At 60.1% G+C, this 57,391-nt stretch carries 55 protein-coding genes (2 of these 55 only partly in view); 20 read left to right on the top strand and 35 right to left on the bottom strand.

The genetic code is table 11. The features are described 5' to 3' along the window. From AB9K37_RS14110 to AB9K37_RS14090, 5 genes are all read left to right on the top strand, one after another. Positions 1–838: the 3' portion of an alpha/beta fold hydrolase gene (locus AB9K37_RS14110; RefSeq protein WP_369840024.1), read on the top strand. Its footprint begins 386 nt before the window's first position; only the last 838 of its 1,224 coding nucleotides appear in the window; the start codon falls outside the window, past its left edge; the stop codon is at positions 836–838. Positions 839–922: 84 nt separating this feature from the next. Then, entirely contained in the window at positions 923–2,230 is a 1,308-nt protein-coding gene (purB, locus tag AB9K37_RS14105) for an adenylosuccinate lyase (protein ID WP_369840133.1), read from the top strand. Positions 2,231–2,438: 208 nt separating this feature from the next. After that, positions 2,439–3,029, top strand: a complete 591-nt coding sequence (locus AB9K37_RS14100; protein ID WP_369840021.1) for an adenylate kinase — start codon at positions 2,439–2,441, stop codon at positions 3,027–3,029. Positions 3,030–3,100: 71 nt separating this feature from the next. After that, on the top strand, positions 3,101–4,159 hold the full coding sequence (locus AB9K37_RS14095) for a FliG C-terminal domain-containing protein (protein WP_369840018.1): 1,059 nt from the start codon (positions 3,101–3,103) through the stop codon (positions 4,157–4,159). 185 nt (positions 4,160–4,344) lie between these two features. Next, the gene (locus AB9K37_RS14090) at positions 4,345–5,271 is read left to right on the top strand and encodes a lysophospholipid acyltransferase family protein (RefSeq protein WP_369840015.1); all 927 of its coding nucleotides are present in this window, start codon (positions 4,345–4,347) and stop codon (positions 5,269–5,271) included. Here AB9K37_RS14090 and AB9K37_RS14085 read toward each other — a convergent pair. Beyond that, positions 5,235–5,936, bottom strand: coding sequence for a DUF1223 domain-containing protein (locus AB9K37_RS14085; RefSeq protein ID WP_369840013.1), 702 nt, complete (start codon positions 5,934–5,936; stop codon positions 5,235–5,237). The genes AB9K37_RS14090 and AB9K37_RS14085 overlap by 37 nt on opposite strands. Before the next feature lie 222 nt (positions 5,937–6,158). Between AB9K37_RS14085 and acnA the strand changes: the two genes are divergently transcribed. Together acnA and AB9K37_RS14075 are read left to right on the top strand one after the other, a co-directional pair. Beyond that, positions 6,159–8,936 (top strand): aconitate hydratase AcnA, encoded by a 2,778-nt coding sequence (gene acnA, locus AB9K37_RS14080; RefSeq protein WP_369840010.1) that lies wholly within the window; start codon positions 6,159–6,161, stop codon positions 8,934–8,936. A 170-nt stretch (positions 8,937–9,106) separates the two neighbouring features. Further along, positions 9,107–10,195 carry a methyl-accepting chemotaxis protein gene (locus tag AB9K37_RS14075; protein ID WP_369840008.1) on the top strand — a complete coding sequence of 363 codons (1,089 nt, stop codon included), beginning with the start codon at positions 9,107–9,109 and terminating at the stop codon, positions 10,193–10,195. 72 nt (positions 10,196–10,267) lie between these two features. On the opposite strand, the gene AB9K37_RS14070 is transcribed toward AB9K37_RS14075, so the two are convergent. The 10 genes from AB9K37_RS14070 to AB9K37_RS14025 form a co-directional block, all read right to left on the bottom strand. Next, the gene (locus AB9K37_RS14070; protein ID WP_245780459.1) at positions 10,268–10,801 is read right to left on the bottom strand and encodes a DsbE family thiol:disulfide interchange protein; all 534 of its coding nucleotides are present in this window, start codon (positions 10,799–10,801) and stop codon (positions 10,268–10,270) included. After that, the gene (ccmD, locus tag AB9K37_RS14065; RefSeq protein WP_369840004.1) at positions 10,794–10,949 is read right to left on the bottom strand and encodes a heme exporter protein CcmD; all 156 of its coding nucleotides are present in this window, start codon (positions 10,947–10,949) and stop codon (positions 10,794–10,796) included. Before ccmD ends, AB9K37_RS14070 begins: the two co-directional genes overlap by 8 nt. Then, a complete protein-coding gene (locus AB9K37_RS14060; RefSeq protein WP_369840001.1) occupies positions 10,949–11,677 on the bottom strand; it encodes a heme ABC transporter permease in 729 nt (242 codons plus the stop codon). The genes ccmD and AB9K37_RS14060 overlap by 1 nt, the downstream gene beginning before the upstream one ends. A 36-nt stretch (positions 11,678–11,713) precedes the next feature. Further along, positions 11,714–12,370, bottom strand: coding sequence for a heme exporter protein CcmB (gene ccmB / locus AB9K37_RS14055; protein WP_293709264.1), 657 nt, complete (start codon positions 12,368–12,370; stop codon positions 11,714–11,716). Then, entirely contained in the window at positions 12,367–12,984 is a 618-nt protein-coding gene (ccmA, locus tag AB9K37_RS14050) for a heme ABC exporter ATP-binding protein CcmA (RefSeq protein ID WP_369839998.1), read from the bottom strand. The genes ccmB and ccmA overlap by 4 nt, the downstream gene beginning before the upstream one ends. 153 nt (positions 12,985–13,137) lie before the next feature. Then, complete coding sequence (locus AB9K37_RS14045; protein WP_369839996.1) at positions 13,138–13,491, bottom strand: Mth938-like domain-containing protein; 354 nt, start codon at positions 13,489–13,491, stop codon at positions 13,138–13,140. 63 nt (positions 13,492–13,554) lie between these two features. Further along, positions 13,555–14,526, bottom strand: coding sequence for a protein translocase subunit SecF (secF, locus tag AB9K37_RS14040; RefSeq protein WP_369839993.1), 972 nt, complete (start codon positions 14,524–14,526; stop codon positions 13,555–13,557). Between the two features lies 1 nt (position 14,527). Then, positions 14,528–16,189 carry a protein translocase subunit SecD gene (gene secD, locus AB9K37_RS14035; protein WP_369839990.1) on the bottom strand — a complete coding sequence of 554 codons (1,662 nt, stop codon included), beginning with the start codon at positions 16,187–16,189 and terminating at the stop codon, positions 14,528–14,530. 31 nt (positions 16,190–16,220) lie between these two features. Further along, positions 16,221–16,505 carry a preprotein translocase subunit YajC gene (gene yajC, locus AB9K37_RS14030; RefSeq protein WP_369839987.1) on the bottom strand — a complete coding sequence of 95 codons (285 nt, stop codon included), beginning with the start codon at positions 16,503–16,505 and terminating at the stop codon, positions 16,221–16,223. A 135-nt stretch (positions 16,506–16,640) separates the two neighbouring features. After that, a complete protein-coding gene (locus AB9K37_RS14025) occupies positions 16,641–19,217 on the bottom strand; it encodes a calcium-binding protein (RefSeq protein ID WP_369839984.1) in 2,577 nt (858 codons plus the stop codon). 489 nt (positions 19,218–19,706) lie between these two features. Between AB9K37_RS14025 and serS the strand changes: the two genes are divergently transcribed. Further along, complete coding sequence (serS, locus tag AB9K37_RS14020; RefSeq protein WP_369839981.1) at positions 19,707–20,999, top strand: serine--tRNA ligase; 1,293 nt, start codon at positions 19,707–19,709, stop codon at positions 20,997–20,999. Between the two features lie 80 nt (positions 21,000–21,079). Then, entirely contained in the window at positions 21,080–21,487 is a 408-nt protein-coding gene (locus AB9K37_RS14015; protein WP_369839978.1) for a hypothetical protein, read from the top strand. A 103-nt stretch (positions 21,488–21,590) separates the two neighbouring features. Here the strand turns inward: AB9K37_RS14015 and der are convergent, their stop codons facing one another. From der to AB9K37_RS14000, 3 genes are read right to left on the bottom strand one after another with little or no spacing between them, the layout of a single operon-like run. Next, a complete protein-coding gene (gene der / locus AB9K37_RS14010) occupies positions 21,591–23,066 on the bottom strand; it encodes a ribosome biogenesis GTPase Der (protein WP_369839975.1) in 1,476 nt (491 codons plus the stop codon). A 49-nt stretch (positions 23,067–23,115) separates the two neighbouring features. After that, a complete protein-coding gene (locus tag AB9K37_RS14005; RefSeq protein WP_369839972.1) occupies positions 23,116–24,429 on the bottom strand; it encodes a PQQ-binding-like beta-propeller repeat protein in 1,314 nt (437 codons plus the stop codon). Between the two features lie 23 nt (positions 24,430–24,452). Next, entirely contained in the window at positions 24,453–25,115 is a 663-nt protein-coding gene (locus AB9K37_RS14000; protein WP_369839969.1) for a hypothetical protein, read from the bottom strand. 249 nt (positions 25,116–25,364) lie between these two features. Here AB9K37_RS14000 and AB9K37_RS13995 point away from each other — a divergent pair, with 249 nt between their 5' ends. Beyond that, the gene (locus tag AB9K37_RS13995; RefSeq protein WP_369839966.1) at positions 25,365–26,579 is read left to right on the top strand and encodes an efflux RND transporter periplasmic adaptor subunit; all 1,215 of its coding nucleotides are present in this window, start codon (positions 25,365–25,367) and stop codon (positions 26,577–26,579) included. Continuing rightward, positions 26,576–30,289 (top strand): efflux RND transporter permease subunit, encoded by a 3,714-nt coding sequence (locus AB9K37_RS13990; protein ID WP_369839963.1) that lies wholly within the window; start codon positions 26,576–26,578, stop codon positions 30,287–30,289. The genes AB9K37_RS13995 and AB9K37_RS13990 overlap by 4 nt, the downstream gene beginning before the upstream one ends. Before the next feature lie 35 nt (positions 30,290–30,324). Here AB9K37_RS13990 and AB9K37_RS13985 read toward each other — a convergent pair whose 3' ends face one another. The 3 genes from AB9K37_RS13985 to AB9K37_RS13975 form a co-directional block, all read right to left on the bottom strand. Continuing rightward, complete coding sequence (locus tag AB9K37_RS13985; protein ID WP_369839960.1) at positions 30,325–32,094, bottom strand: GMC oxidoreductase; 1,770 nt, start codon at positions 32,092–32,094, stop codon at positions 30,325–30,327. A 218-nt stretch (positions 32,095–32,312) separates the two neighbouring features. Beyond that, positions 32,313–34,142 (bottom strand): ABC transporter ATP-binding protein/permease, encoded by a 1,830-nt coding sequence (locus tag AB9K37_RS13980; protein WP_369839957.1) that lies wholly within the window; start codon positions 34,140–34,142, stop codon positions 32,313–32,315. Positions 34,143–34,209: 67 nt separating this feature from the next. Continuing rightward, the gene (locus tag AB9K37_RS13975; protein WP_369839954.1) at positions 34,210–35,514 is read right to left on the bottom strand and encodes a LysM peptidoglycan-binding domain-containing protein; all 1,305 of its coding nucleotides are present in this window, start codon (positions 35,512–35,514) and stop codon (positions 34,210–34,212) included. A gap of 105 nt (positions 35,515–35,619) precedes the next feature. Here AB9K37_RS13975 and AB9K37_RS13970 point away from each other — a divergent pair, with 105 nt between their 5' ends. Then, the gene (locus tag AB9K37_RS13970) at positions 35,620–36,186 is read left to right on the top strand and encodes a TIGR00730 family Rossman fold protein (protein WP_369839951.1); all 567 of its coding nucleotides are present in this window, start codon (positions 35,620–35,622) and stop codon (positions 36,184–36,186) included. On the opposite strand, the gene rarD is transcribed toward AB9K37_RS13970, so the two are convergent. The 10 genes from rarD to AB9K37_RS13920 form a co-directional block, all read right to left on the bottom strand. Continuing rightward, entirely contained in the window at positions 36,078–37,007 is a 930-nt protein-coding gene (rarD, locus tag AB9K37_RS13965; protein ID WP_369839949.1) for an EamA family transporter RarD, read from the bottom strand. The two genes, AB9K37_RS13970 and rarD, sit on opposite strands and share 109 nt — an antisense overlap. Positions 37,008–37,140: 133 nt before the next feature. Then, positions 37,141–37,593, bottom strand: a complete 453-nt coding sequence (locus AB9K37_RS13960; RefSeq protein ID WP_369839946.1) for a host attachment family protein — start codon at positions 37,591–37,593, stop codon at positions 37,141–37,143. Next, on the bottom strand, positions 37,593–37,793 hold the full coding sequence (locus AB9K37_RS13955; RefSeq protein ID WP_072706633.1) for a hypothetical protein: 201 nt from the start codon (positions 37,791–37,793) through the stop codon (positions 37,593–37,595). The genes AB9K37_RS13960 and AB9K37_RS13955 overlap by 1 nt, the downstream gene beginning before the upstream one ends. A 122-nt stretch (positions 37,794–37,915) precedes the next feature. Next, positions 37,916–38,524 carry a superoxide dismutase gene (locus AB9K37_RS13950; RefSeq protein ID WP_369839943.1) on the bottom strand — a complete coding sequence of 203 codons (609 nt, stop codon included), beginning with the start codon at positions 38,522–38,524 and terminating at the stop codon, positions 37,916–37,918. 88 nt (positions 38,525–38,612) lie between these two features. Beyond that, positions 38,613–39,053 carry an NUDIX hydrolase gene (locus AB9K37_RS13945; RefSeq protein ID WP_369839940.1) on the bottom strand — a complete coding sequence of 147 codons (441 nt, stop codon included), beginning with the start codon at positions 39,051–39,053 and terminating at the stop codon, positions 38,613–38,615. 37 nt (positions 39,054–39,090) lie between these two features. Next, the gene (locus AB9K37_RS13940) at positions 39,091–39,660 is read right to left on the bottom strand and encodes a sarcosine oxidase subunit gamma (RefSeq protein ID WP_072706635.1); all 570 of its coding nucleotides are present in this window, start codon (positions 39,658–39,660) and stop codon (positions 39,091–39,093) included. Next, complete coding sequence (locus AB9K37_RS13935; protein WP_369839936.1) at positions 39,653–42,667, bottom strand: sarcosine oxidase subunit alpha family protein; 3,015 nt, start codon at positions 42,665–42,667, stop codon at positions 39,653–39,655. The genes AB9K37_RS13940 and AB9K37_RS13935 overlap by 8 nt, the downstream gene beginning before the upstream one ends. A 63-nt stretch (positions 42,668–42,730) precedes the next feature. Then, entirely contained in the window at positions 42,731–43,060 is a 330-nt protein-coding gene (locus AB9K37_RS13930; RefSeq protein ID WP_369839933.1) for a sarcosine oxidase subunit delta, read from the bottom strand. Between the two features lie 204 nt (positions 43,061–43,264). Continuing rightward, positions 43,265–43,516, bottom strand: coding sequence for a hypothetical protein (locus tag AB9K37_RS13925; RefSeq protein ID WP_369839930.1), 252 nt, complete (start codon positions 43,514–43,516; stop codon positions 43,265–43,267). 66 nt (positions 43,517–43,582) lie between these two features. After that, positions 43,583–44,827, bottom strand: coding sequence for a sarcosine oxidase subunit beta family protein (locus AB9K37_RS13920; protein WP_369839927.1), 1,245 nt, complete (start codon positions 44,825–44,827; stop codon positions 43,583–43,585). 200 nt (positions 44,828–45,027) lie between these two features. Here AB9K37_RS13920 and ccmI point away from each other — a divergent pair, with 200 nt between their 5' ends. The 7 genes from ccmI (at position 45,028) to aat (ending at position 50,518) form a co-directional block, all read left to right on the top strand. Next, positions 45,028–46,260: a c-type cytochrome biogenesis protein CcmI gene (ccmI, locus tag AB9K37_RS13915; protein WP_369839924.1), complete on the top strand. Its 1,233-nt coding sequence runs from the start codon at positions 45,028–45,030 to the stop codon at positions 46,258–46,260. Then, positions 46,257–46,733: a Holliday junction resolvase RuvX gene (gene ruvX / locus AB9K37_RS13910; RefSeq protein WP_369839922.1), complete on the top strand. Its 477-nt coding sequence runs from the start codon at positions 46,257–46,259 to the stop codon at positions 46,731–46,733. Before ccmI ends, ruvX begins: the two co-directional genes overlap by 4 nt. After that, positions 46,730–46,963 (top strand): DUF1289 domain-containing protein, encoded by a 234-nt coding sequence (locus AB9K37_RS13905; RefSeq protein WP_369839919.1) that lies wholly within the window; start codon positions 46,730–46,732, stop codon positions 46,961–46,963. Before ruvX ends, AB9K37_RS13905 begins: the two co-directional genes overlap by 4 nt. Positions 46,964–47,089: 126 nt before the next feature. Next, positions 47,090–47,704: a TetR family transcriptional regulator C-terminal domain-containing protein gene (locus AB9K37_RS13900; RefSeq protein WP_369839916.1), complete on the top strand. Its 615-nt coding sequence runs from the start codon at positions 47,090–47,092 to the stop codon at positions 47,702–47,704. A gap of 231 nt (positions 47,705–47,935) precedes the next feature. Next, positions 47,936–48,436: an acetyl-CoA carboxylase biotin carboxyl carrier protein gene (accB, locus tag AB9K37_RS13895; protein WP_369839913.1), complete on the top strand. Its 501-nt coding sequence runs from the start codon at positions 47,936–47,938 to the stop codon at positions 48,434–48,436. Between the two features lie 9 nt (positions 48,437–48,445). Then, positions 48,446–49,792: an acetyl-CoA carboxylase biotin carboxylase subunit gene (gene accC / locus AB9K37_RS13890; RefSeq protein WP_072706645.1), complete on the top strand. Its 1,347-nt coding sequence runs from the start codon at positions 48,446–48,448 to the stop codon at positions 49,790–49,792. Between the two features lie 87 nt (positions 49,793–49,879). After that, on the top strand, positions 49,880–50,518 hold the full coding sequence (gene aat / locus AB9K37_RS13885; RefSeq protein WP_369839910.1) for a leucyl/phenylalanyl-tRNA--protein transferase: 639 nt from the start codon (positions 49,880–49,882) through the stop codon (positions 50,516–50,518). On the opposite strand, the gene AB9K37_RS13880 is transcribed toward aat, so the two are convergent. The 6 genes from AB9K37_RS13880 to AB9K37_RS13855 all read right to left on the bottom strand — a co-directional run bounded on the left by AB9K37_RS13880 (position 50,455) and on the right by AB9K37_RS13855 (position 54,236). Further along, on the bottom strand, positions 50,455–50,838 hold the full coding sequence (locus tag AB9K37_RS13880; RefSeq protein ID WP_369839907.1) for a DUF2155 domain-containing protein: 384 nt from the start codon (positions 50,836–50,838) through the stop codon (positions 50,455–50,457). The genes aat and AB9K37_RS13880 overlap by 64 nt on opposite strands. Further along, positions 50,835–51,284, bottom strand: coding sequence for an outer membrane lipid asymmetry maintenance protein MlaD (mlaD, locus tag AB9K37_RS13875; protein WP_369839904.1), 450 nt, complete (start codon positions 51,282–51,284; stop codon positions 50,835–50,837). The genes AB9K37_RS13880 and mlaD overlap by 4 nt, the downstream gene beginning before the upstream one ends. Before the next feature lie 9 nt (positions 51,285–51,293). After that, positions 51,294–51,677 carry an NADH:ubiquinone oxidoreductase subunit NDUFA12 gene (locus AB9K37_RS13870; RefSeq protein ID WP_072706648.1) on the bottom strand — a complete coding sequence of 128 codons (384 nt, stop codon included), beginning with the start codon at positions 51,675–51,677 and terminating at the stop codon, positions 51,294–51,296. 59 nt (positions 51,678–51,736) lie between these two features. Further along, positions 51,737–52,093, bottom strand: a complete 357-nt coding sequence (locus AB9K37_RS13865; protein WP_092464355.1) for a RidA family protein — start codon at positions 52,091–52,093, stop codon at positions 51,737–51,739. 100 nt (positions 52,094–52,193) lie between these two features. Beyond that, positions 52,194–53,465: an ATP-dependent Clp protease ATP-binding subunit ClpX gene (gene clpX, locus AB9K37_RS13860; protein ID WP_072706650.1), complete on the bottom strand. Its 1,272-nt coding sequence runs from the start codon at positions 53,463–53,465 to the stop codon at positions 52,194–52,196. A gap of 141 nt (positions 53,466–53,606) precedes the next feature. Next, positions 53,607–54,236 (bottom strand): ATP-dependent Clp protease proteolytic subunit, encoded by a 630-nt coding sequence (locus tag AB9K37_RS13855; RefSeq protein WP_072706651.1) that lies wholly within the window; start codon positions 54,234–54,236, stop codon positions 53,607–53,609. 197 nt (positions 54,237–54,433) lie between these two features. Here AB9K37_RS13855 and AB9K37_RS13850 point away from each other — a divergent pair, with 197 nt between their 5' ends. Continuing rightward, the gene (locus AB9K37_RS13850) at positions 54,434–55,651 is read left to right on the top strand and encodes an FAD-binding domain-containing protein (protein ID WP_369839898.1); all 1,218 of its coding nucleotides are present in this window, start codon (positions 54,434–54,436) and stop codon (positions 55,649–55,651) included. Between the two features lie 9 nt (positions 55,652–55,660). On the opposite strand, the gene hemA is transcribed toward AB9K37_RS13850, so the two are convergent. Next, a complete protein-coding gene (hemA, locus tag AB9K37_RS13845) occupies positions 55,661–56,887 on the bottom strand; it encodes a 5-aminolevulinate synthase (protein ID WP_369839895.1) in 1,227 nt (408 codons plus the stop codon). A gap of 60 nt (positions 56,888–56,947) precedes the next feature. After that, positions 56,948–57,391, bottom strand: partial view of an FCSD flavin-binding domain-containing protein gene (locus tag AB9K37_RS13840; RefSeq protein ID WP_369839893.1) — the final stretch only. It continues 813 nt past the right edge of the window; the window shows 444 of its 1,257 coding nt (coding positions 814–1,257); its start codon lies beyond the right edge, outside the window; its stop codon occupies positions 56,948–56,950.

Raw genomic sequence — 57,391 nt, 5'->3', positions numbered from 1 at the left:
AATCGGAGCGCCTGCCAGCCCTCTGTCCGTGACGCGCCAGTTCGAGGACGCGCTGCCCGAAATCCGCGAAAACGGCGAGGCCGAGGTTCTCATCGGTGATCACGCGATTCGTATCGGCGCAGATTTCGTGCGCGACGTGGAATCCACCACGCTGAAGGACAAGATCAGCGACTTGGACAAAGCCCTGCTGGTCCTGCACGCGCCCCTCGACGAAGTGGTCTCCCTGTCCAACGCGACCGAGATTTTCAAATACGCCCGCCACCCCAAGAGCTACGTGACTCTCGACACCGCAGACCACCTACTGACCGACCCGCGTGACGCAGAGTATGCGGCGGGCATGATCACCGCTTGGGCCGAAAGGTACTTGGACCTGCGTCCACCTGCGCCGCCGATTGGCGCCCCCGAAGGAATCATTCGCGTGTCCGAGGCCGATCCCAGCGGCTTCCTAAATGATGTGCAGGCCGGCCCCCGCCACCATGTTCTGGCCGACGAGCCAGAGGCTTATGGCGGCACGGACCAAGGCATGTCGCCCTATGGTTTCCTGTCTGCCGGTCTGGGGGCATGCACCTCGATGACCATCCGCATGTACGCACGGCGCAAGAACTGGCCCCTGCGGCACATCCGCGTCGATGTTCGCCACGACAAGGTGCACGCACAGGATGCCTCGATGCCGACCATGCCGCACAAGGGCGTGGACCGCTTTATCCGCGAGATCACCCTCTTGGGCGATCTGACTGACGACCAGCGCGAACGCCTGCTGCAAATCGCGGACAAATGCCCCGTGCATGACACCTTGAAACAGACCTCGGTGGTGGAAACGCATCTGTTGGAAAAATAGCGGGAAACGCAGGCTATCTTGTTCATTTGCGCGCATCCGTCTATGACGCGCGCAACTGTCAACGACAAAGCAAAGGGCCTGCCGATGATCCCCCGCTATTCCCGCCCCGAGATGACCCAGATCTGGGAACCCGCCACCAAGTTCAAAATCTGGTACGAGATCGAGGCGCACGCCTGTGACGCACAGGCCGCTCTGGGTGTGATCCCGCAGGAAAACGCCGACGCCGTCTGGAAAGCCAAGGATGTCGAGTTCGACGTGGCCCGCATCGACGAGATCGAAGCCGTCACCAAGCACGACGTCATCGCGTTCCTGACCCACCTTGCTGAACACGTTGGCTCCGAAGAGGCCCGCTTTGTTCACCAGGGCATGACCTCGTCCGACGTTCTGGACACCTGTCTGAACGTGCAGCTGGTCCGCGCAAGCGACATCCTGATCAAAGACATGGAAGGCCTGCTGGCCGCCCTGAAAAAGCGCGCGCTGGAGCACAAGAACACCGTGCGCGTCGGCCGCAGCCACGGCATCCACGCAGAGCCCACCACCATGGGTCTGACCTTTGCCCGCTTCTACGCAGAAATGGACCGCAACCTTGACCGTCTGAAGTCCGCCCGCGAAGAAATCGCAACCGGCGCGATCTCGGGCGCGGTTGGCACCTTTGCCAACATCGACCCCCGCGTCGAAGAGCACGTCTGTGAAAAGCTGGGCCTGAAGCCCGAGCCCATCAGCACGCAGGTCATCCCCCGCGACCGCCACGCCATGTTCTTTGCCGTGCTGGGTGTGATCGCGTCCTCGATCGAGAACGTCGCGATCGAAATCCGCCACATGCAGCGCACCGAAGTGCTCGAAGGCGCGGAGTTCTTCTCGATGGGCCAGAAGGGCTCGTCGGCGATGCCCCACAAAAAGAACCCCGTTCTGACCGAGAACCTGACAGGTCTGGCCCGTCTGGTCCGTATGTCGGTCATCCCCGCGATGGAAAACGTTGCCCTGTGGCACGAGCGTGACATTTCGCACAGCTCGGTCGAGCGCGCGATTGGCCCCGATGCGACCATCACTCTGGACTTCGCGATTGCCCGTCTGACCGGCGTGATCGACAAGATGCTCGTGTTCCCCCAGAACATGCTGGACAACATGAACAAGTTCCCCGGTCTGGTCATGTCCCAGCGCGTTCTGCTGGCCCTGACCCAAGCTGGCGTATCGCGCGAAGACGCGTATTCCATGGTGCAGCGCAACGCCCTGAAAGTATGGGAAGACCGCGTCGATTTCCGCGAGCTGCTGCTGGCCGACGCCGAGGTTGTCGCCGCGCTGGGTGAAGACGGCATCAACGCCAAGTTCGACATGGACTACCACACCAAGCACGTGGACACCATTTTCAACCGCGTATTCGGCGAAAGCTAAGCCTTTTACATCGCTGAAAATTCTGATCCGTCGCAGCCTGTCTGCGGCGGATTTTTTAATGACTGGTCAATTAAAACTTTCTGCATGCGCAAAAACGTCCTTGCTGTGACGCGAGCGACAGCGTTATCCTTTTGTATAGGAACTTATAACCTTTTGTGACGATTTCGGCCGATTGTTTCTGGTTGGATCGCAGCTGGAGCTGACCGGCATGGGCTATAGAATTCATATCACCGGCGCGTCCGGATCAGGTGTTTCCACTCTTGGTGAGCGTTTATCCAGTGTTCTGAACCTTCCGCTTCTTGATACGGATGACTACTACTGGGAACCGACCGAGGTCCCCTACACCCAGAAAAGAACCGTCCCCGAACGCTTGGATATGATGCACAAGGACCAGCCCCGCGACGGTTGGATTGTAGCCGGATCCCTGATGGGCTGGGGTGAAGAACTGGTCGAAGATGCCGATCTCATCATCTTTATCTACACCCCGCACGACCTTCGGATGCAGCGCCTTCGCAGCCGCGAAGCCCACAGGTACGGTGACCGAATTTCAGAAACCGGGGACATGTATCTGGTGCACGAATGCTTCATGGGATGGGCCAGCCGGTATGACGACCCCCACTTTCAGGGACGCAGCCTAACAAGCCATAATCGTTGGTTGCATGACATGGGACTGCCTGTGTTGCGTCTGGATGGCCAGCGCGGTGTCAGCCATATGGCGCGTCGCACTCTCTCGGCTTTGATCCCTCCGATCCGCATCCCCACAAACTATGCGGTGCCAGCGAACCACCCGCGCGCTTAATTTGGGTCAGCTACGGGTAAAGCTTTCTTCATTTCTGCGAGTCTAGGGTGCCTCTGACGCCAGAGGACCCCATGAACACCCAGCCCCTTGCCCGCATTACTCCCGTGCAACGCCCCGCCACGCCGCCTCTTCGCAGACGGCACAAGGCAGCGATCATCGTGCGCTTTCTTCTGTCCGAAGGGGCAGAGATACCCCTGACAGACCTTCCAGAGGATTTGCAGCAGGATCTGACCCAAGCCATGGGGCAGCTGCGCTACATTGACCGCGATACCTTGGCCGAGGTACTTGGCGAATTTGCGGAAGAACTCGAGCAGATCGGGCTGGCATTTCCGGATGGACTGGCTGGCGCGCTCGAAGCGTTGGACGGCAAACTCAGCCCCGAGACCGCAGCGCGCTTGCGACGTGAAGCGGGTGTGCGGCAAAAGGGCGATGCTTGGGCCAGATTGGCGGCGCTTGATCCCGATGTTCTGCTCGGCTTTTTTGAACGCGAAAGTCTGGAGGTCTCTGCAGTGCTTTTGTCCAAACTTCCTACGGACAAGGCGGCCGGACTTTTGGCCCGTATGCCGGGGGAACAGGCGCGGCGGGTGGCCTTTGCCATGTCCCGTACCGAACAGGTGACACCCGAAGCGGTCTACCGGATTGGCGTTTCGCTGGCGACCCAGATCGACACGGCCCCACCCCGAGAGTTTGAAAAACCGCCAGCCAAACGTTTGGGGGAAATTCTGGATGTTTCGACAGCAAATACGCGCGACAGCGTCCTCACCGGGATCGAAGAAGATGACGCCGATTTTGCGCGTGCCCTCCGTGGTGTTATCCTGACCTTTGCCGATCTGCGCTATCGTCTGAAGCCGATAGATGCACCGGCCGTCGTTCGGACCATCGGCGAAGAAGACATGAGCATCATTATTGCAGGCGCCACCGCCGAAGGTGATGTCAAAGCCTGGGAATTCATGCTTTCCAACATGTCAAAGCGCCTCTCGGACCAGCTGCGCAACCAAGCCAGAGAGCGGACAACGCCCGACGAGGAAACAACAGAAGGGGCCATGGCACGCGTCGTCAAAGTCATACGGCGGATGCAGGCCGATGACGGGCTCGAACTTCTGCCGATCCCTGACGTGCGAGACGAGTGACAAAAACAAAAGACTTTCCAAAGGTTAGCGGATCATCCTTAGATTAGCGTCTGATGGCGATAGCGCCTCGAACGTTGTCCTCTCACTTTCCGGATCGCTGGTGACGAAGTCTCTGCCACCGCGCTTGTGATTGGGTCGCCACGACTTTATGTCTGTGGCGGAAACAAGACGCGGCATCCCGAAGCATGAGCAAGCAATATTCCACTGAAACGCCGACCGGCACATGGGGAGACTGGGCCGAGGATCGTGCCCTGCGCGGGATCATCCGAACCGCGCTGGCTCTGCCATACGAACGGCGTGTTGCCATTATGGGATGGCTCGTGCGCAAGGTCATCGCGCCCCGCGTAGGCTACCGGAAGCGGGCGCTGGAACACCTGTCCTATATTTGGCCGGACATGCCAGACGACCGTAAGGCAGAGATTGCAGACGGAGTCTGTGACAACTTTGGCCGCGTTTTCATCGAGAACTATTCTGTCAAAGATCTGCTTGCCCGCGCAGATCGCACTGCGTTGTCCGGTGCAGGCCTGGCGGCCATCGAGGCCGCCCGCCAAGAGGGACGTCCCGTGCTATTTGTCACTGGCCATTTCGGGAATTTCGAGGCCCCCCGCGCCGCTTTGGTGCGCCAGGGCTATCAGATCGGCGGCCTCTATCGTCCCATCGCAAATCCCTATTTCAACCAGCACTATGCGCAAAACATGCATGATCTGAGCGGCCCCGTCTTTGAACAAGGGCGGCGCGGAACGATGGGATTGGTGAAACATCTCAAGCAGGGCGGCATGGCGGTCCTGCTCTTTGACATCTACGACAGCGGCGGCGTTGCTATTGATTTTATGGGCAAACCAGCACCGACATTGACGTCTGCCGCAGAGATCGCGCGCAAAACGGGCGCTCTTCTTGTGCCGTTTTTTGGGGTGCGGTCCGCTGATGGCCTGAGCTTTACTGCCGAGTTTGACGCGCCGCTAGAAAACGACGATCCGATTGAGCAGACCCGCGCCATGACCCGCGCCCTCGAGGACCGGATCACCCGTCATCCAGAGCAGTGGTTTTGGATCCACAAGCGCTGGAAGCCCAAACGTCAGCGCAAGCGCGCGGCGGCGACGACAGCCCCCTGATTACGCTTTTGCAAGATGACCGCGTGTTCATCCTGTTCGGGTGTTGTCTGGACATCGGCCGAGAAGGTGCCCTGCCCATCCCAATCGCCCACGTGCTGCCAGCCGCTCACTACGTTGACGTAGGTCACTTCCTTGCCAGCATTTTCGCCACGGCCAATGCGCACGGTCTCTTCGGGCAGGTATGTCACGAACTGGACCAAATAGGGCGACCCATCCGGCGACAAAGCCTTGGCACTCAGGGTCAATCTGGTCCCCTGTAGCGACGCGCTCACGGCCCCCGCGCCCGACCGCGACTTCGCGTCGGTCAGTGCGTCTGCCACATCCATAGGCCGATTGCCGACCACATGAGCGCCACCATTTATGATCATCTGGGGGGTGTAGATCATCCGCTCGCCCATGTTACGGGCATAGACTTTCTGGCGGTCCGTAAAGGCTGGATTGGCGAAAGTATCCTTCCACCCGATATAGTCCCAGTAGTCCACATGAAGCGACAAGGGCAGCACGTCCTCGCGGCCCGCGAGCTTTTCGAGGAGACGATCGGCCGAAGGACACGACGAACAGCCTTGAGAGGTGTAAAGCTCGACAACGACAGGCGAACTGGCCGACTGCGCCGCCGCCATCGTTCCCATCCCGGCAAATACCAAAGCTGACAAAAGTCGTCTCATCCTTACTCCACACCGATTTTTTCGTTGGCTTTGATGTAAGCAAAAACTTTTGCGAAGACCAATCAACGAAATGCGATGTGTCTGGGAACTGACAGCATCGTGAAAGGGTTATTGCTACGAGGTGCGTTGATCCGTGCGGCGGAGAAGTCTTGATCCGGCGGCGCTGGCCAACCACATTACCGCTAGCGATACCCTATTTTTTCGAAAGGGAGGCCAAACTCCATGCCCATTACAGTCGGAACAGACAGCGTCAAAGCACGCCGCAGCTTGTCGGTCGGCGACCAGACCGTTTCATACTATTCCATTCAAGCCGCGACTGATGCCGGTCTTGGCGATTTTTCCAAGCTCCCCGCATCGCTGAAAGTGGTTCTCGAAAACCTGCTGCGCTACGAGGATGACGGCTTTTCCGTCTCGACCGACGACATTAAGGCATTTGGCGAATGGGCCACCGCAGGCGGCAAGAACCCCCGAGAGATTGCCTACCGCCCTGCCCGCGTATTGATGCAGGATTTCACCGGTGTCCCTGCGGTTGTGGACTTGGCCGCGATGCGCGACGGGATCAAAGCGCTCGGCGGTGATGCGCAAAAGATTAACCCCCTGAACCCCGTGGATCTGGTCATCGACCACTCGGTCATGATCGACGAATTCGGCAACCCGCGCGCGTTCCAGATGAATGTGGACCGCGAATACGAACGGAACCTCGAACGCTATCAGTTCCTGAAATGGGGTCAGACCGCATTTGAAAATTTCCGCGTGGTCCCTCCGGGAACGGGTATTTGTCACCAGGTGAACCTCGAATATCTTGCGCAGACCGTCTGGACCGATGTGGACCAGAACGGCGAGACTGTGGCCTATCCCGACACTCTGGTCGGCACTGACAGCCACACCACCATGGTCAACGGCGCGGCCGTTCTGGGTTGGGGTGTCGGCGGGATCGAGGCCGAGGCCGCCATGCTGGGTCAGCCGATCTCGATGCTGATCCCCGAGGTTGTGGGCTTCAAACTGACCGGCGAGATGGTCGAAGGCACCACCGGCACCGACCTTGTTCTCAAGGTCGTCGAAATGCTGCGCGAACACGGCGTGGTCAGCAAATTCGTTGAATTCTACGGCGAAGGTCTGGACAACCTGCCGCTGGCGCAGCGCGCAACCATCGCAAACATGGCGCCTGAATACGGCGCAACCTGCGGCTTCTTCCCCATCGACGCGGAAACCCTGCGCTACATGGAGCAGACGGGCCGCGACAAGGATCGGATCGCACTGGTCGAAGCCTACGCCAAGGAGAACGGCTTCTGGCGTGATGCAGACTACGCGCCTGTCTATACCTCGACCCTCGAGCTGGACATGGGCACGATCGTGCCCGCAATTTCGGGCCCCAAGCGCCCGCAGGACTACATCGCCCTGACCCAAGCTGGCACCGAATTCGGCAAGTTCGTACAAGGCATCCGCGAAGGCAAAGACGCCAGCGGCAAGGAAGAAGTGCGCTGGGAAGGTGAAGGCGGCGCGCCCGAGCCCCACGACATCCCCGGTGACGAAGGCCATCACAAAAAGGGTTGGTACAAGACCGACGACGGCGCTTATCAGCTGCACGACGGTTCGATCGTGATCGCATCGATCACGTCCTGTACCAACACTTCGAACCCGTACGTGATGATCGGCGCTGGTCTGGTGGCCCGCAAAGCCCGCGAACTGGGCCTGAACCGCAAACCTTGGGTCAAAACGTCTCTGGCACCGGGTTCGCAAGTTGTATCCGAATATCTGGAGGCCGCCGGTCTGCAAGAGGATCTGGATGCCATCGGGTTTAACCTTGTGGGCTATGGCTGCACCACCTGTATCGGCAACTCGGGTCCGCTGGACGCGCCGATCTCCAAGGCGATCAACGATTACGACCTGATCGCAACCTCGGTCCTGTCGGGCAACCGCAACTTCGAAGGCCGCATTTCGCCTGACGTCCGCGCGAACTATCTGGCCTCCCCGCCGCTGGTGGTGGCCTATGCGCTGGTTGGTGACATGAACGTTAACATTGCGACTGACGTGATCGGCACCGACAAGGATGGCAACGATGTCTACCTCAAGGACATCTGGCCCTCGAACGCAGAAATCGCGGAACTGGTCGAAAAGACCGTGACCCGCGAAAGCTTCCAGTCGAAATATGCGGACGTCTTCAAGGGCGACGAGAAGTGGCAGGGTGTCGAAGTGTCGGGGGGCGAAACCTACGACTGGCCCGCAAGCTCGACCTACATCCAAAACCCGCCCTACTTCCAAGGCATGTCGCCTGAGAAGGGCTCGATCACCAACATCGAGGGCGCACGCGTTCTGGCGATCCTTGGCGATATGGTGACCACCGATCACATCTCGCCCGCCGGTTCGTTCAAAGACACCACGCCTGCGGGCAAATATCTTCTGGATCATCAGGTGCCCGTCCGCGAGTTCAACAGCTATGGCTCGCGCCGCGGCAACCACGAGGTCATGATGCGCGGCACCTTTGCCAACATCCGCATCAAGAACGAGATGCTGGACGGCGTCGAGGGCGGGTATACCAAAGGCCCTGATGGCGAACAGACCACGATCTACGAGGCCTCCATGGCCTATCAGGACCAAGGCACCCCGCTGGTGATCTTTGGCGGTGAACAATACGGCGCGGGTTCCTCGCGCGACTGGGCTGCCAAGGGTACCGCGCTGCTTGGGGTCAAAGCCGTGGTCGCGGAAAACTTTGAACGCATTCACCGTTCGAACTTGGTTGGTATGGGCGTTATCCCGTTCGAGTTCACCGGCGGCGACACCCGCAAGACGCTGGAGCTGAAAGGCGACGAGACCGTCAGCATCGAAGGTCTGGATGACGTGAAGCCCTTGGCCGAGGTGCCCTGCTATATCACCTATGGCGACGGCTCGACCAAAACGATCACCCTGAAGTGCCGCATCGATACGGCCCCTGAAAAGGAATACGTCGAGAACGGCGGCGTGCTGCATTACGTGCTGCGCAACCTTGCCAAACAAGCCTAATCGGCCACACATATCATGATGAAAAGGGCGTCTTCGGGCGCCCTTTTTGCGTGCAAAATAGGCATTCGGCGCAAACCTATTTGGAAATGAGATTAATTTCGCACCCCACACTAAAGGACGTCAAAACCGACCGTTGGAGCGGGTAACACCATTCACGCAGGACACCCACCATGAACATGATGACGTCGCTCGACCTGGTCCCCCACCTCGCTGCCGCGCCACAAAAGGTTTCGATGGACGAAGTCTCGCAAAAGACGCTGGACCTTGCCCGCAACGCCGAAAAGAACGCCTACACCATCCAGAAAATCACCAGCCAGATGACGATGCTGGCCCTAAACGCCAAAATCGAGAGCGCCAAAGCCGGCCCCTATGGCCGCGGCTTTGCCGTGGTCGCGGACGAGGTGCGCGCGGTCGGAGAAGAGATCAACGGCATCGCCAAGGGCCTAGAGGACAATCTCAGCAAAGAGCTGTCCGTTCTGCGCAATCTGGTCGCCGAGATGGAGCGCTCTGCCACGGGCGAGCGTGTGGTCGATCTGGCCTACAACGCCATCGACGTCTTTGACCGCAACCTCTACGAACGGACTTGTGACGTGCGTTGGTGGGCCACTGACAGCAGCTTTGTCGACTGTCTGACCAACCCGACGCCAGAGCGCGCCGCCCACGCCAGCAAGCGGCTCGGGGTCATTCTGGACGCCTACAACATCTACCTCGATATCTGGGTTTGCGATCTGGACGGGCGCATCGTGGCCAATGGACGACCCGACAGTTATAACGTCACTGGTGCCTCGGTCCGTGATATGCCGTGGTTCGCGAACAGCCTGCGACTGGCCACGGGCGACGACTACGTAGCGGACGAAGTGGTTGTCTCACGCCTGCTCAAAGGGCAGCAGACTCTGACCTACGCCACTCTGATCCGAGAGAACGGAGACGCCCATGGCAAACCTATCGGGATCATGGCGACGTGTTTTGACTGGGCCAGCCAAGCGCGCTCCGTCGTGCAAGGGGTCCGACTGGACCAGCGCATGATTGATGCGGGTGTGCGGGTGATGATCCTTGACCGCAACAACCGCGTGATCGCGTCTTCGGACGAAGAGGGCATCTTGCTGGAAACCTTCCCCCTACGCCGGAACCCAGCGCAAACCGCAGGCTACTACGTGGAAAATCACCAGATCATAGGCTTCCACGACACGCCGGGTTTTGAAACCTACCCCGGCCTTGGGTGGAAAGGCGTGGTCATTCAGAACAGCATGACCAGCTAGAACCGGATTGCGCAGCAATTCCAAACAGATAGAGCGCGCGCCTCACCCAGAGGCGCGCTCCTTTTGACAATGTTATTGGGCCGCTTCGATGGCGGGACGCAGGGTGTCTGCCACGTTCCGCTCCAAGAGCGGGCCCGCGATCCGCGTGACAATCTGGCCATCGCCGTTGATCAAATAAGTTTCGGGCACACCATAAACGCCCCACTCCAACGCCATCCGGCCCGACTCATCCGCCCCAATCGCGGAATAAGGATTGCCAAGCTCGGCCAAAAACTTCATCGCCGCTTCTGGCTTGTCCTTGTAGTTCACGCCGTAGATCGGGATTCCTTCCTCAGCCAAGTCCGTCAGCATTGGATGCTCGACCCGACACGGCGCGCACCAACTGGCCCAGAAGTTCACCAGCTTCACCTCGCCATCCTTCAGATCTTCGATGGTAAAGGGCAGATCCCCGCCAAGCGGCGTCACCGAGACCACCGGCACCTCGCGCCCGATCTGCGCACTGGGCAGGCTCTCGGGATCTTCGCGCATCATGCCCACATAGAACATGGCTGCCAGACCCCCGAAAATCACGGGCGGCAAAATCATTAAAGGAGACAACTTAGCCACGGCCTTTGATCCTCTCTTCCACCTCTGCCAGCGCCGCGCGGGTCTTGCGCGACCGCATCACGGCCCATCCAACCAGAGCGAACAACAGCAGCAAAGACAGCGCATAGGACGACAGAACCGCGTCCGCATATTTCCCAAGATCAGGCATCAAACCATTCTCTCCCGTGCCAGCAACGCGCGCATCCGGCGCGCCCGGATTTCAGTGTGGGTGCCTAGGAACACGAGGAAGATGAACAGCAGGACAAAGCCCGCAATCGACACAAGCAGCGGATGGTAGAACACGTCCGCCACGTTCTCCTCTTTATCCAAGCTAAGGGACGCGCCCTGATGCAGCCCTTGGTTCCAGAAGTTCACCGCATAGCGCGACAGCACCGCAAAGACCGACCCCACAAGGCACAGAATGCTGGTCAGGTCGGCGGCGGTGTCGTCATTCTCGATCGCTGCCCACAGTGCCATGTAGCCCAGATAGAACAGGAACAGCACAAGGAACGAGGTCAGGCGCGGATCCCACGCCCACCATGTCCCCCACATCGGCTGGCCCCAGATTGCGCCGGTCAGTAGGGCTATCACGGTCATCGTCGCGCCCACAGGCGCTGCAGCCTTGGCCGCCAGCGCGCTCACGTGGTGGCGACGGATCAGCCAGATCAGACTGGCCACAAGCATCATGAACCACGCATTGATCGCCATCAGCGCCGACGGCACATGCAGGTAAATGATCTTGACGGTCGAGCCCTGACGGTAATCGTCCGGGGTAAAGAAGAAGCCCCAGACCAGCCCCGTCACAATGCAGAGCAGAGACGCGCCACCAATCCACGGCAGCAGAGGCCCCGTGGTATCCATGAATTTCTTCGGGTTGGCGTATTGCCAGATCGACATGAAAGCTCCCTTTCCAGATCAGTGGCCCGGACGGGCTTATCTCAGGTTAATGCGCAAAACGGCAGCGCTGGCAAATGGCAAAAGCGCGAGGGTGCCAAAGGTGATCCCCCCAAGCATCAGGAGTGGCGTCATGACCTCGAACCCTTCGGCCCCGCGGCGCGCCACCTCTGCGCCGAAAATCAGCGTCGGCACATACAGCGGCAGCACCAACAGCGACAACAGCAAGCCGCCCCGCTTGATTCCCACGGTCAGCGCCGCGCCAAAAGTCCCGATAACGCTCAGCGCAGGGGTTCCCACAGCCAGAGATGCAACCAGCCACACATAGCCCCCTTGGGGCAAACTCAAGAGCACCCCGAGCGCAGGCGCGGCCAGCACCAGCGGCAAGCCCGTGGTCAGCCAATGGGCCAGCGCCTTCATCGACACGATCCCTTCGAGCGGCACAGGCGCGGTCGCCAGCAAATCCAGCGATCCGTCCTCCCAATCCAGCGCGAAAATCCGGTCCAAAGACAGCAGGCAGGCCAGCAAGGCCCCGATCCACAGCACGCCCGGCGCGATCTTAGACAGCAGCCCACTTTCGGGTCCAACGCCAAAGGGCACCAGCACGACCACGATCAAAAAGAACGCCAGGCCCAGCCCAAAGCCGCCCCCTGCCCGCACCGCAAGGCGAAGATCCCGTACCAACAGTGCAATCACAGAAAGGCCTCGTCAAAATCTTCGATCGCAGTGCTCAAGACGGCCTTGTGCGGCGTCACGTCCAGCACCTCGGTCTCAAGCCCCAGATCGATATGGGTCGCCATCAGCGCACTGCCCCCAGCCGCAAGATGCACCCGAACAGCATCTGCGAAGAGCGCAACCGATGCCACATCGAGCGACACCGTCGGCTCGTCCAGAACCCAGACTGGTCGTCCCGTGACCATCAACCGCGCCAGCCCCAGCCGGCGCTTCTGCCCTGCTGACAGGCTCCCGGCCGCGCGATCCCGCAAATCCCTCAGGTTGAACGCCTCTAGCGCAGGTTCGATCTCCGACTGCCCGAACACATCCGCCCATAGCGATAGGTTCTCGGCCACGGTCAGAACCTGCTTGATCCCGTCCGCATGGGCCGCATAAGCAATCCGGTCCTCGGCCCCAACAACCGTCCCCGCCATGGGTGGCTGCAATCCTGCAACCGTTCGCAGCAGCGTGGTTTTCCCCGCCCCATTCGGCCCGCGCAGCACCAATGCCGCTCCAGAGGTCAGCACAAAGCTCACCCCCTCCAGCACCGGCACACCGCCGCGCGCAACTGTCAGATCAGAAACAATCAGGTCCATCGCCACAGACCTACCCCAGCGCCGCATTCAGGAAAAGCGCAACCTTATGCGCATTCCGCCGCAGCCCGAGCCCGTGCCCGTTTAAAACGCGAAAGTCATGCTTCTTTTTGCCAAAAATACTCACGGCACCAGCGCCCGCCAAAGGCCCTGCCCTCAAACAGGCAGCAGCGCCGCCGCAATCCGGCGCCCTTCGCTCAGCAGGACGTTATAGGTCCGGCACGCCGCAGGGGATGTCATCGATTCGACCCCAAGCCCTGCTTCTTCCAGCCGAGACCGCAGATACGCTGGAATATGTGCGACATCCGCGCCCGTGCCGATGAACAGCACATCCACGTCGCCCACCAGCGCCATCAGGCTTTCGGCATCCGCATACCCGCCCCACGGCGCAATGCCTGTATCGGACAGCAGCACAGCGCCTTCGACCACCTGACCGCCGACACGGAAAAATCCAGGACCGTACCCGTCAACGGGCATCGCGTCGGTAAAGGACACTTCGTTCATGCGCATTGGAAACTCTCCGCTCGTCCAAAGAAAAAGGCGCGGGAGTGACCCGCGCCTCGCATTGTGCACTTAGGCGTCGATATTGGCAAACTGGTTGCCTTCCTGACTGCCCTTGTCCTTGGTCCAATCTCGCTTGACCCCCAAGACCAGCAGGATGGTCGAGGCGACAAAGATCGAACTGTAAGTACCGACCACGATCCCCCAGGTCATCGCAAAGACAAACCCGCGGATCACGTCGCCCCCCAGAACCAGCAGCGCAATCAGCGCCACAAGCGTGGTGAACGAGGTCATAAACGTCCGGCTCAAGGTCTCGTTGATCGACAGGTTGAGCAGGTCCTTCAGGCTCATCTTCTTGTACTTGCGCAGGTTCTCGCGGACGCGGTCAAAGACAACCACAGTATCGTTCAGCGAATACCCAACGATGGTCAGGAGCGCCGCGATGATCGCAAGGTCAAAGCGGATCTGTAGCTCCGAGAAGATGCCGATTGTCAGAACCACGTCGTGCACCAGCGCAACCACGGCGCCCAAGGCAAACTGCCATTCGAACCGCAGCCAGATGTACACAAGCACAGTCCCAATCGCAGCGATCACAGCCAGTACCGCCGTCTGGATCAGCTCGCCAGAGACTTTGGGGCCAACGCTCTCGACGGACAGGAACTTCACATCGGGCGCAACTGTGGTCATTGCCGCTTCGACATCGGCGATCATCGCGGCGCTGACGGATTCGGTGTCGTCCTGCGCCTGAATGCGAATCATCGCGACATGCTGGTCGGCCTCGAAGCTGGGATCAAACACCTCTGTGATGGTGATGTCCCCCAGTTCCAGCGGCGACAGGGCGTCCCGATAGGCCCCCACATCAACCGGCTGCGCGCTCTCGGTCCGGATGGTGGTACCACCACGGAAGTCGATGCCGTAGTTCAGGCCCTGCAGCAAGAAGCTGGCCAGCGCGACAAAGATCATCAAGATCGAAATCCCAAGCCACAGCTTGCCGCGACCAAAGAAGTCCCACTTTGTTTCCTGTGGTACGAGTTTCAGACGCATATCAGACCTCGATGGTTCTCGGCCGCTTCCGCTCGAACCACATGACGACCAGAAGGCGGGTCACGTAGATGGCGGTAAAGACCGATGTGATGATGCCCAGACCCAGCGTGACGGCAAAGCCGCGCACAGGACCAGAGCCAGCTGCAAACAGGATCACCGCTGTTATCAAGGTGGTGATGTTGGCGTCGACAATCGCGCTCAGGGCCTTTTCATAGCCCAAGGAGATTGCGCGCGCCGGACCCTTGGCGGTTTTCAACTCTTCGCGGATACGTTCGAAAATCAGCACGTTGGCGTCCACTGCCATACCGATTGTCAAAACGATGCCCGCGATGCCCGGCAATGTCAGGGTCGCCCCCAGCATCGACAGAACGCCGAACACCATGGCCACGTTGATGATCAATGCGATGTTGGCGAAAATCCCGAACAGGCCATAGCTGGCGAACATGAACACCAGAACGGCGATACCCGCGACCATACAGGCCAGTTTACCTGCATCGATGCTGTCCTGCCCCAGTTCCGGCCCGATGGTCCGTTCCTCAAGGAAGTCCATCCCAGCAGGCAAAGCCCCTGCCCGCAACAGAACCGCGAGATTGGTGCTTTCTTCGATGGTGAAGTTGCCGGTGATGATGCCGCTACCGCCCGGAATGTGGCTCTGGATGGTGGGGGCGCTGATCACCTCGCCATCAAGAACGATGGCAAAGGGGCTGCCGATGTTGGCCGCAGTGTAGTCGCCGAACTTGCGCGCCCCTTGGGGGTTAAAGCGGAAGTTCACCGCAGGACGGCCATTCTGGTCAAAGCTAGGCTGCGCGTCGGTCAGCTGCTCGCCAGTCACGACAGGCGCTTGCTCCAGCACGTAGAACAGGCCGGGCTCGTCCACCGCAGGCAAGAGTTCGTTGCCCACGCCGGGGCTGGTCTCTGCATTGGTGGTGCGGCTGATCACAGGCTGGAAGGTCAACTGCGCGGTGGTGCCGATGATCTCTTTGACTTCGTCCGCACTGCCGATACCGGGCACCTGAATCAAGATGCGGTCGGTACCTTGGCGCAGAATAGTCGGCTCGCGTGTGCCAACCTCGTCAATCCGGCGGCGAATGATCTCCAACGCTTGGCTCAGAGTGCGCTGGTCTGTCGCCTGCTTTTCAGCGTCGGACAGTTGAACCACCACATCGGCGCCGTCAGAGCTGACGGCCAGATCGGTCGCACCAGCGCCGGTCAGGCTAGTGACCGGACGAGCCAGACCTTCGACGGTCTGGATCACGGTGGCCATTCCGTCAGGCTGGCTGATGCGCACCCGCAGAATGCCCGGCTCGCTCTCTTGCAGACGAATGGTGCCAACAGTGGCCCGCTCGTCGCGCAGAGCGTCGCGGACTTCGGGCCACAGGGCCTCCATCCGCTGCGCGTAGACGTCCTCGACCTTGACCTCGGCCAGCAAGTGCGCCCCGCCCCGCAGGTCGAGACCCAGATTGATCAAGCCCGACGGCAGAAAGGACGGCCACTGGGCCGCGATCTCTTGGTTTTCCGGTGTGTCAATGCCCGCCTCGATCGCGGCAATGGCATCGTTCGACTGTTCCACGCGAGAGTAGAACAGGTTTGGCAGCGCAAGCACCAATCCGGCGGCCACGAGCCCCCAGATCAGGATGCGCTTCCACAACTCGAGTTGCAGCATTGACTGCCCCTTATTGAAAACGAGTGACGGATTACTCGGCCTTGGCAGGCTCGGTCTTGCTGAGAACCTGCGTGATGGTCGCTTTGACAACGCGGACCTTCACATTCTCTGCAATCTCAACTTCGACTTCGTTGTCGTCTTTGACCTTCGAAACCTTGCCGATAACACCGCCCTGCGTGACAACCTGATCGCCGCGGCGCAGGTTAGCGACCATGTTCTGGTGCTCTTTCATCTTTTTCTGCTGGGGGCGGATCAGCAGGAAGTACATGATCGCGAAGATGAGGATCAGAGGCACGAACTGCGCAAATGCTTCCATTGGGATGGTTCCTTTGTAATCGGCGGGCATCGCCCGAAATGTGTCGGGCGGAACCTATGCGCGCCTCTGGCCCATTGCAAGGCGAAGGGGGCGCATTGCCCATGCGCCCCCGATTAATTTCCTGTCATTTCCAGTTTAATTCAGGATCAACTGGTCCTCGCTCTCGGGGACGTATTCATTGAACTGGATATAGGGAGACACTTCGTCAATCGTGGTGTGCTTGATGAAGAGTAGCGGCGATCCTGTATCCAACCCGGAATTCCAGACCACCAGACTGACGCCCTCTTCTTCCTGACGCAGGTAGAAGGTCAGGTCTTCGTTGCTGCCGCGATAGGCTTCGAGCGCTTCTTCGTCCAGCGTTCCATCCAGAATGTGCATCGGGTCATAGTCGATGGTGATCGTCTCGCCCACTTCCCAGTCATCAATGGTGGACATGTCCTCGACGGACAGGTGCTGACCGTTGTCAGAAATCACCGAGTCCAGATAGACACGGAAAAGATCGCTGCCCTCGCCACCAATCAGGGTGTCGCCATCGTCGCCGATCAAGGTGTCGTTGCCGTCACCGCCGCGCAGAATATCCGCGTACTCGTCGATGTCACTGACGTCATCATCCTTTACGGTGGAATTTGCATAGCCTTCGACAGCAACCAGAACATCATCCCCCGCGCCGCCATTCAGCGTGGACTTACCGTCAAAGTCATAGATGCGGTCATTACCCTCACCACCGTCCAGCAGGTCATAGTCGATGTCATCGCCTTGTTCGTGGTAGTGCGAATAGCCGTCAAAGATCACGTCGTCGCCCGCACCGCCGTAAAAGCTGTCGTTCCCGTCATCTTCGCCATCCGGCGCAAAGGAAGAGACATCGCGCAGCGCATAGATGTTGTTGGCCGACAGGTTTGGCTCTGCGGTCAGGGCATCCATGTCATCAATCTGGTCGAGCGTTGCCTGATAGCCGAAGAGAATGTCATTGTCCTCGCCGCCTTCGACACTGTCGTCGCCTGTACCAGCAGTGACCAAGTCTTCGCCAGCGCCGGCCTCCAGAGTGTCATCGCCCGCACCGCCTTCGATGGTATCCGCACCGCTTGCGGCACTGACAGAGTCATTGTCGTCGCCGCCATCAATCAGGTCGTCACCGTTGCCAGCCGTGATCTGATCCGCACCCGCGCCGCCATTCAGGGTGTCGTCGCCCGCATCGCCAGACAAGCTGTCATCGCCCTCGTCACCAGAAAGCGCATCGTTTCCGGCGCCACCGTTCAAGGTATCGTCGCCATCGCCGCCGTCCAAGTCATCGTCGCCGCTGGCCCCGATCAGCGTGTCGTCACCCGCCAGTCCAGAGATCGTGTCATCACCGTTTCCACCGAGCAACGCATTGGCATTGGCATCACCGTTCATGGTGTTATCGCTGCCGGTCCCGACGGTTTCAAAGTCCTCTGCCGTTTCATCGGGTACATACTGGCGCAGCGTGATGTGCTCTACCGCCGACAGATCCGCATGTTTGATGAACATGACGGTCTGCCCCATGAACTCAACGCGCAGGCCCTCTTCTTCTTGGAAGACAGAGGCAAAGTTGCCGGTCTGATCTGTATCTTCCTCTAGACGCAGTTCGATCTCGGTTTGGGTGCCATCAAGAACATGCATCGGGTCGTAGTCCAGAACGATCTCTTCGCCATCTTCCCAGTCATCGATGACCACCATGCCATCGACGTCACCTTCTTGGCCGTTATCCGCGACCAAGGAGTCTACGTAAACGTTGAACGTGTCCACACCGGCACCGCCGGTCATGGTGTCCTCGTCATCGCCGTATAGCACGTCATCACCGGCATCACCGCGCAGGACATCCGCCCCTTTGGCACCGGCTGCATAGCCGTCCACGGCGACGATCGTGTCATCGCCAAGACCGCCGTAAAACCGCGAGGCCCCGTCAAAATCCATCATCAGGTCATCGCCCTCGCCGCCGGACAAACGATCTTCGTCGGCAACATCCGAATGCCCGTCAAAGATGATGTCGTCGCCCGCGCCGCCGTCGTACACATCGTCTCCGTCGTCCTCGTCATCCGGCGCCGCCGAGAGGATATTGTTCAAAGCCTCGTAGTTGTCATCGGTCAGGTTCGGCGCACCACTCAGCGCGTCAAAGTCGTCGATCTGGTCGAGCATTGCCTGATTGCCGAACAGCAGATCATCGCCGGCACCGCCGCCGACAGTGTCATCACCCGCCCCGGCGGTCACAACGTCTAGACCCGCGCCGGCATCGACGGAGTCATTGCCGTCGCCGCCTTCGATTGTATCTGAATCCAGCCCGCCAGAGATGACGTCGTCATCCGCGCCGCCGTCGATCACGTCCGCTCCGTCATTGCCCGAAATGATGTCCACGCCGTCACCGCCCGACACGTAGTCGTCACCGGCGCCGCCGATCAGGTGGTCATCGCCGGTTTCGCCATACAGATCATCGTTGCCCGCACCGCCATAAGCACTGTCATTGTCCGAACCAGACCAGATCGTATCGTCGCCATCGCCGCCGCTCAGCCAGTCGTCGCCCGCATATCCAAAGAGCAAGTCGTTCCCGTCATGCCCCTCGAGGGTATCATCCTGATCGGTCCCCTCCAGCTTATCGTGCTCGCTTTCGCTGCTGTCGTCTGCGCCTGCTCCGGCCGACAACCCGCCTAGAATTCCCAGGCTTGCCAGCCCGACGAGGAACATAACTGCACCACTCATAACCCTAATCCTCATGACCGCTTTTATAGTCTTTGGGTTAGTGCTGACACAGCCGAACGATCACTCAAAACCATTTCTACATGGGCGCATTTCGGCCATTTTCCTTGTCGCCACAAAGGTTAACGGGCGTTCAACCATAAAAATCAGGGACCAAATGCGGCGGGCCCCAATCCCCGCCAAAAACCGACAAGGCAATGCCCCGAACATTCCCAATTTGCGACCCGAGTGCGCCGACAGTCTGCCGCACTGGCGCCCGCCCGCTGCCACAATTGCCGCCCCTTTCACCTTTCAGGAAACAATCGCGCCGCGAATCACCATATTTCTTCATCTTTGCTGGAAATACTCCCGGGGGTCCGGGGGCAGGCAGCCCCCGGCCTCTGCCACCTGCCCCAATCTGCGGCATTTTTTTCCCGACCGATCAAACCGCTCAGACTACCGCTCTCGCAAAAGATGTTGCATAACGCCCGCGAAGATTCACTGGAGAGACCCATGCACGACATTCGCTATATCCGCGAGAACGCAGCAGCCTTTGACGCCGCCTTGGCCCGCCGTGGCCTTGATCCGGTCTCACCCTCGATCCTCGCCCTTGATGCGGAACGCCGCGCGAAAATCGCAGCCGCCGAGACCGCCAAAGCCGAGCAGAACAAAGCGTCCAAAGAAGTCGGTGCCGCCAAAGCCCGCGGGGACGAGGCAGAGTTCGAACGCCTGCGCGCCCTTGTCGGCGACAAGAAGGCCGAAATCGCTCGCCTGAACGACGAAGCCAAGGCCGACGACGAAGCCTTGAACGCCATGCTTATGGAAATCCCGAACCTACCGTTCGACGATGTCCCTGATGGCGCCGACGAAGAGGACAATGTCGAGATCAAGAAATGGGGCACCCCCGCGACCCTCGACTTCGACGCCAAAGAGCATTTCGAAATCGCTGGCGTTGTTCCCGGCATGGACTTCACCACCGCAGGCAAGCTGTCCGGCTCGCGCTTCGTGGTGCTGACTGGCGCGGTCGCGCGCATCCACCGCGCTCTGGCCCAATTCATGCTGAACACCCACGTGGATGAAAACGGCCTGACCGAGGCATGGACCCCCGTCCTCGTCAAAGAAGAGATGATGTACGGCACCGGCCAGCTGCCCAAGTTCGGCGAAGACAGCTACAAAACCACCAACGGCTGGTGGATGGTCCCAACCGCCGAGGTTACGCTGACCAACTTCGTAAACGGCGAAGTCATCGACGAGGCAACCTTGCCCCGCCGTTATGCCGCGCACACCCAATGCTTCCGCTCCGAAGCAGGCAGCGCGGGGCGCGACACCTCGGGGATGCTACGTCAGCACCAGTTCGAAAAAGTCGAAATGGTCTCGATCACCCACCCCGACACCAGCCGCGACGAGTTGGACCGCATGACCGGCTGCGCCGAAGGCATCCTCGAGCGCCTCGGCCTGCCCTACCGCACCGTTGCGCTCTGCACCGGCGACATGGGCTTTGGCGCGCGCCGCACCCACGACATCGAAGTCTGGCTGCCCGGCCAAAACAAATACCGCGAGATCAGCTCGGTCTCGGTCTGCGGTGACTTCCAAGCTCGCCGCATGAACGCCCGGTTCAAGCCCACCGCGGGCGGCAAGCCTGAATTCGTGCACACCCTGAACGGCTCGGGCCTTGCTGTGGGCCGCTGCCTGATCGCGGTCCTCGAAAACGGCCAACAAGCCGACGGCTCGGTCACACTCCCCGAGGTGCTCCATGCCTACCTCGGGGGACGAACCACCCTCACCGCCGAGGGCCAATTGGTCTAAGCGGTACGCATATCCCAACCAAACGCCCGCGGCACAGCCCGCGGGCGTTCTTGTTTCCACACACGAAATATTTGGCCAACATGCATATTTCATCCCTTCCCCTCCCCAGCCACGTCCTGTCGCCCGCTGCCTCCGGCCTCCTCGCGCCGCTGGCCCTCACCCTTGTCGCCAGTCTCGCAGGTCCGACCCAAGCCGTCTGGCTCACTGGCGCTTTTCTAGCAGCACAGACCATCTTTCTGCTGATCATCGCCAACAGTCCTTTCTGCCCACGCCTGTTCGCTCCGCTGATTGCCATCAGCGCACTGATCACCCTGACCCTTAGCCCGCTTCTGCTCCCGCTTGGTCTCCTTATCCACGCGCTCTGGGCCGTACTGCACAAATCGGCCCGCATTACAGGTCACCTGCCGCGCCCCTATCTTTACTTCACGCTGACCGCGGACCTGACGATGGCGACCGTCATGACCTTTGTCCTGCACTTCACCCAATAAAAAGGACGCCCACAAAGGGGCGCCCTCTTTCATCTTTGCCAAAATACTCTCGGGGGTCCGGGGGCAGACAGCCCCCGGCCGCGAACCACAAGCCCAACAGGGCTTAGGTCCGCTGGCCCTTGCCCAAGTGCTTTTTCAACTTCGAAGGCTGTGCCTTCTTCTTGTTCTGATAGGGGTTCCGATCCCCTTGTCCGCGCATATGCAGACGGATCGGCGTCCCGGGCATATCAAAGTCCTCGCGCAAACCATTGATAAGATAGCGCGAATAGCTATCCGGCATCTTATCGGGATGCGAACACATGACCACAAATCCCGGCGGACGGGTCTTGGCTTGGGTCATGTAGCGCAGCTTGATCCGGCGGCCGTTCGGCGCGGGCGGCGGGTGGGCCGAGATCATGCCCTCCAGCCAGCGGTTCAGCTTGGCAGTCGACACGCGGCGGTTCCAAACGTCGTGGGCGCGCTCAATGGCGTTGCGCAGACGGTCCAAACCACGGCCTGTTTTCGCAGAAACAGTCACCAACGGCGCGCCGCGCAACTGGGGCAGCAGACGCTCGAACGACTCTTTCAAATCGCGCAGCTTTTCTTGCTTCTCGTCTTCGATGTCCCACTTGTTGACAGCGACGACCACAGCCCGCCCCTCGCGCTCGGCAAGGTCGGCAATCCGCAAATCCTGCTGCTCGAACGGGATCGCCGCATCCAGCAGGACGACCACAACCTCGGCGAATTTGACCACGCGCAAACCGTCAGAGACTGACAGCTTCTCGACCTTGTCCTGCACCTTGGCGCGCTTGCGCATGCCAGCAGTGTCAAAGATCCGCATCGGCAGCCCGTCCCACTCGAGCCGCAATGCGATCGCGTCGCGGGTGATGCCCGCTTCGGGTCCGGTCAGCAGGCGGTCCTCGCCCAAAATCTTGTTGATCAGCGTCGACTTGCCCGCATTCGGACGGCCAACGACAGCAACCTGCAATGGCTTCGCTGCAGTTGGACGGTGCACCTTCAGGTTCTCGTCACCGTCGAAATCGTCCTCGTCATCGCCCACCTCGACCTCGGTCTCGGGCGCTTCGGCTTCGGCGCGTTCGGCGTACTCATCTGCCAAGGGCAGCAGTGTCGTGTACAGGTCGTTCAGACCTTCGCCATGCTCGGCTGACAAACGGATCGGCTCGCCAATCCCCAGACCATACGCCTCGATCACACCGGCATCCGCGGCAGCGCCTTCGGCCTTGTTCGCGGCAAGGATGACATGCTTGGCCCGCTTGCGCAGGATTTCGGCAAAAATCTCGTCTACGGGGGTCACGCCCACGCGCGCATCGATCATGAACAGACAGATGTCCGCCATATCTACGGCCCGCTCGGTCAGCCGGCGCATCCGCCCCTGAAGGCTGTCATCCGTCGCATCCTCAAGGCCCGCAGTGTCGATCACGGTAAAGCGCAGGTCTGCAAGGCGTGCATCGCCTTCGCGCAGGTCGCGCGTGACGCCGGGCTGGTCGTCGACCAGCGCCAGTCGTTTACCAACGAGGCGGTTGAACAGCGTGGACTTGCCCACATTGGGGCGGCCCACGATGGCCAGCGAAAATGTCATAGTAGCGACTCCGTCAGGATCAAGCCGCAGCCCTTAACGCATATTTGCGTCAACGGAAAGCGATCAGTTTGCCCTTGCGCGACACAACATACACCACGCCATTCACAACGATGGGCGCGGTCGCAGCGCCCGCCGGCAGGGCAATGGTGCCGGTCAGTGCGCCGCTGGCGGCATCAAACACACGCATTGCGCCATCCCCCGAGGCGACCAACAGTTGGCCACCTGCCAAGACAGGACCGTAGTTTGCATAGACATCCGCACGCTTGCGCGGCTTGCGGGCGGTGTAATTCGGCAGCTCGGTGCCCCAGACCCGCAGGCCATTGGAGGCGTCCAGACGCAGCAATTCGTTGCGGTCAGAGATCAAGAAGACAGAACCGCCCCCAATGGCCACGGGGCTGAGCGCCCCTTCTTGGGCGGTCCAAAGACGCTCGCCGTTATCAACGTTCAGGGCGGCCAAACGGCCGGAATGGTTCGAGACATATACCGTGGACCCGTCGATCACCGGATCGCCGGTCACTGCACTGATCTGGGCCAGTGCACTGCCAGTCCGCGTTCCGGACACCGACGCCCGCCACCGCTGCACGCCGCCAAGACGGAAGGCGGATACAAGATCACCATTCGAGAAGGGGAACAGGACCAACTGATCGCTCAGAGCAGGCGCAGGGCCACCTACGATAGAGGCACCACCTTCGACACCGTTCAGCTGCCACCGGACGCGGCCTGTGTCTTTTTCAATGGCCCAGCCGCGGTTGTCGCTCGATACAAAGTACACCAGCTCACCCGCGACGGTTGGGGTGCCCGTGCCGCCTGCATCCAGTTGCTGCTCCCACAAGACGCGGCCGGTCGCCAGATCCAACGCTGCGATCAATCCAAAGCCAGAGGACGCAAACACCACAGAGCCGTCTGATGCGAGCCCACCACCGGAGCCTTGGCCCGCGCTATCGCGCATGGGTGTCAGATCGCGGCGCCACAGCGTGCGGCCATCTGGGGCCGTCGCCTGAACCGTCGCCTGCGCGTCCAGCGTAATGATACGGTTGTCCGCCACGATGGGCTGCGCAGTGATGCGATGCTTGCGATCTTCGCCAGCGCCAATCGACACTTCGAAAAGCTGCTGGAGCGGATAGCTCACCGCAAGGTGGCCAGGGTTGTTGCGCGCATTGGCCTGTGCTTGTGGCCATTCGCTCAGGTTCGCGGGCGCGGCCAGTTCGATGGGCAGGCTGATATTCTCGGACTGCGCGACGGGCACATCCCCGCGCAGGGTCAGACGTTCGCCGGGTAGGATCACCTCTTGCTGTGCACAGCCAGCCAACAGGGTTGTCGCGGCAAGAACCGCAGTCAGGGCGGAGCGGCGGCAAAGCGTCATGGCAATCGTCCTCGTCAAATCAATTATTGTGCCGGCGTTTCAGAAGAGACCCCAAGCGCGGTCAGGGCATCCCGTGTGCGCTGGCGCTGCTCGGGCGCAACTTCGACATCGTCAAGAATACGGTTCAATGTCTCGATTGCAGCATCACGGTTGCCCGCGCCTGCCTCGAGATAGGCCAGTTCTTCGAGCGCCAGCAGACGCAAGGGAGCACCGGGCGAGGCCAAGGCCTCTAGCGCGACTCGGCGGGCGTCGACATCTTGGGTCGCGGGCGCGATCAGCAGCGCTTTGAATGCTGCGATGTCACGATAGATCCGCGGCAAATTGCCATCGGCAGCCACATCATTCAGGGCCGCAATGGCGGCTTCGGTGTCGCCTGCATCCAGAAGTTGTTGGGCCTGCATCTGTGCCACGATCGCCGATGCTGTCGCATCTGGCGCTTCGATCATGCCCAGAGCGTCCGCCCGTTGTTCAGCGGTCTCGGCAGAGGATGCGTCAAGCAGACTATCGCCAAAGGCTTCGGCTTCGGCGGTCGCCTGAGCCTTTGTCCATTCATTCCAAGCAGCTGCGCCGACGACGGCAAACACGGCCAAACCGACAATCCATCCATAGCGTTTGATGTAAGCAAAGGTCTGGTCGCGGCGGACCTCTTCTGTGACCTCATCGATAAAGCTGTCGGTATTGCTCATATTCTGCCCCGTAACTCTTTGTCTCTCTGTAACCCCAGACGCCTTCGCTTGCCAAGGGCGATGGTGCTCTTGCGCAGACAGAGCTTGACCTTCGGCACATGGGATTTCCCCAATTGTCATTTAAAAGCCAGTCAGGCTAATCTGAACTAAGTGGTTTAGCGTATATAAAAAAACGGTGTAGCAATACGCCAAGATGATTCCCGCTCGGGTGTGATATAGTCGCTGCGCGGGACAAGACCGAGGAATTCCATGCGCATTGTCCAAATCCTGACCGCCCTGATTGTGACCGGCCTCCTGTACTTGGTGGTGTTCGAGCGTGACCAGCTTCTGGCGTTCGCGGGCGCGGCTCCGTCCGAAGACGACGCCGCTGCAACCGAGATGGTCGCAGAACGCAAGGTTGGCGTCGTCGCCCTAGAGATGGAAGCGCAGGAAATTGACAGCGCTGTCATCTTGCGCGGCCAGACCGAAGCCGCCCGCAGGGTTGATCTGCGCTCCGAGAGCACCGGACAGGTGGTTTCTGCTCCTTTGCGCAAGGGGGCTTATGTGACAAAAGACACCGTGATGTGCGAACTCGATCCTGGCACACGTCAGGCCAGCCTCGCCGAAGCCGAAGCTTCCTTGGCCGAAGCCGAAGCCGCCCGCCCCGAAGCGCAAGCCCGCGTTGTCGAAGCCAAAGCCTTGCTCCGCGAGGCCGAAATCAACGCACGCGCCTCCCGCGAGCTGTCGAAAAGCGGCTACGCGTCGGAAACCAAAGTCGCGAATGCCGAAGCCGCGATCGAGAGTGCGCGCGCAGCCGTCGAAGCGGCCTCTGGCGGCCTCGCCAGTGCCGAAGCCCGTATTCTGTCCGCGACCGCGTCTGTGGCCTCTGCCCAAAAAGAAATCGACCGCCTGACCATCGAGGCCCCGTTCGACGGGATCATCGAAGACGACACGGCTGAACTCGGCAGCCTGATGCAACCCGGTTCTTTGTGCGGGACGGTAATCCAGCTTGATCCTGTCAAAGTCGTGGGCTTTGTCCCCGAAACCGAAGTGAACCGCATCAACCAGGGCGCCAAGGCGGGTGCACGCTTGACCACCGGACAGGAGCTGGTTGGTCGCGTGTCCTTCTTGTCGCGCTCCGCCGACGAGATCACGCGAACCTTCCGCGTCGAGATTGATGTCCCGAACCCGGATCTCGAGATCCGCGAGGGACAGACCGCTGAGGTCGCCATCAGCGCCCCCGGGGCCATGGCGCATCTTCTGCCGCAATCCAGCCTGACATTGAACGACGAAGGCGACCTTGGGGTGCGGGTTGTCGACAGTGGTGACGTGGCGCGCTTTATGCCTGTATCTGTCCTGCGTGACACAATCGACGGCATCTGGGTCAGCGGCCTGCCCCAAACCGTGTCCGTGATCGTGGTTGGTCAGGAATACGTAGTGGATGGCGTCGCCGTAGACCCCACTTATCGAGAGGCCAGTAAATGATCGGCATCGTCGACTGGGCTGCTCAACGCGCCCGCATGGTTCTATTCTTCATCGTGATCTCGATCGCGGTCGGGGCCTTTGCCTATGTGGGCCTGCCCAAAGAGGGCGAGCCGGACATCGAAATTCCTGCGCTGTTCGTGTCGGTTCCATTCCAAGGCATCAGCGCCGAAGACAGCGAAACCCTGCTGGTCAAACCCATGGAAACAGAGCTGTCCGATCTGGACGGCCTGAAAACCATGTCCTCGACCGCGTCCGAAGGCTATGCCGGTGTGGCGCTGGAATTCGAGTTCGGCTGGGACAAGACCAAAACACTCGCCGACGTGCGTGACGCGATGAACACCGCCGAAGGGAACTTCCCCGAGGGGGCCGAGAAATACTCGATCAACGAGATCAACTTCTCGGAATTTCCAATTATCATTGTGAACCTGACCGGTGACGTACCGGAACGCACAATGAATCGTATTGCCAAGGACTTACAAGAAGACATTGAAGGTCTGGATGCGGTTCTGGAGGCGGGGATCGCAGGCAACCGCGACGAGATGCTAGAGGTCGTGATCGACCCCCTGAAGCTCGAAAGCTACAACGTCACCGCTGACGAGCTGATCAGCGTGGTTCAGAACAACAACCAGCTGATCGCCGCGGGCGAAGTGAAAACGGACCAAGGCTCTTTCGCGGTCAAAATCCCATCGTCTTTTGACGAGCCGCGCGATGTCTACGACTTGCCCGTGAAAACGAATGGCGACCGTGTGGTGACCCTAGGCGATATCGCCGAGATCCGCCTGACTTTCGAAGACCGCCAAGGCACCGCCCGCTTCAACGGCGAAAAGACCGTCGCCCTGCAGGTGGTCAAGCGCAAGGGCTACAACCTGATCGACACCGCCAACGAGGTCAAAGCCGTCATCAAAGAGGCCAGCGACGCATGGCCCGAAGAGATGCGCGCCGCCGTGCAGGTTGGCAGTTCGAACGACCAGTCGCGCACAGTGGACAGCATGGTCAAACAGCTCGAAGGCTCGGTGCTGACCGCCATTGCGCTGGTGATGATCGTGGTCCTGGCGTCCTTGGGTATCCGCCCTGCGCTGCTGGTGGGATTCTCGATCCCGACCTCGTTCCTGCTCTGCTTTGCGATCCTGGGCGCGTCAGGCATCGCCATTTCGAACATCGTGATGTTCGGCCTCATCCTCGCTGTGGGGATGCTTGTGGACGGCGCGATTGTGGTCGTGGAATACGCCGACAAGCGCATTTCCGAAGGCTCTGGCCCCATGCATGCGTATGTCGAGGCCGCCAAACGCATGTTCTGGCCCATTGTCAGCTCGACCGCTACGACGCTTTGTGCGTTCTTGCCCATGCTGTTCTGGCCCGGTGTTCCGGGCGAATTCATGGGGATGCTGCCGGTCACCTTGATCTACGTTCTGTCCGCGTCCCTTGTGGTGGCCCTGATCTACCTGCCCGTCCTAGGTGGTGTTTCCGGCCGCCTCAGCCGCACGTTCCACAACTCAGGCGAACGCCTGCGTCGCATTGCCCCGTGGTGGGTGCGCGTGCTGCTGGTTCCCCCGAGCCTTTATCTCATCTTTATCGGCGTCATGCAGACCCTGAACCCCGGCTATCTGACCGGTGGCCAAGGGGGCGGCAGTTTTGGAGCATATCTGCCAGGGATCATGATCTTCCTCGTCGGTGCGGCGCTGTCCAGCATCACGCTCGACGCGGCCCGCGTGGATTGGAGACGTAAGACAAAGATCAATGCAGGTAGCCATCGGTCCGTCTTTGGCTGGATGATGCATGGCATCGTCGGCAACCCGATCATGCCTCTGGTCGTTATTGGCGGCGTCATGTTCTTTGTCGTCTCGACCTTCGGCTACTATGGCGCGAACAACAAAGGCGTCGAATTCTTTGTCGCCTCCGAGCCAGAGCAGGCGCAGGTCTATGTCCGCGCCCGCGGCAACTTGAGCCTGTCTGAAAAGGACGCGCTGGTTCAGCAGGTCGAAGAGGTCGTGATCGCGCATCCCGGCGTGCGCTCTGTCTTTTCATTTGCGGGCTCTGGCGGCCTTGATACCAACAATGGCGGCGCGCAGGCCCCGTCAGACACCATCGGTCAGGTCCAATTCGAAACCATCCCTTGGGAAGAGCGCGCAGACCGCGCCGATCTGGACGGGAATGTGGTGCTTGAGGAACTGACCACACAGCTCAACCAAATCCCCGGCATTCAAGCCGAGGTGCTGGAGCTGGCGATGGGTCCGGCCTCTGGCAAGCCTGTGCACTTGCGCCTCACTGGCGATGATTGGAACGAACTGCTCGACGCAACGCAAACCGCCCGTACGCAGTTCGAAACCCTGCCCGGCTTGACCCTGATCGAGGACACGCTGCCCCTGCCCGGCATCGACTGGCAGATCGACGTAGATGTGGCCAAAGCTGGCCGGTACGGCGCGAACGTTGCCGCCGTCGGCGCGATGGTTCAACTGGTCACGAACGGCCTGCTTTTGGACACCATGCGCGTGGATTCCAGCGACGAAGAGATCGACATCCGCGTGCGTCTGCCCGAACAGGACCGCGTGTTGTCAACTCTGGACACACTCAAGGTCCGCACCGCCGAAGGTCTGGTACCGCTCGCCAACTTCATCACCCGCAAGCCCGTCGCGCAGCTGGCCGAGATCAACCGCGTCGACCAGAAACGCCATTTCGACGTAAAAGCAGATGTCGCGCCCGGCCTGATGAAACTGGTCGAAAATGAAGAGATCACAGCAATTCTGCAGGACCTGACTGTCCTGCCCGTGGGCGAACGCGGCCAAGCCTTTGCCAACAGAGGCGAGACGCCTTTTTCTCTGTATTGGCTGGCCGATGGCGCCGACCGCACCGCTGTCCGTGACGCGGTCGAAGGGGATAGCGTGTTAAGCCCTGTCAACGGCAACGAACGGATCGAGGCTCTGAACACTTGGCTTGCAACCGAACCTTTTGCGGCTGGCATAGAGGCTGAGTGGACCGGCGATCAGGAAGATCAGGCGGAATCCGCTGCCTTCCTTCAGAGCGCGTTTGCGGGTGCGTTGGGCCTGATGTTCGTGATCCTGTTGGCGCAGTTCAACAGCTTCTATAATTCGGTGCTCGTGCTGCTGGCGGTGATCCTATCGACCGCAGGCGTGCTGATCGGGATGCTCGTAATGGATCAAGCATTCTCGATCATCATGACGGGTACGGGGATTGTGGCGCTTGCGGGGATCGTGGTGAACAACAACATTGTTCTGATCGATACCTACCAAGAGTACTCGCGTTACATGCCGCGGATCGACGCGATCACCCGCACCGCAGAGGCCCGGATCCGTCCCGTTCTGCTGACCACTATCACCACGATGGCGGGTCTGGCCCCGATGATGTTCGGCCTCAGCCTCGACTTTATCAACGGCGGCTACTCGATCGATAGCCCGACTGCTCTGTGGTGGAAACAGCTGGCAACCGCCGTGGTCTTTGGTCTGGGCACTGCGACTGTGTTGACGCTGGTGTTCACCCCGTCCCTGCTGGCGCTGCGGGTCTGGGCTGGCACCTATCTGCACTGGATCGCGAACCTGCTGGCCAAGATGTCGTTGGGCAAAGGCAGTCGCGCAGCCCGCGATTTGGCGCTGGCGCGCGCTGCCCGTCGCGTGAAACACCCCGAGATCATCTGGGAGGTCGAGGACATCTCGGCCCCGAGACCGATCAGCCCCTCAATCCGCGCTGCTGAATGAACGCAAAGGCCCCCACTCTCGGGGGCCTTTTTGTCTCAAGCTGCTTCAGAAGTGTTTGCCGCGCGCCGCGACTTTAGGTGATCGGCCAACCGGACAGCGACCCCCATCATCATCAAGGTCGGATTGGCGTGTCCGCTTGTCGGAAAGACCGAGCCCCCCGCGACAAACAGCCCCGTTGTGCCATGCACTTGGCAATCGCTATCGACCACGCCCGTCGCCGGATCAAGGCTCATGCGCGTGGTCCCCAAGGTGTGCGCCATGTCGATGATCACCGCATCTTCGGGGCGATCATTCTGCACCCAGTCGGCCAGTGCGGGGCGCGGCAGACCAGAAGCCTCTAGCTCGTCAGCCACCAAACGCGCAATGCCCGCCAGCGCCTTGCGCGGCGCATCACCGATTTCCCAAGCGACCTTTGGCAGCGGTGCGCCAAACCGATCGGTCTGATCCGACAGCGTCACGCGGTTTTCCGCACGAGGCGGCTGTTCTGTGATGGCATGGATGGCAACACCGGTGAGCTTGTGCGGTATGCCGCGGGTCTCGAATTCTTCGACGACGAAGTTCGGGCTGATCAGGATCGCGGCATTGGACACCCACTGCTTGACCCTGCGCGGCACCACCCCGCTTTGCAGGGCTTTCTGCGCGACACCTGCCCCGACGATCCCCGCGTTGGCGATGATATTCTTGATGTCAGCGAGCGGCTGATCACTCTGTCTTTTGAGGAGGCGCTTTAGCGCATCAAACGGGTTATCCTCGGCGCGTTCCATCATGAAGTAGACGGCGCAATTCAGCTGTTCCTGCTCTTTCTGCAACTCCGGCGACATCGACAGGCCGGGCATGTACATCAACGTCCGGCCATTGTGCGAGAGCCCATAGAAGCTGAACCGCTTCTTGATCGGCTTCAGATCTTTTTCAGGGAAACTCGCAACATGGGCGCCCGGGTGATCCATCAGGTAGCGACCGACCTGATCATGGTCATTGCCCAAGCCCTGTGGCTTGGCGTCCCGCGACAAAAGCAAAAGCCGCGCGTTTTCGACCGCACTCGCAGCAAGGATGCATGTCTCGGCCGACAGCTCATGTTTTGCGCCATCAATGCTTGCCGCTTCGACACCGCGCACGACGCTGCCCGTAGGATCGGTCAGCACCCGAAGTACGGTCGCGTCTGTAACGATGGTGACATCACCGCGCTGCTTTTCCAAAAACTCCGGCCCAGAGCGATAGATGTCCATGGGATCCACGCGTGACCGCGCAAACTGCCAGAAGAACGGCTTCAGCCGAGCCTCGTCGATTTCGGGCTCCGGCGCCTTGCGACCGGCTACATCCCAGAACGTTTCATCGTACACATTAGGGCCAAGGTTCAAGATATCCGCTGCACGGTCGAGATAGGGCATTAACTCGGTCCGGCTGATCGGCCAGCCGGACAGTGGCACCCATGGACGTTCTGAAAAATCGGTTTCGTCAAAGGTGGCGGACTTGCCGGCCCAAGAAATGGTCGATCCGCCAATAACGCGGCATCGGACCCCGTAGCGCTGGACATCCGGGTCCCAGTAGGCGGTCGATTCCCCATGGAACTCTCGCCGCTTGGACAGTGAGGCAGCGCTTCGTAGGTCACCATCGTGATCCACACGGCACAGGTCGGCGGTTTCGGGTGTTTCCAAGAGCCCCGCGCTTTCCAGAACCACAATGTTCAGGCCTTGGCCGGACATCTCTTGGGCAACAGTCAGCCCCGACGGCCCTGCGCCCACGATCAGAACATCAATTTTCGGAGGATTCTGCACAAACAGCGACAGAGGCGTCAACGTCGTCATACTCAAAACTTTCAACAATGAGACTTGTCAGAGCGTCTCAAATCCTGACGCAACTGAAAGAGATTCCTAAAATACGCCCATAGAGTAATACGGCAGCGGCGTTCGACCTATGGTTGATTTCGCGCAAACTTGCGAAAGTTTGTCGCCCCGCCGGTCTGAAGCCAACAAAAAAGGCGACCCCGCAAGGGATCGCCAGATAATTTCCAATCGCAAGGCGCTTAGGCGGCGTCATCCTGCTCTGCCGCTTGCCTGCGCCACAGGCTGGCGTACCGCCCATCCTGAGCCAAAAGGTCCATGTGGCTGCCGCGCTCGACGATTTCACCGTCCTGCAAAACGACAATCAGATCCGCGTCCGATATGGTGGAAAGCCGGTGGGCAATGGTAACAACAGTGCGCCCTTGGGCCGCGCGGACCAAGGCATCCTGAATACCGCGCTCGGTTTCCGTGTCCAGAGCGCTGGTAGCCTCGTCCAGCATCAGGATCGGCGGGTTCTTGAGCAGCGTCCGCGCAATGCCGACACGCTGCTTTTCACCGCCAGAGAGTTTCAACCCCCGCTCGCCCACTTGCGTGTCATACCCGTCAGGCAGACGCATAACAAAGTCGTGGATTTGCGCAGCTTTGGCAGCTTCGATCACCTCGGCCTCCGAGGCACCATCGCGACCATAAGCGATGTTATAGCGGATGGTATCGTTGAACAGCACCGTGTCCTGCGGCACCACCCCGATCGCACCATGGAGGCTGGTTTGACTCACATCGCGCAGGTCTTGCCCGTCAATCCGGATCGCCCCATGGGTTACGTCGTAAAAGCGGAAGAGCAGACGGCTGATCGTAGACTTGCCAGAACCTGACGGCCCCACAATCGCAACGGTCTTGCCTGCTTCGACAGTGAGCGAAACGCCCTTCAGCACCTCGCGCTCTGGATCATACGAGAACCGAACGTCGTCCAGCGTGATCTCACCGCGGGTGACCTTCAGCTCTTTGGCGTCGGGCTTGTCAGTGACCTCGGACGGCTGATCCAGGAGGGTGAACATTTCCCCCATGTCCACAAGGCTCTGACGGATTTCACGGTACACGGTTCCGAGGAAGCCAAGCGGGCTGGTGATCTGAACCATATAGGCGTTCACCATGACAAAGTCCCCCACGGTCAGATCGCCCCGCTGGACGCCCAAGGCAGCCAAGATCATCACAGCTGCCAAACCGACAGAGATGAAGAAGGACTGCCCCGAATTCAGAAAAGCCAGCGAATAGCTCGTCTTGAGCGCGGCCTTCTGATAGCCAGCCATGCTTTCGTCGTATCGTGTCGCTTCGCGCTCTTCGGCGTTGAAATATTTGACAGTTTCGAAGTTCAGCAGACTGTCGATCGCCTTCTGGTTGGCGGTCGTGTCCTCTTTGTTCATTTGGCGGCGCAGCTTCACGCGCCACTCGGTCACGACAAAGGTAAAGGTGGTATAGGCCACCACGGTCCCCAGCACGATCAGCAGATACCACACATCGAACAGAACCATCAGCCAGATCGAAATCAGCAACAGTTCGATGGTCAGCGGGCCGATCGACAACAGGGTGAAGCGCAGCAGGAACTCCACGCCCTTGATGCCCCGCTCGATGATGCGCGACAGCCCGCCGGTCTTGCGCGTCAGATGATAGCGCAGGGACAGGTTGTGGATGTGGCGAAAGGTTTCGTGGGCCAGTTTACGCACGGCCCTTTGCCCGACAGGGGCAAAGAACACGTCACGCAACTGCTGCAACGAGACGGTCAGGAACCGCGCCGTCGCATAGATCACCGTCAGCGCCACCGCGCCTAAGGCAAAGCCGGCGACATCCGGAATTTCGCCATCTGGCGACAGGGTATCCACGGCCAGCTTGTACATATAGGGCGACGCGGTCGCGACCAGCTTGGCCACCAAGAGCGACAGCAACGCCAGAACCACGCGGACGCGGATCCACTTGGGCTCCTTGGGCCAAAGATATGGGGCAACGCGGCGCAACACGCGCCAGCCGCCGCTACGTTCTTCGGCGGCGGTCGGATCGGTCAGGGTTTCGGGGGGCATTCGGGCTCCGCTCTAAGTCTGGGGCAGAGAATAGGTCAGCCCCCTGCCCTTGGCCAGTGCTTGCCCGTTAGTCCCGTGGCAAATCAAAGATTTGACCGGGGTAGATCAGGTCGGGGTTACGGATTTTGTCGCGGTTCGCTTCAAAGACACGCACATACAGCACGCCCTCGCCATAAGTGTCCGCCGCAATGGCCCACAGAGTCGATCCGGGCACGACAGTCGCCGTCACAGCGCCGCTCGCATCGCGGGGCGCATCGGCCAGCACATCCTCGCTCTCGCGTCGGAAAGGCGTTTCCAGACGAGAGGCGACAGAGCCATCCTCGGCAATCTCGTCCACACGCAGAGTGTAGTTCCCGCTGTCGATCTCGGGCAGTTGGACGCGCCAGCTGCCATTATCGTCAATAGCGCTGGTGATCACAGGCTCATTGTCCACGTAGACCCGCACATGACCGGCTCCGGTGCTGCGACCGGCAAGGTTCACGTCGCCCTCAGCGTCGTAGCTGATCACGTCCAGCGCCACCTGCTCCATCACCTCGGGGGCCGAGCCGCCCGGTTGCAGCACGCGCATCCCTTTGTCATCGGCTAGCAGAACGGTAGGCGCGCCGGGCGCGTCAGACGCGATCGGCAGGGGCGCTGGTGCCACGGGCGCGTCGGGCGAGGTCATCGCTGTCTCGAGTTCGGGCTGTTCGGGTGCGCTGCTCTCCGCCTCGGGCATGGGCAAGGCAGCGACGCCTTGCGCAGCATCCTCTTCGGTCGGCGCGGGCAAGGACACAGGCGCGAGGATAACGCGCTGGTTGCCTTGGGTGCCGTTGGTGTCACCGTCCCGATGGGCCAGTGTCAGCACGCGGGGGCGCGGCGCGGGCGGCAGATCAAGGAAGCTGACAAACTTGCCATCGGCCCCCGCGTCCGCGGTCGCCACACGTGCGCCGTCCACCAAAATCGCCAGCTGCAAACCCGCAGGCGCGCGTCCAGCGACCAACGTGCTGCCATTCGGCTCGACCCGCACCAGATCGAACTGGAGCGCGGGATCAGAGGGCTCTGTTGTAGGGGTCGTGACATCGGCGCTTTCCGCAGTCGCAGTCGTCTCTTCCATCGCTTCGGGTGCGGCGCTGACATCTGGCTCGGGCAACGCTGCGACCACGGTTGTGTCAGCATTCTGCTCTGCCAAAGGTGCCTCTGCCACGGCATCTGCGGCAGGCTCTGTAAGTTCAACTTGAGACTCAACTGCGGCGTTTTCAGCCGGTGGCGCGCCCGCTGTTTCCCCGTCAAGGAACGCAGGTACGTCCATGTCATCAGCAAAGACAAAGACCAGCAGCGCCGCAAAGACCACTCCGGTGCCAAGGCCCATCAGAATTGTGCGTGTACTGGTCATTTTCTGTGGTTTCCCCGCTTGTCGAAGCCATCACGACGTATTGATCGAGGATACCAACCCGCTTAAACGGGGTCTAGGCGAATTCCCGCCGAAGGAGAGCCACCCATGTCCTTGTTTTCCGTTTGTGTCTTTTGCGGCGCACGTTCAGGCAAAAACCCCGCATTTGAAAGCGCTGCCGACGCGATGGGCCGCGCCATCGCCGCTGAAAATTGGCGGTTGGTTTACGGCGCTGGCGACGTTGGTCTGATGGGCGTGGTCGCCCGCAGCGCCCAAACCGCAGGGGCGCAGACCTTTGGCGTGATCCCCGAGCACCTGATGAAATGGGAGGTCGGCAAGCGCGATCTGTCCCAGTTCATCGTCACGGAAAACATGCACGAGCGTAAGAAAGTGATGTTCATGAACTCGGACGCCGTGGTCGTTCTGCCGGGCGGTGCGGGGTCTCTGGACGAGTTTTTTGAAGTGCTCACATGGCGGCAACTGGAGCTGCACGCACGGCCCATTATTCTGGTGAACACCGACGGCTACTGGGGCCCCTTGGTGGATCTGCTGCAGCACGTGGTGGATCAGGGTTTCGCCGGTGCGTCGATGCTGGACTTTGTGACGGTGGTGGACACGGTCGAGGACGCGGTCTTGCGTCTACGAGAGGCCGCCCGCGCCCCTGCGGTCGAGTAAATCGCCAGCGCCGTCCAGATCATCCCAAAGGCTATGGCGTACCAGATGCCAAAGGGCTCTTTGAACAACAGGACCGCGACCAGAAATTGCAGGGTCGGGTTCAGGTACTGCAGAATGCCAACCGTCGCCATCGGAATGCGGCGGCTGGCATAGCTGAACAGGATCAGCGGGAAACCCGTCAGCGGGCCCGAGAACAGCAGAAGCGCGGTCTGGTACGGGCTGTCCATATGCGTGCCGCCGATCCAAAGAACCGTCAGAGAGAACGGGATCAGCAGCACAACCTCTGCCGTCACACTTACCACAGGTCCGATGGTCAGAAGCTTCTTGAGCACCCCATAAAAGCCAAAGCTAAAGGCGAGGATCAGGGAAATCCACGGAGCCACGCCAAGCCCCCACGTCAGCAAGGACACCGCCCCTGCCGCCAGCGCAACAGCCACCATCTGCCATCGGTTCAGGCTCTCGGCAAAGAAGATGCGCCCGAGCAAAACCGCAACCAGCGGAAAGATGTAGTAGCCCAAGCTGGCTTGGGTCGCGTGGCCCGTGTTGACCGAATAAATAAAGAAAAACCAGTTGAGCGAGATCGTCAGCGACGCCCCAGCGATGACCAGCAGCGTTCGGCGGTTACCAAGCGCGGCAGGCAACTGTGCAAAGCGGCCCTGTACGGACAGAACCAGCGCAAAGAACACCGCCGACCACAGGGTCCGGTGCGCGAGAATGGTCATCGGCGGAACATCCGACAAAAGCTTGTAGAAGATCGAAGACAGCCCCCACACCACACAGGCCGAGATCATCGCTAGAATGCCGCGAACGGTCTGGGTCATGGCGGGCTCCTTGGGGGTCGTCTGCCAGATGTCTGCGCCTCTGCCGCGCAGATTGCAATGGTGTCAGGCAGATGCACCTGTGCAAAGGTGCAGATGCGGTTGCGCCCCCGGTAGATGGGGGCGCTGCGCTGGCTTAGGCCGCCAATTCCTGTTTGATCAATTCTTCGATCTTGTCGATCGGGTGGTTGGTCAGGGTTTTGGGGATTTCGGCAATCACCTTGTCACTGACCTCTTGGTGCATTTCCTTGCGCAGTTCGCCCAAGGTCTGCGGGGGCGCGACAACGACAATCTGGTCGAATTTGCCTTTGTGCGCCTGCTTGTACAGGATGTCGGCCATATCGCTGGCAAAGCGCTCTTTGGCCAGTTCGTGCCAATCGGTGTCATCCATCGCCGACTTTTGGCCGGGACCACCGTCGTGCATGCGGCCAGGACGGTTTGCGGATTGTTCGCGGTCCGATGGGTTTTCTTGTTCTTCGATCCGCACCACATTCAGATCAAGGTCCTGCGCGTCAAGATCGTTGCGGAGGAACAAGGCTTTTTCGCCGTCTGCGATCAAAACCCATGCGCCGTTTTTCACCTTAGTCATTAGCTGTCCTCCTTTTCGTCTGCCTTGGTCACGCGGGTGTCGCCTGCGGGACGCTCGGTCGCGCGCTTCAGCTCGTCGCGGGTGCCGATATCGCGCTGCAAGTTGCCGCCCTGTCGTCCCTGCTGATCCATCTCTCCCTCAGCGCCCATCACCTTATCGGTGTCTCGGCTGCCGTCTTTCGATCTGACGCGTTCGGCCATAACATCCTCCTGTGCATTGATTTCATTAAGAAAACGCAAGAGGTGCCTAAAAGTTCCCCCAAAAGAAAACGCCCCGCGGGAAACCGCAGGGCGTCCAGAAATTCGCGTTGCGCGGGAAAGCCTTAGGCTTTCGACAGGCGCTCTGCCACGTTTTCCCAGTTGACCAGTTTCTCGAGGAAGTTGGTCAGGTACGCGGGACGCTTGTTGCGGAAGTCGATGTAGTAGCTGTGCTCCCACACGTCGCAACCCAGCAGTGCAGTCTGGCCAAAGCAGACGGGGTTCACGCCGTTTTCGGTCTTGGTGACCTTCAGGGTGCCATCGGTGTCGACAACCAGCCATGCCCAACCCGAACCGAACTGGCCTGCGCCAGCTGCCGAGAAGTCTTCTTTGAACTTGTCGACCGAGCCGAACGCGTCAACGATGCGGGCTTCCAGCTCCGACGGCATCGCGTCGCCTTTGGGGCCCATCATTTCCCAGAACTGCATGTGGTTCCAGTGCTGCGACGCGTTGTTGAAGATGCCGCTCTGGGCAACTGCGTCTGCGTCATAGGTGCCTTTGATGATCTCTTCCAGCGACTTGTCCGCCCACTCGGTGCCGTCGATCAGCTTGTTGCCGTTGTCGACGTAGGCCTTGTGGTGGATGTCGTGGTGAAACTCCAGCGTTTCCTTCGACATGCCCAGATCTGCCAGAGCGTCGTGGGCGTAGGGAAGTGCGGGAAGTTCGAAAGCCATGGTAGCCCCCATTATTCGTGTGAAAAAATATACGTCTTAGGTGATCGCCAACACGCGATCCGTCAAGTCCAACCATCACAGAAACCACCTAGTTCCCCAAAAAGTTGCCTAATCCAGTCGGAAATAGAGCGATGCCACGCTGCCGCAATTCCTGTGGGGCGATCCACAGAGCAGTGGCCACTGCGCCGTTATCCTCGGCAAAGGTGAAGCGATCCGCGAAACCGCTGTCGTCAAACGCGACTTCGGCCGCAAAAACAACCTCGTGGCCGGTCATGTCGTGGTGGGTGTAGATATTTTCAAAGACCTGCGGCGCGCCGGTGATGCGGGCCTGAACCCCCATCTCTTCGGCAAATTCGCGGATCAGGGTGTCGTGCCAGCTTTCACCGAATTCGACGGTTCCGCCCAAGGGGCGCACACCAGTCAGCGCACCACTGTCATCCGGGACTTCAGCAACCAGCAGGCGATCACCGCGCCAGTGCAGGCCAAGGGCTTTGACACGGATGGTTTGTTGGGGGCGCCAGATGTTCATGGGGGCACCCTATCACCGGATGCCCCCTTGAAATAGTTTAGAAATAACCGACTTCGCCGCCCTTGGCTGCCGAAACGCTCAGCAGTTTAAAGGCGTAATCCCCGACCGAGCGGAAGCAGATCAGGCGGAAGCTGTCGTCTCCGGCCATCCAGAACGCGGCCGCGACCTGAGCGATACGGGTACGGCGCAGATCACCGGTGGTGAAGGCCTCGGGGGACATGTCCACGGGGGCGACCTTGGCGATCACTTCGCGTGCCCCTGCCCCGTCGATGCCGAACACCGCGCGGGCGTCCGACACGTTCACAGCCAAGAAGTGCGAGCCAGCAAGCGTGCTGTTCAACTCGTCCACTTTGTCGACGACTTGGGCATAGGGCACGAACACCATCAGTTCGTCCGGCGACATCCATGCGATGCCCCCTTCCAGACCGCCAACCATCTTGCGGACCTCTGGCAGCGCGTCGACGCCCGCCACTGCGCAAAGCGCTTTGGCCAGATCGGCGTTCGACAGATCACCGCGGACGGTAATCATGCCATGCAGGCCCAGTTCAGAGACGCGGCAGAACCCTTCGGTGTTCGCGCCAGCCAATACGCTGATTGCTTCAGACATTCTGCTTTTCCCCTTCTTTGTCGTACCAGACAGGGTCAACGATTTTCGCCATAACGGTCGAGCCGTCGGTTTTCGCGAATTCTACCAGTTCGCCCATACGCTCGGGTCCGTGCTTGACCAGACCCATCGCGATGCCGCGGCCCAATGTGGGCGAGTAGTAGGTCGACGTCACGCGGCCGATCATGGTGCGCTGGCCGTTTTCGTTGTGGCCGTGGACCACAGCGTAGGCGCCATCGGGCAGAACGCTGCCATCGACGGTTTCCAGACCCACCAGCTGCCAACGGTCCTCGCTGGCGAGGAACGTGCGCTGCTGACCGCGTTTACCGATGAAGTCCTCTTTCTTTTTCGAGATCGCCCAATTCAGCCCCAGATCCTGCGGGATCACGGTGCCATCGGTTTCGTCCCCGATCATGATAAAGCCCTTCTCGGCGCGCATGACGTGCAGACATTCGGTACCGTAGGGCATGACGCCATGCTCTTCGCCAGCTTCCATCAGCGCATCCCAGAAGGCGCGACCTTGGCTTGCAGGCACCGCGATCTCGTAGGACAGCTCGCCCGAGAACGAGATGCGGAAGATGCGGGCATCAAAGCCACCCAACTTGCCTTGGGTCCACTCCATAAACTTGAGCGCATCCTTGGACAGGTCCATGCCACCCAGCTGTTCCAGAACTTTGCGGGCTTTGGGACCCACAATTGCGATCTGTGCATACTGTTCGGTCACATCGGCGGTGTAGACTTTCATGTCCCACCACTCGGTCTGCAGCCACTCTTCCATGTGGGCGTGGGTGTGCGCCGCGCCGCCCGATGTGGTGTGCACAAGGAAGGTTTCCTCGTCCAAGCGGGCCACAACGCCGTCGTCCATCAGGAAGCCGTTCTCGTTGCACATCAGACCGTAGCGGCATTTGCCCGGCTTCAGGGTGCTCATCATGTTGGTATACATGAGGTCGAGGAACTTGGCCGCATCGGGCCCCTTGACGATAATCTTACCCAGCGTCGAGGCATCCAGCAGACCCACATTGGTGCGGGTGTTGGTGATCTCGCGGTTCACTGCCTGCTCGTAAGTCTCGGACCCGCGGGGGAAGGTGTAGGGACGACGCCAGTGACCGACGGGCTCCATGTAGGCGCCGTTGTCGATGTGCCACTGCTGGATCGGGGTGTGACGGATCGGCTGGAAGGTGTCGCCGCGTGCCTCGCCACCGATCGAACCCATCGAGATGGGGGTGTACGGCGGACGGAAGGTGGTGGTGCCCACCTGCGGAATCTCTGCACCCAATGTATCAGCAAGGATCGCCAAGCCATTGATGTTGCTCAGCTTACCCTGATCGGTCGCCATACCCAGCGTGGTGTAACGCTTGGTGTGCTCCACGCTCTCATAGCCTTCGCGGGCAGCCAGCTGGACGTCGGAAACTTTGACGTCGTTCTGGTAGTCCAGCCACATCTTCATGCGCAGGTTATAGACCGCGTCCGAGGGCATCATCCACACGGGCTGCATCGGTTTTTCGTCGCGCGCGTCACCGTTCGGCGCGGGTGTCGAGGCGGCGGTGAAGCCAGCCGCTTCGGCCGCTTTCTTACCAGCCGCATCCGCATCCGCCAGAACCTCGCCAAGGCCGAGGGGGCCAGAGGCGCTGCCTGCGGTGATGACAAAGGGTTTGCCATCCTGATTGGTGGGCGCGCGGTCGGGATCGGGTTTGAAGTGGCTTTCGACCTCGTCCCAAACCAGCTTGCCACCGCAATGCGACCACAGGTGCACAACAGGCGACCAACCGCCGGACATGGCAACCGCATCACATTTGATGGTTTCGATCACAGCGCCGCCGTTGCCCTGCATCCGGCACAGCTCGACGCCTTCGACGCGCTTGCCACCTTTGACTTTGGCGATCGCTTTGCCGGGCTCGACACGAATGCCAGCCTTGCGCGCCGCATCTGCCAGAGCGCCGGCGCCGTCTTCACGGGCATCAATGATCGCGGGCACGTCAACACCCAGCTCCTTGAGCTTGAGCGCGGTGCGGTAGCCGTCATCATTGTTGGTGACAACCACGGTTTTCTGACCCACGGCGACACCATAGTTTACCGCGTAGTCACGCACAGCGCTGGCCAGCATGACACCGGGGATGTCGTTGCCTGCAAAGCTGATAGGACGTTCGATCGCACCAGTCGCGGTCACGATCTGCTTGGCGCGTATGCGCCACAGACGGTGACGGGGGGCGTCCAGTTCGGGCGCGTGGTCTTTGACCCGCTCGTAGCCCAACAGGTAGCCGTGGTCATAGACCCCTGCCCCCATCATGCGGCGACGGACAGTGACGTTGGGCATCTCGTCCAGACGGGCCAGAGCGCCAGCGATCCATGTTTCGGCTTCGATGCCGTCGATGGTGCCGCCGTCTACAGGAGCGCGGCCACCAAAATGCGCGGTCTGTTCCATCAGCAGAACCTTGGCACCCGCTTCGCCAGCGGCCAAAGCTGCCTGAAGGCCTGCCACACCGCCGCCGATCACAGCAACGTCGACGTAAGCATAGAAGTGCTCGTAGCGGTCGCCGTCGGTGTCCTTGGGCGCCTTACCCAGACCCGCGGACTGGCGGATGAAGGGCTCGTAGACGTATTTCCACAGCGGACGCGGGTGGATGAACATCTTGTAGTAGAAGCCAGCGGTCAGGTAGTTCGCAAACAAACCGTTCACCGCGCCGATGTCGAAATCGAGCGAGGGCCAGTGGTTCTGGCTGGTCGCGGACAGACCGTCAAAGAGTTCGGTCGTCGTGGTGCGCTGGTTGGGCTCGAACGTGTTGCCAGAGCCGAGGTTCACCAGAGCGTTCGGCTCTTCGGCGCCAGAGGCCACGATCCCGCGGGGACGGTGGTACTTGAACGACCGGCCGACCATCATCTGGTCGTTGGCCAGCAATGCAGAGGCCAGCGTATCGCCCGCGTGGCCCTGCATCTTCTTGCCGTTAAACGTGAACGCGACAGATTTCGAGGTGTCGACCAGACGGCCTGCCTTGGAAAGTCGGGTGCTCATTCTCTCAGACCTCGCTTTTGCCGGAGAACGGGGGGATTTGAGTATTTACGCAAAGCAGAAAGGTCATTCGAACTCTCTCCACTTAAAGCCGGGGCGCGCTGCGCGGATTTTTTCCAGAAGATCTGCGGGCGGCATAGAGGTTTGGGCGGTGTAGGTGCCGAAAACCTCGAGCGTGACGGTGTCTCGCGCCGCGTGGAACCACTTGCCGCAGCCATTTGCATGGCGCCAGCGTTCGAAATGTACGCCGCGCGGGTTTTCACGCATGAACATATAGCTCTCGAACTCTTCGTCGTTCGAGCCCGGTCCGAAACGTTTCAGATGAGCCTCGCCGCCAGCGGAGAGTTCGGTTTCCTCGGCCATGACGCCGCAATAGGGGCACTGGAGTGTCAGCATGAGGCCAATCCTTTTGCACGGAAAGAGGTGGGAATTGCGCACGACAAAGACCGCAGGGCACGAAATGCGTGCTGCGGGGCGGCGGTGCTGGTGTGTCGGGAGTAAGTGTCGCCGCCCCCCTGAGGTAAGTCGGAAAGCGGGGTGCGGCGACGGTATGCTTCGGCCATTCGATCTTTGAACGACCGGCCGAAAGGCAAGTCGGTGTTATTGGCCGGTAACGTCTTCGGCTGCGTCATCAACAGCGTTGGCTGCGCCTTCAAGCGCTTCGCCAGCTTGCTCAGCTGCGGGGCCTGCGCCTTCGATGCTGATGCTGATGTCGTCGTCTTGGCCGAAATCCATGCCGTTATACAGCGCGAAACCAAGGACAACGACTGCGACGACGAGCGCGCCGACGATGAACGCGAGAACGCTGTTCGAGTTGTTGCCAGTTCCGGTGTTGCTGTCGTGGGCAGCCATGATTTCGCTCCTGTGTAATGGTCAGTTACACAGCAAACGCCGGATATGCGAAAAAGGTTCCGCATCTTAGTGCGCCACACCAGCGGCCACGGATTCGTCGATGAAGCGGCCTTCTTTGAAGCGGTCCACGGAGAATTCGTTTGCCAGCGGCGAGTAGCCCTTGGCCATCAGCTCTGCCATCGCCCAACCCGAGCCGGGGATCGCCTTGAAGCCGCCGGTGCCCCAACCGCAGTTGATGAAGCAGTTTTCCAGCGGCGTTTTAGAGATGATGGGCGAGCGGTCGCCGGTCATGTCCACGATGCCGCCCCACTGACGCAGCATCTTCAGGCGGCTGATCATCGGGAAGGTTTCGACCAGCGCGCGCACGGTTTCCTCGATGTGGTGGAAGCTGCCGCGCTGGGTGTAGTTGTTGAAGCTGTCGGTTCCGCCGCCGATCACCATTTCGCCCTTGTCGGACTGGGACATGTAACCGTGAACGGTGTTGGCCATGACGACCACGTCCATGCAGGGTTTGATGGGTTCGGACACCAGAGCCTGCAGCGCCGCCGATTCAATCGGCAGACGCAAGCCCGCCATATCGGCCAGAACGCCCGAGTGACCCGCAACCACAATGCCAAGCTTGTTGCAGTCGATGCTGCCCTTGGTGGTTTCAACGCCAACGACACGGCCTGCGATGCGGCGCACGCCGGTCACTTCGCACTTCTGGATAATGTCCATGCCCATGTCAGAGCACGCACGCGCATAGCCCCACGCCACAGCATCGTGACGCGCGGTGCCGCCGCGTTTCTGCAAGAGACCACCCAGAACAGGGTAGCGCGGGCCGTCAATGTTGATGATCGGCACGATTTCTTTGACCTTTTCGGGGCCAATGAATTCGGTCTTCACGCCCTGCAGCGCGTTCGCATGAGCCGTGCGCTGATAGCCACGGACCTCGTGATGGGTCTGGGCCAGCATGATCACGCCGCGGGGGCTGAACATGACGTTGTAGTTCAGATCCTGCGACAAAGTCTCGTACAGGTCGCGCGCCTTTTCATAGATCGCGGCAGACGGATCCTGCAGGTAGTTCGAGCGGATGATGGTGGTGTTCCGGCCGGTGTTGCCGCCGCCAAGCCATCCCTTCTCGATGATGGCAACGTTTGTGATGCCAAAATTCTTGCCCAGGTAATAGGCCGTCGCCAAACCGTGGCCGCCCGCGCCTACGATGATGACATCGTAGGATTTTTGGGGCTCGGGCGAACGCCATGCGCGCTCCCAGCCAGAGTGGTAACGTTGTGCCTCTCGGGCAACCGCGAAGACGGAATAGCGTTTCATCAGACTCGAATCCGTAGGTGTGTCAGTTCATGATCCGTCATGGACCTGTCGCAATTCTGGACCGCCTCTCTCAGCGTCACAATACCGACTGGATGCGACATGAGGCCGTGGCGTTCTGCGACATACCATGGTTATGGCGCGATTTTGACTTTTTCCAAGAACCATTCCTGCCTAAATAGCAATCAGACTTGGGAGACGACATGACATTTTGGATCATCACACTCGGCTTGGCTGCACTGGTTGCGGCACTGCTCGTTCTAGCACTCATCCGAGGTAAGGCGGGCGCTGAGCCCCCTGCGGCCTATGACCTGAAGGTCTATCGCGACCAGATGGCCGAGGTGGAACGCGATTCTGCGCGCGGCGTGATCGCCCCCGAAGAAGTCGAGCGCCTGAAAGCCGAAATTGGTCGCCGGATTCTGGCTGCTGACGCCAAGTTGCAGGAACAACAGTCTGGTGCCGGCCAGCCGAAATCCGCGACCATGGCCATGGCCGCTCTTGTGGCGGTGTTCCTGCTGGGGGGCGGCTGGTGGATGTACGACCACTATGGCGCTGTCGGATATGGCGATCTGGCTCTGAAGGACCGGATCGAGATGGCCGAAGAACGCCGTGCGGACCGTCCCTCTCAGGCGCAGGCCGAGGCGGAACTGCCTCCGATGCCGAACCCCGACCGCGATCCCAAATATTTGGAACTGGTCGAAAAATTGCGCGCCGCTGTCGAGCAGCGCCCCGACGATCTGCAAGGCCAAGCGCTGCTGGTTCGCAACGAAGCTGTCTTAGGCAACTTTGCCCGCGCCCATGCCGCACAGGCCCGCGTCCTAGAGATCAAGGGTGACGAGGCAACCGCGACCGACTACGCCGATTATGCGGACGTCCTGATCCTAGCCGCGGGCGGTTATGTCAGCCCTGAGGCCGAGACCGCTCTGAAGCAGGCCTTGTCCCGTGATCCCAAGAACGGCACCGCTCTGTATTACTGGGGCCTGATGCTGACCCAGAACGACCGCCCCGATCAGGCATTTGGCATTTGGCGCAGCCTGCTGCGTCAGGGGCCCGACGATGCGGCGTGGATTCCGCCAATTCGCGCGCAAATCGAAGAGATCGCCATGCGTGCTGGGGTCGAATACACCCTGCCCCCCGTTGCTGACGCGCCAATGCTGCGTGGCCCCAGCGCCGAGGATATGCAGAGCGCCGCCGAACTCTCTGACGAAGATCGTCAAAACATGATCCGCGGCATGGTCGCCAACCTGTCAGAGCGCCTCGCTACCGAGGGCGGGACCGCCCCCGAATGGGCGCGCCTGATCAATGCTTATGGTGTTCTTGGTGAACAGGACCGCGCCGCCGCAATCTGGGCCGAAGCCCAAGGCCGTTTCGCTGAACGCCCCGATGAACTGGCCGCCATCCGCGCCGCAGCAGAGCAAGCAGGGGTCGCGCAGTGATCTACGAAGACATCGCGGAATTTGCCGCCGCCTGCCCGCCCATGACTGCCATGGCCGGACTGGATTTTGGGGACAAAACCATTGGCGTCGCCGTCTCGGACACGTTCCGTGGCGTGGCGACACCGCTGGAAACCATTCGCCGCAAGAAATTCGGTGTCGATGCAGAAGCATTGCTGGCCATTCTGAACAAGCGCAATATCTCTGGCATCGTGCTGGGGCTGCCACGCAACATGGATGGCACCGAGGGCCCCCGCTGCCAAAAAACCCGCGCCTTTGCGCGCAACCTGAGCAAGCTGACCGACCTGCCGATCACATTCTGGGACGAACGTCTGTCCACAGTGGCCGCCGAACGCGCGCTGCTCGAGGCTGACACGTCCCGCCGCCGCCGCGCCGAGGTGATCGACCACGTGGCGGCCAGTTACATCCTTCAGGGCGCGCTGGATCGCCTTGGCCACCTTGGGAGAGCGGATTGACCGACGACATCTGGAAGCGAGACGAAATCGAAAGTCCTTGCGTCAAAATCTGTGTGATTCACCCAGAAACCAAACTGTGCACCGGCTGCCTGCGTTCGTTGGATGAAATCGGCGCTTGGTCGCAGATGACGCCCGAAGTGCGCCGCGATATTATGGCTGAACTGCCGTCACGCGCAGACCTGCACAAACAGCGCCGTGGTGGGCGCGCAGCAAGGCTTAACCGCGCCTGATTTTCGAAGATTCTTCGAAATTCCATCCACCAAAGGGCGACTTGCCTAATATTCAGTCGCCATTACGGCGCTTGGGCGGCATTTCCGTTCTTTACAAGCTGTTGTCACGCATCTTACTTACCCAACATGACGCAGCGCAAACCCATGACCCGCATCCAACGCAAGAACACCGAAGCGATTCTCGAGGCCGCTTTGGTCGTATTCTCGCAGTACGGGTTCCGTGGCAGCACTCTGGATCAAATCGCCAAAACCGCAGGTCTGTCGAAACCCAACCTGCTCTATTACTTCAAATCCAAAGAGGCCATCTTTACCGAGGTACTCGAAGGGCTGCTCGACAACTGGCTCGACCCCTTGCGGGAGATGAAGGAAGACGGCGACGCGATCGAAGAAATCCTCGGCTATATGAAGCGCAAACTTCAGATGAGCCGCGACTTCCCGCGCGAAAGCCGGCTCTTTGCGAACGAGATCATTCAAGGCGCCCCGCGCATGATGCACGCCATCGAAGGCGAGCTCAAAGAACTGGTCGACGAAAAGGTCAAGATTATCCGCAAGTGGAGCGCCGATGGCCGCATCGCGGAAACCGACCCCTATCACCTGATCTTCTCGATCTGGTCGCTGACGCAGCACTATGCGGACTTCGACGTTCAGGTTCGCGCCATCCTGCGCGAGGACACAGACGAGATTTTCGACGAGGCCGAGAGCTATCTGACCACGCTCTTCACGCGGATGCTGACACCGTAACCCATGCCAAAGGGTTCGAAAGTTGCCGCCAGGGCAGCCTTTGCGCATGAATCTGTCAGGCCCTGATTTTTTACAGAAAATCGGCTTTCGTCAGAGGGGAATCCGGTCGTTTCGCAGGCGAAAACAGTGATCCGACGCTTTTCACGCATTCCCAGAGAGCGTATACACCGTCCAAATTCGTGACCCGCCCCCGACCACTCGCGGCGCGGCCATCTTTCTATCGAGGACGGTATGAGCAAACAAAACCACGACGCAGATGTCGCCTTCATTCAGGCTCTTGCAGAGCTGCTGCGCGAAAACGATCTGACCGAACTTCAGGTCAAACGTGAATACGCCGAGGATGATAGTCTGGATGTGCGCGTGTCGCGCGCAGCCCCTGTTGCGGCCCCTGCCCCTGTCCAATACGCCGCTGCCCCCGCAGCTTCGGCACCTGCGGCTGCGCCCGCAGCGGCACCTGCTGCAGCCGAAGCTCCCGCAAGCGACAATCCCGCTGACCACCCCGGCGCTGTGACCTCGCCCATGGTTGGTACCATCTACCTGCAGGCAGAGCCCGGCGCACCTGCGTTCATCTCTGTCGGCGCACAGGTCAAAGAGGGTGACACCATCGTCATCATCGAAGCGATGAAGACCATGAACCACATCCCCGCGCCCAAGTCGGGCACCGTCAAGCGTATCCTCGTCGAAGACGGCTCGGCAGTAGAGTACGGCGCACCGCTCGTTATCATCGAGTGAGGCTGACCCATGTTCGATAAAATTCTGATCGCGAACCGGGGCGAAATCGCGCTGCGCGTCATCCGCGCCTGCCGCGAGATGGGCATCGCCTCTGTCGCGGTCCACTCGACCGCAGACGCCAACGCCATGCATGTGCGCATGGCGGACGAGGCTGTCTGCATCGGCCCCAATTCTAGCACTGACAGCTACCTGTCCTTCCCCGCCATCATCGCGGCCTGCGAAGTGACCGGCGCGCAGGCGATCCACCCGGGCTATGGCTTCCTGTCGGAAAACCAGAACTTCGTGCAGATCGTCGAAGATCACGGCATCACCTTTATCGGCCCCTCGGCCGAGCATATCAGCCAGATGGGCGACAAGATCACGGCCAAGGAAACCGCTGAAAAGCTAGGGATCCCCGTGGTGCCCGGCTCAGCTGGCGGCGTGCCCACCGTGGAAGACGCCAAGAAGGTCGCAGCCGACATGGGCTATCCCGTCATCATCAAAGCGACCGCCGGTGGCGGTGGCCGCGGTATGAAGGTGGCCCTGAACGAGCAAGAGATCGAGAATTCGTTCCGCACCGCGCGGTCCGAGGCCAAAGCCGCGTTTGGCAACGACGAAGTCTACATCGAGAAGTACCTGCAAAAGCCCCGCCACATCGAAATTCAGGTGTTCGGCGACGGTCAGGGCAACGGTGTGCACTTGGGCGAGCGCGACTGCTCGCTGCAGCGTCGTCACCAGAAAGTACTCGAAGAGGCCCCCGGCCCCTGCATCACCGAAGAAGAGCGCGCGCGCATCGGTAAAATCTGTGCCGACGCCATCGGCGCAATGAACTACCGTGGCGCAGGCACCATCGAGTTCCTGTACGAGAACGGCGAGTTCTACTTCATCGAGATGAACACCCGTCTGCAGGTGGAACACCCCGTGACCGAAGCCATCTTTGGCGTCGATCTGGTGCGCGAACAGATTCGCGTCGCGGCGGGTCAGAAGCTGTCGTTCACTCAGGACGAGTTGCAGATCAACGGTCACGCCATCGAGGTTCGCATTAACGCAGAGCGTCTGCCGAACTTTGCGCCTTGCCCCGGCAAGATCACCCAGTACCACGCTCCCGGCGGTCTGGGTGTGCGGATGGACAGCGCGCTCTATCAGGGCTACTCGATTCCGCCCTACTACGACAGCTTGATCGGCAAACTGATCGTGCATGGCCGCGACCGGACCGAGGCTTTGGCTCGTCTGAACCGCGCCTTGGGCGAGTTGATTGTGGATGGCGTCGACACCACCGTGCCCCTGTTCCACGCGCTGCTCGCGGAAAAGGATATTCACACCGGTGACTACGACATCCACTGGTTGGAAAAGTGGCTGGCCGCGAATTTCGGCTGATCTTTCAGGCCGCTAGACACGATTTCCAAGGGCAGGCCATTGCGCCTGCCCTTGCGCATTCCGGCGGGCGGATTAGGATTATCCTCTATGACGATCACGCCGGAACTTCTCTTGAATGCCTATGCCGCAGGTGTCTTTCCCATGTCGGAGGGCCGCGATGATCCGGACCTATTTTGGGTCGATCCCAAGATGCGCGGCATCATTCCCCTAGACGGTTTTCACATCTCGCGCAGCCTCGCCCGGCGGATCAAGCGGGGCGGGTATTCGGTATCCATCAACGGCGATTATCGCGGCGTGATGGAGGCCTGCGCAGAACGTCCAGAAACGTGGATCAACGCGGAAATTCTGGCTCTGTACACCAAGCTTCACGACATCGGATATGGCCATTCTCTCGAAATCTGGTCCGAAGACGGAGATCTGATTGGTGGGGTCTATGGCCTTGCCCTTGGCACTGCCTATTTCGGAGAGAGCATGTTCTCGCGCCGGACCGACGCGTCGAAACTGGCGCTGGCGTGGCTGGTGGACCACCTGCGCGGCGCGGGCTTTACGCTGTTTGACACGCAGTTCCTGACGCCGCACTTGGCCAGCCTTGGGGCGATAGAGATCCCTCGCGCCGAATATCACGCAAGGCTGTCCAACGCGCTGGAAAATGTTGCTGATATTTACTCTGTCCCGCTCGAAGACGATCCGTCTGCAGTGGTGCAACGCAATACCCAGACGTCATAGCGGGCGTGGTCCATCGGATTTAGCGCTGGCGATGATGCGACCATCCAGCCCTGAAAAACAGAGGCACCGTCCTGTTCGGCAATCGACAAAAATGCATAGCCTTCGCCAGCCGGATCAGCGGGCGGGTAGCGACATTCACCGAGCGCGATCGTCACGCGCCCCAGACGCGCGTATCCGCCGGTTTCAATTTCCAGATCAGTAACGGCGCCGGTAATTTTGTCCAAACCGCGCAGCAACGCGCCGGTGCCGCGCGTTGTCGCTTCTTGAGCTGCCGCGGGCAGCGACATTGCCATCAACAAAGCTGCGGCGTACCGGATCACTCGTAGCCCCCAGACACGAACTTCATCATCAGCGATACAAGGCTGATCGCGCTCTGCGTATCCTCGATCTCATCCCCAGCAGCTAGGTTATCGAGCGAGCCACCAGGCACAATCTCGATGTAGTTGCCCCCGAGCAGACCTTCGGACGCGACGGTGATCGCACTGTCATAGGGCAGTACGATCCCGTTCTGGATCTGGATTTCGGTCTCGGCGCGGAACGTGGTCGGATTCAGCTCCATGTCGCTGACGGTGCCGATTTTCACACCGGCCAAACGCACGTCGGTCCCAAGGGTAATGCCCTCGGCCGAGCGGAAGCTCGCAGTCAACGGATAGGTTGCGGACTGTCCTAGCGACAGGCCAGCCACCTGCCCTGCATACACCACAAACCCAATGGCGAGCGCCATGACGGCGCCGCCGACCAGTACTTCGGTACGGTTCTCAGCCATGATGATGCCTTACTCGGGCTGCCAGGCTTCGTAGTCCTGACGGGGTGCAGGCTCGGGGCGACGGATCGACCCTGCGGGCGCGTAGGCCAGCGGCGTACCGGTCAGGTTTTCCTGGTGCGGCTTTTCCCACTCTTTGTGGGCCAGCGGACGATCGGTCGGCGGCTCATCATAGGTGTAGTGCAGCCAACCATGCCAGTCGGGGCTGACGCGGCTTGCTTCGGCTTCGCCGTTAAAGATCACCCAGCGGCGCTTGCCACCTTCGGTTTGGTAAAAGACGTTGCCTTGCTCGTCCTCGCCCACTTTTTGCCCGTGACGGTTGGTCCAGAGCATGGTGTTCAAGGTCGCGCCGTTCCACCAGGTCACAGCTTTCAGCAGCGTGTTCAGAATACCCATAGGTGCCTCCGATCTCATTCCCTTTCGTATGGCGCAATCGCCTCGAAAGGTCCAGTCCCTTAGCCGTGAGCGAGGGCGGTAACTTCGATTTCGATGCGGTACTTGTCGTCGATCAGGCGGCATTCCACCATTGTTGCGGCCGGCGGATTCTCCCCAAAGGTTTCCGCGAGGATCGGCCAACAAGCCTCAAACTCTGCGCGGTCCGGCAGGTAGTAGTTCACGCGCACCACATCTGCAAAAGAGCTGCCCGCTTTTTCAAGGGCGCCGCCAATGACCTCGAGTGCGGATTTGCACTGCTCTTCGACCGTGTCGCCCTGCCCCACGGTGCCTGCCACATGGACGAAACCGCCCGCAACGACTGCACGGCAGTAACCGATCTTTTCCTCGAACACACCGCCGGATTTGATGCGCTTCATCTGTCTACAACCTTTTCGGGAAATGCGGCCACACTGGACCGGACAAGAAAAATGCCCGCCCCGTGGGGGCAGGCATTGGAATGTCAATGAGCCTCGGGCCTTAGCCCGCGCTGGCGCCGCCCTTCTTGGCGGTTTCGGCGTAGATCATCAGCGGCTTCGCATCCGAAGAGTTCACAGCCTCTTCGTTGACGACAACCTCTTCGACTTCGCTCATGCCGGGCAGGTCGAACATGGTATCCAGCAGGATATCTTCCATGATCGAGCGCAGACCACGTGCGCCGGTCTTGCGGGCAATCGCCTTGCGGGCAATCGCGAGCAGCGCGTCGTCGGTGAAGGTCAGCTTGGTGTCCTCCAGTTCGAACAAACGCTGGTACTGCTTGACCAGAGCGTTCTTGGGCATGGTCAGAATGGTGACCAGAGCGTCCTCGTCCAGATCCTCAAGCGTAGCGATGACCGGCAGACGGCCAACAAATTCGGGGATCAGGCCAAACTTCAGCAGATCCTCAGGCTCAAGCTCAGCGAGCAATTCGCCGACCCCTTTGGAGGTCTCGTCCCGCACATCCGCACCAAAGCCCATCGCGCTGCCTTTGCCGCGCTGCGCGATGATCTTGTCGATGCCCGCAAAGGCGCCGCCGCAGATGAACAGGATGTTGGTGGTGTCAACCTGCAGGAACTCCTGCTGGGGATGCTTGCGGCCACCCTGAGGCGGAACCGAAGCCACGGTGCCTTCCATCAGCTTCAGCAGAGCCTGCTGAACGCCCTCGCCCGAGACGTCACGGGTGATCGAGGGGTTTTCCGACTTGCGGGTGATCTTGTCGACCTCGTCGATATACACGATGCCGCGCTGCGCGCGCTCAACGTTGTATTCCGATGCCTGCAAGAGCTTCAGGATGATGTTTTCCACGTCCTCGCCCACGTAACCGGCTTCGGTCAGTGTGGTCGCATCGGCCATGGTGAACGGCACATCCAGGATACGCGCCAAGGTCTGTGCCAGCAGCGTTTTACCACAACCGGTCGGACCCAAGAGCAGGATGTTGGATTTGGACAGTTCAATCTCTGAACTACCCTGCGCGTGGTTCAGACGCTTGTAGTGGTTATGGACAGCCACCGACAAAACACGCTTGGCGCGGGCTTGACCGATCACATAGTCATCCAGAACTTCGCAAATCTCTTTGGGGGTCGGGACGCCGTCGTGCGACTTGAGCCCGCCGCCCTTCGTTTCTTCGCGGATGATGTCCATGCACAGCTCGACGCATTCATCGCAGATGAACACGGTCGGGCCGGCGATCAGCTTGCGCACCTCGTGCTGGCTCTTTCCGCAGAAAGAACAGTAGAGGGTATTTTTGCTGTCGCCGTTGCTATTGTTCGACATATCTCACCTTCTCGGCATTGTAGGTCTGTGCGGCCGATGCCGACAAAACCCCTTGGTCTTGAGCAATGCTAGGGCAGCACGCCCACCGCCACAATGTCAAATGTGCCACAGTGCGGTAATCTGTGGCACAAAACTGTTATGTTACGCCTCGTCTTCAGGCTTTGTGCGGTTTTCCACGATTTCGTCGATCAGACCCCACTCTTTGGCGTCCTCGGCCGACATGAAGTTGTCGCGCTCCAGCGCGGCTTCGACTGTTTCGTAGTCGTTACCGGTGTGCTTTACGTAAATTTCGTTAAGACGACGCTTCAGTTTCTCGGTCTCGCGGGCGTGGATCATAATGTCCGTCGCCTGCCCCTGATAGCCACCGGAGGGCTGGTGCACCATGACGCGGCTGTTCGGCAGCGAGAAACGCATGCCCTTTTCGCCAGCAGTCAGCAGGAGCGAGCCCATTGACGCAGCCTGACCGATCACGAGGGTCGAAACTTTGGGTTTGATGTACTGCATGGTGTCGTAGATCGACAGCCCCGAGGTCACAACGCCGCCGGGGCTGTTGATGTACATGCTGATCTCTTTCGAGGGGTTTTCCGCCTCGAGATGCAGCAACTGCGCTACGATCAGGCTCGACATACCGTCATGGACGGGGCCCGACAGGAAGATGATGCGTTCCTTCAGAAGGCGCGAATAGATGTCGTATGCACGCTCCCCGCGGCTGGTCTGCTCGACCACCATAGGGACCAGGGTGTTCATGTAAGTATCAATAGGATCGTGCATTTGCTGCCTCTGCCTGCTGTCGTCTCGGACACTAAAATTCAAATTAGCTCCCTGAGTCTTAGTCTCGCACCAGACCCCCTGCAAGGGGCGTGCCCTTTTTTAAACGTCTCATTTGCTCAGATATTGATCAAAACCTGTTGCGCCCTAGCCTTCGGGATAACTTTCTAAGCAATGCCCATCCCCAACAGGCTAGGCCCATGACCGACTTTTGCCCAACGCGAACAACAGCGCTGGAACGCCTGAGCGCGTTTTTACCCAAAGCTGGCAGCACTTATGCCAAGCGCCGGAACTACGACCTTGGTCCCGACCGCCACACAGAGGGCGTGTCAACACTGTCGCCCTATCTGCGGCATCGGCTGATCACCGAGGCCGAAGTTCTAGAGGCCGTGCTGGCCCGCCACAGCTTGAAGTCAGCGGAGAAGTTTGTCCAAGAAGTTTACTGGCGCACCTATTGGAAGGGCTGGCTCGAGATGCGGCCCGGGGTCTGGACCGCCTATCGCGCTGACCTGCAGCGTCAGTTGGACCGGCTGAAATCCGAGGGTGGTCTGCGCCGGATGTGGCAGGACGCCTGCGAAGGGGAAACAGGCATTGAACCGTTCGATTTTTGGGCCAAAGAGTTGGCGCAGACCGGCTATTTGCACAACCACGCACGGATGTGGTTCGCCTCGATCTGGGTATTCACCTTGGGGCTGCCGTGGTCGCTGGGGGCCGATTTCTTTATGCGGCATTTGCTGGATGGCGACCCTGCGTCGAACACCCTGTCTTGGCGCTGGGTGTCGGGCCTGCAAACGAAGGGCAAGACCTACATGGCCGCGTCATCGAACATTTCCAAATACACAGAAGGACGGTTCGGCGGCATTCACGGATTGGCTCAAGAACCGCGCATCCCAGACGCGCCTGCAGACCCCGAACGCATGCCGGTCCCGCTGACCCAGCCAGTCTCCAAAGATCTGCCGACCGCCCTTCTGGTGCATTCCGACGACCTTGCCCTTGCGGATGTGTTGAAGTCAGCGCCGCAGGTGTTGGGAACGGGCGTACTAACTGATGTGGGCCACCGCAGTCCCCTGGCCATCGCACCCCATGTCCAAGAATTCGCAACTGCCGCAATCAACGACACCCTGAACCGCTGGTCTGATCGTCTGGCGGAGCAGACGTTTCTGTCGCCCGATGCCGTGGCCGACTGGGCCGAAGGTTTGGGCGCACAGCAGATCGTCACGCCATATGCTCCTGTCGGACCTGTCGCGGATGATCTAACACGGATCGAAACGGCATTGCGCAGCAAGGGCATCACCCTGACCCGCGTGCGCAAGGACTACGACAGTGCTGCTTGGCCCCACGCCACTCACGGCTTCTTTCGGTTCAAAGAGAAAATCCCCGCACTGCTCGGGGCAATGCGGGGCATTGAGACGGTCTAGGATGGTTCGTTACTGCGCCGCCATCGGCTGGCGGGCCAGTTCGCACTGGTGCCATAGATCTTCGAGCGCGGTGACCAGACGCTCCATATCCTCGGCACTGTGCACGGGGCTGGGGGTGATCCGCAGCCGCTCGGTCCCTTTGGGAACCGTGGGGTAGTTGATGGGCTGGATGTAGACGCCATGCTCCTTTAGCAGCTTGTCCGAGATAAACTTGCACTTCACCGGATCGCCAACCATCACCGGAATGATGTGGCTGGGGTTCGGGATGTGGGGGATGCCGATCTGGTCCAGCTTGGCCCGCAGTTCCGCCACACGCGCTTGCTGCAACTCCCGCTCCGCACTGCTGTCTTTCAGGTGCCGGATCGAGGCCGCCGCCCCCGCCGCGACTGCAGGCGGCAAAGCGGTGGTAAAAATAAAGCCGCTCGCGAAACTACGCACGAAATCCACCATCTCGGCGGTGCCGGTAATGTAACCGCCCACGACGCCAAAGGCTTTGCCCAAAGTGCCCTGAATGATGTCGACACGGTCCATCACGCCATCGCGCTCTGCCACGCCACCACCACGGGGACCATACATGCCGACGGCGTGCACTTCGTCCAGATAGGTCAGCGCGCCGAACTCCTCGGCCAGATCGCAAATCTCGGCGATCGGGCCGATGTCACCGTCCATCGAGTAGACGGATTCGAACGCGATGATCTTGGGCTGATCTTTGGGCAGAGCCTCAAGATGCGCCCGCAAGTCATTCAGATCGTTGTGTTTCCAGATCACTCGCTGCGCGCGAGAGTGGCGCATCCCTTCGATCATAGAGGCGTGGTTCAGCGCGTCCGACAGGATCACGCAATCGGGAATTTTCGCGGCCAGAGTGCCCAAGGCAGCCCAGTTCGACACGTACCCGCTGGTGAACAAAAGCGCCGCCTCTTTGCCGTGCAGATCAGCGAGCTCGCCTTCCAGAAGCACGTGATCATGGGTTGTGCCAGAGATATTTCGCGTGCCGCCCGCGCCCGCGCCGCAGCGGTCCAGCGCGTCATGCATGGCGGTCAGAACTTTGGGATGCTGGCCCATGCCCAGATAATCATTCGAACACCAGATCGTCACAGGACGTTCCGCGCCATCATCATCACGGTGTGTTGCGTGGGGGAAGTCTCCGGTGTGCCGCTCCAGATCGGCAAAGTGACGGTAATTCCCTTGGTCACGCAGATCATTCAGCGCGCCGGTAAAAAACTTCTGGTAGTTCATCGTCCCTCTTTCATGAGTGGGGTGACGCATTTCCGCGCCACCCTGCCGGTTTCGGGCGTTTTATCCGAACATATCTGCCGTGATGCCTGCATACCAACCAACGGACTCCTCGTAGGTTGTTTTACGCAGAGCCGCATCTTCGCCGGTCTGGCTTATAAATCCATCGACTTTGGCTATTTTTTCATCAGTCGCTTCATAGGTCGCACCGACTTTGACGCCGTCATCGGTGTCGATCAGTGACCAGCAAGTGTTCGAGAACTTCGCAGGGAAGACCTTGGAGCCGGTCAACGCGCCGCGCACAGCCATCGCCGCAACCTTGGCCTGAGAGTTCGCCGAGAAGCCCGACTTGGGCATGTCGCCCTGCGAGCAAGCATCGCCAAGGACGTGGATATTTTCGTCGATCTTGCTCTGCATAGTGTGGCCGGTCACGGGGGCCCAGTTGCCCTCGGTCACGCCTGCCATCTCGCAGATTTTGCCGGCTTTCATCGCGGGGATCACGTTGCA

Source organism: Donghicola sp. XS_ASV15 (genome assembly GCF_041224595.1).
Lineage (GTDB): Bacteria > Pseudomonadota > Alphaproteobacteria > Rhodobacterales > Rhodobacteraceae > Donghicola.
The sequence above is the reverse complement of the archived record's forward strand: the minus strand, read 5'-3'. Positions and strand labels throughout refer to the sequence as shown.

Coding starts and splice junctions, on each gene's coding strand:
- AB9K37_RS13925 (WP_369839930.1), bottom strand. CDS start 43,516: ATGGCTGCCCACGACAGCAACACCGGAACTGGCAACAACTCGAACAGC.
- AB9K37_RS14015 (WP_369839978.1), top strand. CDS start 21,080: ATGCATATTTCATCCCTTCCCCTCCCCAGCCACGTCCTGTCGCCCGCT.
- AB9K37_RS14045 (WP_369839996.1), bottom strand. CDS start 13,491: ATGCGCATGAACGAAGTGTCCTTTACCGACGCGATGCCCGTTGACGGG.
- acnA (WP_369840010.1), top strand. CDS start 6,159: ATGCCCATTACAGTCGGAACAGACAGCGTCAAAGCACGCCGCAGCTTG.
- clpX (WP_072706650.1), bottom strand. CDS start 53,465: ATGTCGAACAATAGCAACGGCGACAGCAAAAATACCCTCTACTGTTCT.
- AB9K37_RS13980 (WP_369839957.1), bottom strand. CDS start 34,142: ATGCCCCCCGAAACCCTGACCGATCCGACCGCCGCCGAAGAACGTAGC.
- AB9K37_RS13935 (WP_369839936.1), bottom strand. CDS start 42,667: ATGAGCACCCGACTTTCCAAGGCAGGCCGTCTGGTCGACACCTCGAAA.
- AB9K37_RS13850 (WP_369839898.1), top strand. CDS start 54,434: ATGACCGACTTTTGCCCAACGCGAACAACAGCGCTGGAACGCCTGAGC.
- AB9K37_RS14025 (WP_369839984.1), bottom strand. CDS start 19,217: ATGAGTGGTGCAGTTATGTTCCTCGTCGGGCTGGCAAGCCTGGGAATT.
- aat (WP_369839910.1), top strand. CDS start 49,880: ATGACGATCACGCCGGAACTTCTCTTGAATGCCTATGCCGCAGGTGTC.
- AB9K37_RS13970 (WP_369839951.1), top strand. CDS start 35,620: ATGTCCTTGTTTTCCGTTTGTGTCTTTTGCGGCGCACGTTCAGGCAAA.
- serS (WP_369839981.1), top strand. CDS start 19,707: ATGCACGACATTCGCTATATCCGCGAGAACGCAGCAGCCTTTGACGCC.
- AB9K37_RS13950 (WP_369839943.1), bottom strand. CDS start 38,524: ATGGCTTTCGAACTTCCCGCACTTCCCTACGCCCACGACGCTCTGGCA.
- AB9K37_RS13990 (WP_369839963.1), top strand. CDS start 26,576: ATGATCGGCATCGTCGACTGGGCTGCTCAACGCGCCCGCATGGTTCTA.
- AB9K37_RS14095 (WP_369840018.1), top strand. CDS start 3,101: ATGAACACCCAGCCCCTTGCCCGCATTACTCCCGTGCAACGCCCCGCC.
- AB9K37_RS13855 (WP_072706651.1), bottom strand. CDS start 54,236: ATGCACGATCCTATTGATACTTACATGAACACCCTGGTCCCTATGGTG.
- mlaD (WP_369839904.1), bottom strand. CDS start 51,284: ATGGCTGAGAACCGTACCGAAGTACTGGTCGGCGGCGCCGTCATGGCG.
- AB9K37_RS13960 (WP_369839946.1), bottom strand. CDS start 37,593: ATGACTAAGGTGAAAAACGGCGCATGGGTTTTGATCGCAGACGGCGAA.
- ccmA (WP_369839998.1), bottom strand. CDS start 12,984: ATGGACCTGATTGTTTCTGATCTGACAGTTGCGCGCGGCGGTGTGCCG.
- hemA (WP_369839895.1), bottom strand. CDS start 56,887: ATGAACTACCAGAAGTTTTTTACCGGCGCGCTGAATGATCTGCGTGAC.
- AB9K37_RS13995 (WP_369839966.1), top strand. CDS start 25,365: ATGCGCATTGTCCAAATCCTGACCGCCCTGATTGTGACCGGCCTCCTG.
- AB9K37_RS13945 (WP_369839940.1), bottom strand. CDS start 39,053: ATGAACATCTGGCGCCCCCAACAAACCATCCGTGTCAAAGCCCTTGGC.
- purB (WP_369840133.1), top strand. CDS start 923: ATGATCCCCCGCTATTCCCGCCCCGAGATGACCCAGATCTGGGAACCC.
- accB (WP_369839913.1), top strand. CDS start 47,936: ATGAGCAAACAAAACCACGACGCAGATGTCGCCTTCATTCAGGCTCTT.
- accC (WP_072706645.1), top strand. CDS start 48,446: ATGTTCGATAAAATTCTGATCGCGAACCGGGGCGAAATCGCGCTGCGC.
- AB9K37_RS13900 (WP_369839916.1), top strand. CDS start 47,090: ATGACGCAGCGCAAACCCATGACCCGCATCCAACGCAAGAACACCGAA.
- AB9K37_RS14075 (WP_369840008.1), top strand. CDS start 9,107: ATGAACATGATGACGTCGCTCGACCTGGTCCCCCACCTCGCTGCCGCG.
- AB9K37_RS13975 (WP_369839954.1), bottom strand. CDS start 35,514: ATGACCAGTACACGCACAATTCTGATGGGCCTTGGCACCGGAGTGGTC.
- secF (WP_369839993.1), bottom strand. CDS start 14,526: ATGCGTCTGAAACTCGTACCACAGGAAACAAAGTGGGACTTCTTTGGT.
- yajC (WP_369839987.1), bottom strand. CDS start 16,505: ATGGAAGCATTTGCGCAGTTCGTGCCTCTGATCCTCATCTTCGCGATC.
- AB9K37_RS13930 (WP_369839933.1), bottom strand. CDS start 43,060: ATGCTGACACTCCAGTGCCCCTATTGCGGCGTCATGGCCGAGGAAACC.
- AB9K37_RS14090 (WP_369840015.1), top strand. CDS start 4,345: ATGAGCAAGCAATATTCCACTGAAACGCCGACCGGCACATGGGGAGAC.
- AB9K37_RS13870 (WP_072706648.1), bottom strand. CDS start 51,677: ATGGGTATTCTGAACACGCTGCTGAAAGCTGTGACCTGGTGGAACGGC.
- AB9K37_RS13865 (WP_092464355.1), bottom strand. CDS start 52,093: ATGAAGCGCATCAAATCCGGCGGTGTGTTCGAGGAAAAGATCGGTTAC.
- AB9K37_RS14100 (WP_369840021.1), top strand. CDS start 2,439: ATGGGCTATAGAATTCATATCACCGGCGCGTCCGGATCAGGTGTTTCC.
- AB9K37_RS14005 (WP_369839972.1), bottom strand. CDS start 24,429: ATGACGCTTTGCCGCCGCTCCGCCCTGACTGCGGTTCTTGCCGCGACA.
- AB9K37_RS14000 (WP_369839969.1), bottom strand. CDS start 25,115: ATGAGCAATACCGACAGCTTTATCGATGAGGTCACAGAAGAGGTCCGC.
- AB9K37_RS13920 (WP_369839927.1), bottom strand. CDS start 44,827: ATGAAACGCTATTCCGTCTTCGCGGTTGCCCGAGAGGCACAACGTTAC.
- rarD (WP_369839949.1), bottom strand. CDS start 37,007: ATGACCCAGACCGTTCGCGGCATTCTAGCGATGATCTCGGCCTGTGTG.
- AB9K37_RS13985 (WP_369839960.1), bottom strand. CDS start 32,094: ATGACGACGTTGACGCCTCTGTCGCTGTTTGTGCAGAATCCTCCGAAA.
- ccmD (WP_369840004.1), bottom strand. CDS start 10,949: ATGCCTGATCTTGGGAAATATGCGGACGCGGTTCTGTCGTCCTATGCG.
- AB9K37_RS13955 (WP_072706633.1), bottom strand. CDS start 37,793: ATGGCCGAACGCGTCAGATCGAAAGACGGCAGCCGAGACACCGATAAG.
- ccmI (WP_369839924.1), top strand. CDS start 45,028: ATGACATTTTGGATCATCACACTCGGCTTGGCTGCACTGGTTGCGGCA.
- AB9K37_RS13940 (WP_072706635.1), bottom strand. CDS start 39,660: ATGTCTGAAGCAATCAGCGTATTGGCTGGCGCGAACACCGAAGGGTTC.
- AB9K37_RS14060 (WP_369840001.1), bottom strand. CDS start 11,677: ATGTCGATCTGGCAATACGCCAACCCGAAGAAATTCATGGATACCACG.
- secD (WP_369839990.1), bottom strand. CDS start 16,189: ATGCTGCAACTCGAGTTGTGGAAGCGCATCCTGATCTGGGGGCTCGTG.
- AB9K37_RS14085 (WP_369840013.1), bottom strand. CDS start 5,936: ATGAGACGACTTTTGTCAGCTTTGGTATTTGCCGGGATGGGAACGATG.
- der (WP_369839975.1), bottom strand. CDS start 23,066: ATGACATTTTCGCTGGCCATCGTGGGCCGCCCCAATGTGGGCAAGTCC.